Source organism: Paenibacillus sp. P13VS, from assembly GCF_015143645.1.
In the GTDB taxonomy this organism is placed as follows: Bacteria; Bacillota; Bacilli; order Paenibacillales; family Paenibacillaceae; genus Paenibacillus; species Paenibacillus xylanilyticus_A.
Genome location: NZ_WYEV01000021.1, coordinates 1 through 50,050, shown reverse-complemented (window position 1 = coordinate 50,050; position 50,050 = coordinate 1). Strand labels below are relative to the sequence as shown.

Here is a 50,050-nt window from a genome sequence, read left to right as displayed (position 1 = left end):
TGGCCGATCACCCTCTCAGGTCGGCTACGCATCGTCGCCTTGGTGAGCCGTTACCTCACCAACTAGCTAATGCGCCGCAGGCCCATCCTCAAGTGACAGATTGCTCCGTCTTTCCAGCTTCCTTCAGGCGAAGAAAGCAAGTATTCGGTATTAGCTACCGTTTCCGGTAGTTGTCCCAAGCTTGAGGGCAGGTTGCCTACGTGTTACTCACCCGTCCGCCGCTAACCATCACAGAAGCAAGCTTCTCTTCAAGTCCGCTCGACTTGCATGTATTAGGCATGCCGCCAGCGTTCGTCCTGAGCCAGGATCAAACTCTCCAATAAAGTATTGAAAAGAGCGATTAGCTCATTTTGAATCTGACGAGATTAAAAATCTCATTGTTGTTCCAGTTTTCATACAGTCAAACGACATGTACCAAAAACCTTCACGTTCATCCTGCAAGCAGGATGATTACTCACTCGTTGTTCAGTTTTCAAAGATCAAACATTCGTTCGTTGTCGTCACTATTTTCTCTCAGCGGCGACTTTTATAATATACCATACTTCGTTTGTTTTCGTCAAGCACTTTTTTGAAGTTTATTTTCAAAGCTCTTAGCGAACTCTGTTTTATCTTCAAAGTTTCTCGACCAAGCAAGCAAAGCAACGAGATATAATATACCATAATTCTCTGTACCGAGTCAACTACCCAAACAAAGAAATTTTCAACCCCAGCAAAAGCCCTACTCCAGGCAGGCCCAAAATACTTACTGTACCGATTGTGGCAGGATTCAGCGGTATGTAGGCACCCGTAATCCAACCGGAATAATTGACCACATAGATTCCGATCGCAGCCAAAGCCAGATGTATCCCAAATGATGTTACCCACGACAATCCGATTCGCTTTCTGAACAATATGATCACCAGCGCCAGTAATGAAACCACAAGCACACTTCCTAGAATCACACTTTTCATATTAAGCACCCTCCTGTCTTATTCTTTCATCACACACTCATACCCCGATCCATTACGGCCGACTTCTTCATCCCTGCTCGTTTCGCCCGCTTCAGATGAATCTGGTACTTGCGCTCTGCTGCTTCCAGAACATAGATAGCATAATCAATTTCATCTTCCCCCTGCGCTTCTTCAAACTGTCTTACCGCACGCTCCCACTCCGCTTTTGCCTTTTCAATCTCCAAGTAGATCTGTTCTTCTTCCAGCTCCTTCTGCATTTGGGTGCGTTTCTCCACTGCCCGTCCTGCATTTTTCCAGAAAAACATAAGCTCTCCCCCTTTGATTCAGCACAGCATATTCTCATACTTATCAAGGGAAGGACAAACTTAGAACTATGAGCCACAAATTTCCCTGGGGCACTTCTTTCTCTCCAACAAAAAAAGAGAGCCTCTCGGCTCTCTGGATGAATTCATTCAAATCTTCAACTATTTCACTCTATACCAAGCCATGCTCCTCTTAATCGCACATACACGCTTATCGGATCTCTCTGCGGCCTTCCAACGCTTTCGATAGTGTCACTTCATCTGCATACTCCAAGTCCCCACCTACAGGCAGTCCATGGGCTATCCGGGTCACTGTAATCTCGAACGGACGAACCAGACGGGAAATATACATCGCCGTCGCCTCGCCCTCAATATTCGGATTCGTTGCCAGAATCAATTCTTGCACCCGCTCATCGCTCAGTCGAGTCAACAATTCCTTCAGCCGAATATCATCAGGGCCGATTCCCTCCATAGGAGAGATCGCACCTTGCAGCACATGATAGTACCCATCAAACTCTTTGGTACGCTCCATCGCAACAAGGTCCTTGGAATCTTGAACCACACAAATGACAGAACCATCCCGGGATTTATCCTGACAAATGCGGCATGGATCGGTATCTGTAATATTACAGCATACCGAGCAATAATGAAGGTTACGCTTCACACTAACAAGCGCCTTGGCAAAATCAATAACATCATCTTCCTTCATGTTAAGCACATGAAAGGCTAATCTCGCAGCAGTCTTGGGGCCAATACCCGGCAAACGGGTAAAAGCATCAATCAGTTTCGCTATCGGTTCGGGATAATACAATCGATTGTGTCTCCTTTGACAGGATCAATTTTAATTAAAACAATCCCGGAATTTTCATGCCGCCTGTGAATTTGCCCATATCCTGGTTAGCAATTTCATCAGCTTTGCTCATTGCATCATTTACAGCAGTCATAACGAGATCCTGCAGCATTTCTACATCTTCCGGATCTACCGCTTCAGGTTTAATGGTAATGGACAGCAATTTTTTGTGTCCGTTAACCTCAGCTGTAACTACACCGCCACCTGAAGTACCTTGAACCGTTTTGTCAGCCAGTTCCTCTTGTGCCTTCAGCATTTGCTCCTGCATTTTCTTCACTTGCTTCATCATTTGGTTCATGTTGTTCATGATTGTTCATCTCCTTTGTTATAGTTAATGATGCGCGCCCTGCGCTAGGTACATCTATTCCTTGATCACTACAAGATCTTCACCGAAGAGCTGGATGGCTTCATCAATCCAAGGTTGCTTGCTGCCTGAACCGCCGTCTTCATGCTCAGGTTCAAGCTTAAAGTCCTCCTTTGGCGCTTCAGCAGCTCCTTCCATGGCTCCCGTCCAGTCCTTAAGCATCATCGTCACCAGACGCGCTGAACGCCCAAGCTGTTCAGACAGCACACGCTCAATTACTTCACGATTAGCCTGCTTCTCTGTCGTTTCACGGTGAATGTTGTTTTTGAAAGCAACCAATACATTGTCTTCCAGCATAGATACAGGCTCACCATCCATAAACCAGGCATGCACTGTAACCTTCTCTTCTTTAACACGCTGCAAGATTTGACTCCACTTTCTGCTGATCTCCACGAATTCTGGAGATCCTTTGCGCGCCACGTATTGGTCCAGCTGTGCAGGCAGCTTCGCCGGAGCATTCCCCCTGGATACGGGAGCACGAGTTGCCGGTCGCGAAGGACTGCTTGGTGCAGCCTCTCCACCAGAGAGGCCACTTTTCAGCGCACGATCCAGCTTCTTCTCCAGCTCAGCAAGCTGTTGTTTCAAGCGGTTAATTTCGCCGCTGTCAGCTTGTGAGGACGCCGTCGCCCCTGCTGATACAGCAGCTTGATTCGGTACCTCTCCCTGCGCAGGTATACTGCACAGCTTGAGCAGAGCCACTTCAAATAAAGTTTGCGGCTGTACTGCATATTTCATCTCACTCTGGTATCGGTTCAGTGTGTCAATCATCTGGAACAGCTGTTCCTTCGTGAAGGATTCTGCCATATCACGGAAAGACTCGGGGTTAAGCACCCGGTCTGTCAGTTTATCAGCATCCGGTACCATCTTGATCATAAGTAAATCACGGAAGTAATACAGCAAGTTTTCCATGCATTTATCTGCACTCTTGCCTTCATGCATAAATCCTTCGATCATCTGCAAAATATGTCCGACATCACCTTTAAGCAGTGACGCGGCAAGCTTGGCAAATTGCTCTGAAGGAATTCCTCCGGTCATATCCATAACCTGCTGATATGTCACTCTGCCATCTGTGAAAGAAGAGATCTGATCCAGAACACTGAGCGCATCCCGCATTCCCCCGTCCGACAGACGAGCGATGTATTGGAGCGCATCCTGATCAGCCTCCATACCCTCCTGTTCGCAGATCAGCGTAAGTCTTGCCGTCTGCTCCTCAAGGGAAACCCGGCGGAAATCGAATCGCTGACACCTGGAGATAATTGTGGCCGGAAGGCGGTGTGGTTCGGTTGTTGCCAAAATAAACATTACATGTGGAGGAGGTTCCTCCAATGTTTTGAGCAAAGCGTTAAACGCCTCTGTCGTTAACATGTGCACTTCATCAATAATATAGACTTTCTGCCGGACTTCCGTCGGGGCATATTTCACCTTTTCACGAAGATCGCGGATCTCCTCAACACCCCGGTTGGATGCAGCGTCAATCTCCTGCACATCCATTACCGAACCGGCTGTGATCCTGCGACAAGCTTCACATTCATTACAAGGCTCAGGCGCAGGTCCGCGCTCGCAGTTTACAGCTTTGGCCAAAATCTTGGCGGCACTGGTCTTCCCCGTTCCTCTGGGCCCGTTAAACAAGTAGGCATGGGAAGTCCGCTGTTCACGAATCGCGTTCTGCAAGGTCTGAATAATATGCTGTTGTCCCACCATATCTTGAAACGACTGGGGACGCCAAGCCCGGTATAACGCGATATGCTCCATGATGCGTTACCTTCCTTCCACTTCGCATTCGAGTCCTTTGTCGTTCCCCCATTATACTATATTCCGGGGTGATTCCAAACTTTATCTGACCCAATGATGCGTAGTTTTTTTGTACATATCAAAAAGACCTCTGCATACATACAACTGCAAAGGTCTCTACATTTCAAATGGTAAGCCGTGCACCTGCTATCGATAATTGCGATCCAAGTGGCACCCCTGAACAACAGCTCAGGCTAGGCAACCCTCCGGCACAAGAGTGATCTCACTTATGGCTGCTTCCTTCCGGACCTGACCAGGTTCATGAGTACTCATTGCGGAGGACCCAACCGTCAACACCACGTTCAGGGACCAAACCTCACATCGACAAAACCTCTAGCAGGAATTCAACCTCGCTATAGCGGATTGCGAGTTACAGGGCACCGCTACCTCCCCATCTAGCACGGTAAGAAATAGTATAACGTAAGCTTATCCAAATTGCAACCGGGCCTGAACTGGAACCTTTATCCCTATATAAAAACCCCTGCCAATAGGCAGGGGTGGTTTGGATGCAATTAGCAGACAATTCACAGGGAATTGCTGAATTAGATTCCGTATTTTTTCTTGAAACGATCGACACGGCCGCCAGCATCGATAAACTTCTGTTTACCGGTGAAGAACGGGTGGCAAGCGGAGCAAATCTCTACACGAAGTCCTTCTTTAACTGAACCAGTCTCAAAAGTGTTACCGCAAGCGCAGGTTACTTGACCGATCGTGTATTTAGGATGAATTGCTTCTTTCATTACCTTTCACCTCTTTCCGCCCTGAGCCTCAAGCGGACCCAGAGTAAATGGCACAACTTCAGAGATTATAACACGGCCTCATGCGTGTTGCAATCGAATATTATCAAGAGGTGATGAGGCGTTTCGGACGCGCCATCCCGGCTGGAGGAACATGTGTATACGAGCCAATAACGACATCAGGCAGCTCTTCTTCGAAGATCTCAATCATTTGCTTCATTCCGAGAATATCACCTTGAGCTGGAGGGATAAGTTCCAGATAACTCTCCGGGTCGATGTTCAGATTCCGCATTTGAATTAAGCGCAGGTCTGTTCTCCGGGCAAACTCAATCATGGCTTCAATCTCCTCTTCACGATCCGTTACACCTGGGAAGATCAAATAGTTAATCGATGTGTACACGCCTTGTTGAGCCGCATACTTCATTGACTTCTCCACGTTAGCAAGTGTATAACCCCGTGGTTTGTAGTACGCATTATAGTGGTCATCCAGTGCACTAATCGTACTTACACGCATCAAATCCAGCCCCGCATCCACGATGCCCCGAATGTGGTCATTCAAACCAGCGTTGGTGTTAATGTTGATATATCCCATATCCGTAATGGAACGCACCTCACGAATGGCCTCAATAATCAACTTAGCCTGAGTTGACGGTTCACCTTCACATCCCTGCCCAAAGCTGATAATGGACTCAGGTGTTTTCAGATGTTCCAGCATAACCTCAACAATTTCGTCCACACGAGGTCGGAAATTCATTCGGGTCTGCGGGGAAACAAAGCCACTGTCATCTGGTTGTTCCGAAATACATCCGAAGCAGCCTGCGTTACAGGAGTATGATACCGGAACTCCACCTTCCCAACGATTCAGGAACGTATTTGACGAGGTCAGACATTCATACCCAAGTGCACAGTTGGACAAATGGGTATACAGACGATTCTCAGGATACTTTTCAGTCATCCGCGTAACTCCAGCACGTACGTCATCACGGTCACAGTTCAGCGGATTCCACTGATCCGGTTGATCGGACATCCGGGCTGTAACGTAGAATGCGTCATCTTTCCATACCACTGCGGAATACCCGAACAAGGGAAGCTTATATTCTTTATCCGTTTTCACATAGCCCGGCAAACACAGCCGAGTAAACCCTTGCGGAAGCAAAGCCCCGACCGCCTGTGTATCACTCGGAAGAGGCATCATCTCGCCGGTGTCTGGATCCATCCCAATGGGACGAGTGCTTGGTAATCCAACCAGAGTTGCTCCCTCTGGTAGAGGAATGAGTTCATCCTCCATAATTTCAACGATCATATCTCCACTACGGGCAAGCCCATACAGGGATGGGTGATCAAATACATTTCCTTTTTCATCTGCGTATACTAAATACATGATGTTCTCCTCACATCTAATGGGTTAAACCGAACGACGAGTTTATGGTAAATCCAGCAGCAGAACTGCCAAATTCGAATGCGTAAAAGTACTTTTTAAGTTGTTGTTGCTGAGGTAGCCGTCTGTCTCGGCGAACGCCGAGTCGTTGTGGTCCCCGAATTGCTTGTATTGTTGCCCGCTGCATCAAACGCAGCCAAAAATTCTGCATTCGTTTTGCTGTTACGCAGTTTTTTCAGGAAGCTTTCCACAAAATCATGGGAGTCATTCATATTTTTACGAATGGTCCAGATGGTATCCAGCTCTTCCTTGCTTAGCAATACTTCTTCTCTTCGTGTACCCGAACGGCGAATATCGATGGCCGGGAAGATACGGCGTTCTGCCAGCTTGCGGTCCAGATGAAGCTCCATATTGCCCGTACCTTTAAACTCTTCATAGATAATATCATCCATACGAGATCCCGTATCAATTAACGCTGTTGCCAGAATAGTCAGGCTGCCTCCCTCTTCCACATTCCGCGCAGATCCAAAGAAACGTTTTGGGCGGTGGAAGGCCGCAGGGTCAATACCCCCACTAAGCGTCCGTCCGGATGGTGGGATTACCAGGTTATATGCACGAGCAAGACGCGTAATGCTGTCCAGCAGAATAACTACATCTTTCTTCGCCTCAACCAGACGCAGAGCACGTTCCAGCACCAGTTCCGCAACCTTGATATGATTCTCAGGCAGCTCATCAAACGTAGAAGCCACAACTTCCCCTTTTACCGAACGAGACATATCCGTTACTTCCTCCGGACGTTCATCAATCAACAGGACAAACAGTTCAATTTCTGGATTGTTGGTTGAAATGCTGTTGGCAATTTCTTTGAGGAGAAGCGTCTTACCTGCTTTGGGAGGTGCTACGATCAATCCGCGCTGTCCCAAACCTACAGGAGCCAGCACATCCATAATGCGTGTAGACAAATGGTTGGGGGATGTTTCGAGAACCAGCTTTTTCTGCGGATACAATGGGGTTAATGCCGGGAAGTGAAGTCTCTCCGCAGCGGCTGAAGGATTCTCACCGTTTACCGCATTGACTTGCAGCAAACCGAAATATCTCTCGTTTTCCTTCGGCGTTCTACATTTACCAGATACGAGGTCACCCGTTCTAAGATCGAACTTGCGAATCTGCGAGGCCGATATATAAATGTCTTCGGTGCTAGGCAGGTAGTTAATCGGGCGGAGAAAACCGTAACCTTCAGGAAGGATCTCAAGCACACCTTGCATAAACATCAAACCGCTCTGTTCAGCCTGAGCTCGTAGTATGGCAAAGATCAATTCTTTCTTCTTCAGTGTGCCATAGTAGGGAATCTGATATTTTTTGGCCAGTTTGTAGAGGTCCGTTAGTTTCATTTCTTCCAAATCGGAAATTTGTAGATCCATATAATAACCACCTATTCAATTAATAAGTCCGTGAAATGGATAGTTTCGCTTGATGATCGGCTATAGGAGAACAACACAAATCAGCTGCGTTCTCTTCTGTCCATTGTACGGAATGTAACCGTTATAATGCAAATACTTGTCGTTGAGTGTAAGTTTCCGGGTGGGATGACCATGATACAGTGTTACACACTTGTAAGTGAACATATAATTCACGAGGCTTTCGATCCGGGTACCCAGTCATGGAGCACAGACCAATCGGGGTTTGGGGAAAGGAATGATGTCAGTTCTTACAGCCATATGATATTTGATCCAAAAAAAGACCCTCCGGTTAAGGAAACAAAAACCATTTCGTCTTATCCCGGAGAGGCTGAGAACTCTATTAGAATAGGTTTACCCAATTGTTGTAAGGTTATGCAGTTCTGTCAAAATAATAACGTCAAGTCACCCATCTTGCAATATGGTAGCTTACGCTATTCCGTTTCACGCCATACATCTGCACCAAGAAGACGTAGGTTGGTGACGAGGTGATCATATCCACGATCAATAAACTCGACGCCTGTCACTTCAGTCACACCTTCTTTAACCGTCAGACCGGCAATGACCAGCGCTGCTCCGGCACGAAGATCTGATGCTTTTACTTTGGCCGCATTCAGTGCACCGCCTTCAATGATGGCAGAACGACCTTCCACTCGAATTTTGGCGCCCATACGCACCAGCTCTGGCACATGCTTAAATCGATTGCTGTATACAAAATCGCTCAGGACACTTACGCCTGTCGCTTGAGTTAATACACTTGTCATCGGAGACTGCAAATCGGTTGGGAATCCCGGGTACACCAGTGCCTTCACATCCACATGACTATAGGAAGATTGTCCAATGACACGAATACTTTCATCCATCTCTTCTATGCCCACACCCATCTCCAGCAATTTGGCAGTCAACGCCTCCAGATGTTTGGGAATGACATTGTCGATCAAAACATTACCGCGCGTTGCTGCTGCGGCGATCATATACGTACCCGCCTGTATGCGGTCCGGGATAATGGAATGACGGCAGCCTTTGAGCTCCGACACGCCTTCAATACGAATCGTTTCAGTACCCGCACCCTTGATGCTGGCACCCATTGAATTCAAAAGTGTTGCTACATCTATAATCTCAGGCTCTTTAGCCGCGTTTTCGATAATTGTAGAGCCTTTGGCACGTGTTGCCGCCAGCATAATGTTAATGGTTGCACCTACACTGCTTACATCCAGGTAAATCTTAGCTCCACGCAGCTCTTTGGCATGCAGATGGATGGATCCATGTTCGTTTGTTACTGTTGCGCCAAGCGCTTCAAAACCTTTGATGTGTTGGTCTATCGGACGAGGCTCAAAGTTACAGCCTCCAGGCAAACCAATTGTTGCTTCTTTGAATCGTCCAAGCAATGCCCCCATCATATAATACGAAGCGCGCAGCTTCTTCACGGGACCATTCGGCATAGGTATTGATTTGATATCGGAAGGATCGATCTTCATCTGACTGCCCTCCCAGAATACACGAGCTCCGAGTTCCTCCAAAATTTCCGCATAAACCGCCACATCACTCAAAAGCGGCAGGTTATCCAGCACGACCTCTGATTCGGCAAGCAATGCTGCAGGAATAAGCGCAATGGCGCTGTTTTTGGCGCCGCTTATGGTTACAGTCCCCTGTAACGGACGTCCGCCACTAATCATCAATTTTTCCATAAAGCTTAATGTCCCCCTACGTGTTTTGCAGCCGACGAACGGCATGACGTGCTGATGGCTCCCTACGTGAAATAAGGTGTGAAAATGGAAAGACACCGGCTAGGCGGTGTTCTTTCCACTTCACAGTATGGAACTGGTAAAGATAAATTACGCTTTGTTGTTGGAACCAAACTCGCGGATTTTACCTTTAACGGTTTCTTTGATTGCTTCACGGCCTGGTACGATGAACGTACGTGGATCGTAAGCATCTGGTTTAGCTGCAAGCACTTCACGAACCGCTTTTGTGAACGAAATTTGGTTCTCAGTGTTTACGTTGATTTTGGAAGTACCCAGGGAAATGGCTTTATCGATGTCATGTTTAGGAATACCTGTACCACCGTGCAATACGAGTGGAACTTGTACCGCATCACGAACTTCTTCCATTTCTTTGAAGCCCAGGTTTGGCTCGCCTTGGTAAGGACCGTGTACGGAACCCAGAGCTGGTGCCAATGTGTCGATACCTGTTTCTTTGACGATACGGATACACTCGTTCAGGTCAGCGTATTGGATGCCGCCGATAACGTCATCTTCCTGGCCGCCAACAGTACCTACTTCAGCTTCAACGGAAACGCCTTTAGCGTGTGCATATTCAACGACTTTTTTCGTCATTTCAATGTTCTCGTCGATGGAGTGGTGGGAACCGTCGATCATAACGGAAGTGAATCCGGCATCGATTGCTTCTTTACATTTATCAAAGCTGGAACCGTGATCCAGGTGAATCGCAACTTCAACAGTGATTTTCATGTCATGAATAAGTCCTTCTACCATTTTAACTACTGTGTAGAAGCCACCCATGTGACGTGCTGCACCTTCGGATACACCAAGGATTACAGGAGATTTCTCTTCTTCTGCAGCTGCAAGAATCGCTTGAGTCCACTCAAGGTTATTGATGTTGTATTGACCAACTGCATATTTTCCTTCAAGTGCTTTGTTCAACATGTTTGTCATAGAAACTAATGGCATGGTTTCAATCCTCCTAGGGTTTGGGTTGTGTCTATGGTTTTTAGCCGAAATCACATACGGGCTTATTATACCACATCCCATGTCAAATACTAAACAAGCATTTGCAAAAATGCTGTGCTTTGCAGCACAGTTTTCATAGACACCGCATGAAGCCGCTCCCATTTTCAATATTCCCTCGTTAAATGGACGAGATACCCATTGCCCCCAAGAAGTACATGCCCTATAGAGCGCAGACAAAAAAATCCTGCATTCACAGGATTCAGCTGCACTTATTCGCCGTATCATTGCGAAGCTGCATGTTGACGGCCACGCGCATTTCATCAATATCGAAAGGCTTCGTGAAATGCATAAGCGCACCGAGATCAGTAGCTTCCTTGATCATGTCCAGTTCGCCATAAGCTGTCATCATGATAACTTTGATATCCGGATCAATTTCCTTAATATGCTTCAAAATTTCAAGGCCATCCATGCCTGGAATCTTCATATCGAGCAACACTAGATCAGGCTTATCTGTATTCACAATTTCCAGAGCGATCTTGCCATTTGGAGCCTGGAATGTGTTATATCCCTCACTGCTGAATACTTCCATTAAGAGGATTCGAATCCCGTTCTGGTCATCAACGATTAACACTTTTTTATTTTCCACTCTGTAACCTCCTGGATTTTAGGAAAGCATGTATTTCTCCGAATCTGGATAACTATCCCATAGTCGTCATGATAAGTATTCTACCCTCCCCATTAAAATCCTGCCCCAAGCACAAATTACAGCAAACATTTTATCCATGTCACGCTTGCACGCGAGCTACTGCCGAAACCAAAAAAGAGGTGCTCACCGCACCAGCCTGCAAACACAGGCCAATCGGCAAACACCCCTCTACATTATAGGGTAAACTCGATATTATTTTTCTGCATTTTCCAATGAAGCTTTTACGAATTCACGGAACAATGGCTGTGGACGGTTCGGACGGGATGTAAATTCCGGATGGAATTGTACAGCCAGGAACCATGGGTGTCCCGGAAGTTCCACGATCTCAACCAGACGGCCATCCGGAGATGTACCGGAGATGACCAGACCTGCTTTTTCAATCGCTTCACGGTACTCATTGTTGAACTCATACCGGTGACGGTGTCTCTCATATACCAGCTCGTCATCATAACATGCCATAGCCAAAGAACCTTCTTGCAGCTTACAAGGATATAGACCCAGACGCATTGTACCGCCCAGATTTTCGATATCTTTTTGTTCTGGCAGCAGGTCGATTACCGGGAATTCGGTAGCCGGGTTAATCTCAGAGCTGTTCGCACCATTCAGACCTACAATGGAACGTGCATATTCGATTACGGAAACCTGCATACCCAGGCAAATACCGAAGAATGGAATGTTTTTCTCACGGGCATAACGGATCGCCGATACTTTACCTTCGATACCACGATCTCCGAAACCACCCGGAACAAGGATACCGCCAACACCATGCAGCAGGTCGCCTACGTTCTCGTCTGTGATATCTTCGGAATGGATCCAGCGAATCTTCACATCTGCATTGGATGCGAATCCTGCATGAGACAGGGATTCAACAACACTCAAATAAGCATCGTGCAGTGCTACATATTTACCAACAATGGCAATCTCAACGGTACGCTGCAATTTGCTGATGCGGTCAACCAGCCCTTCCCACTCGCTCATATCCGGTGCAGGAGTGGTCAGCTTCAGGTGATTTACCACGATTTCATCCAAACCTTCTTCACGCAGGTTCAAAGGCACTTCATACAATGTGCTTGCATCGCGACATTCAACTACGGCATTTTCATCAATGTCACAGAAGAGAGCGATTTTGGCTTTCATGTCTTTGGACAGCTCGTACTCAGTACGGCATACAATCACGTTTGGCTGGATACCGATACTGCGCAATTCTTTCACGCTGTGCTGGGTTGGTTTGGTTTTTACTTCACCCGCTGCCTTGATGTAAGGAATCAGCGTTACATGGATATACATTACGTTGTCACGGCCAACATCACTCTTGATCTGACGAATAGCTTCCAGGAAAGGCAAGCTCTCAATATCACCTACAGTTCCGCCGATCTCTGTAATAACCACATCCGAACCTGCTTCACGTCCAGCGCGGAATACGCGCTCCTTGATCTCGTTCGTAATATGCGGAATAACCTGTACCGTGCCGCCGAGGTATTCTCCGCGCCGCTCTTTGCTAATAACGGAGGAATACACTTTACCCGTCGTGACGTTGCTGTTTTTGGAGAGGTTGATATCGATAAAACGTTCATAGTGACCAAGGTCCAAATCCGTTTCCGCGCCATCATCCGTTACAAAAACCTCACCGTGCTGATAAGGACTCATTGTTCCCGGGTCGATGTTGATGTATGGGTCAAATTTTTGAATAGTTACCTTGAGACCTCTGTTTTTCAGCAGTCTGCCCAACGAGGCAGCCGTGATCCCTTTACCCAGGGAGGACACAACTCCGCCCGTCACGAAAATATACTTTGTCACTGTTATTACCCTCCTAATATAAATGCAGAAATTCAGGCGATATATGGTGTTATCGTAACCCGTTTCCCAGGTAATCATCGTTAAAAAGAGCAATGGCAGAAATTCCCTGCATCTGCGTACTGCTCTTTTGTGCGAAGACCGTGTGTAAACCTTGTTCTACAGCTAAGAATGGTGCAAATTTTCCGAAAGCCAAACATCCATGCCTGTCCCCAAGATGGCATCAACCGATCTCTTGTCGACGTTTTTTTATATACAAAAAATGGGCCACGGATGTTTGGCCGGGAGCGTGCGGAAATCAATCATTTTGCAATATTCTGCCTCTAAAAATACAAAAAAAAGTACTCCCGCAGGACGGGGCACTTTTTATAAAAAACATAAATATATTCTCGCTCATTCATAAGCCCATGCAATAGTTTACCCGTTACCCCGTTCGCTGTCAAGGCTGACTATCTGGGGAAAACGGGTAAATTATCGACGTCAAAAATGACGGTTACTTATCGGAATCGTCGTCAAAATCATCCTCGTCTTCGGACTCATCTTCATCGTCTTCATCGAGGTCTTCGTCATCCAAATCATCATCTTCAACCAGAACTTCTTCATCGCTGTCATCTTCATCAAAGATGTCGTCATCGTCGTCGTCATCATCGTCATCATCATCTTGATCATCATCGGCATTGTCGAAGTCTTCGTCACTGTTGTAGCTGTCTTCCTCTTCGCCAAAGTCCTCATCTTCCAGATCATCGTCTTCATCGTTGATGATGCGCGGACGCTTCGCACCCGTCATGGAGTCTTCTGTTCCACCTACTGGATACCAGCGTTTCAATCCCCAAAGACTTGTACCGACGCAGGCAAAACGGCCATCGATATTGATCTCGGTATATAGCTGGGCGATAAACTCGTTGATTTCTTCATCAGTCATTCCGCGCTGTTTCGCTACCTCATTCATCAAATCACGGTAGTAATACGGCGTATTGGCCGCTTTCAGCACCATAAAGGCAAGGTCAACCAAAGGAATCTCTCTTACCTTTTCTTTATCAATTTTCAAATTGAGCGAGGTACTCACTGACAGACACTTCCTCTCACACATAATTCACTTTATATCCCTACGAGCTGGACCGTTACGTATAACATATCCATTAACAAACCTAAGTAAAACCTATTTAGCGGTAAAAAGCAAGTTTTTATGTAGGCATTTGATATAAATTCAAGGTGTCGTGCTTCCCGTTTGCAAATATGTCGATTCTGTAAAAGTTAGCGAAAAATGAAAAAGACGGAGTCCCCTCCGCCTTCTGACTGTATACCCTCGTAGGATTGCTCCTCACCAGGTTCCCCGCAAGAGCCCTCTAGCTCTCCATCCATCATATGTCCCTGCGCCCGTTTTGACACGAAGACAATGTCTTTTTGCAAAAAAAGGGCAAGTTCCCCATGCGGCGGGATGAACGCATTCATAGAATACCTCAGCATGTTCATCCCGAAGGGGGCAGCCCATAATGGACTATACTGGTTTTTTGCATCAATTAGTTGAAGGAATGCAACGTCCTGAACCGGAACAGGCAGGGCGGTACCTGATCCGGTTCGCCAAACCTGGACAGTATGAAGCCTGTCTGCTTGAGCTCTCGCGGATGCGGAATGAGCATACTCATCTTAGCATGGTACGATCCTCACGGCTGGCCCGCTCCATTATCGCTCCGGTCCATTGTCCGGAGGTTCTGGATCAATACCGTGATGAGATTACCGTAGAGGAAGATATGCAAATCTCCCTTCATGCAACAGCACTTCACAACAAGCCGGCCACAGCTCAAGGGGTTCCATGGGGAGTGAAGCAGATTCGTGCACCGAAAGTATGGTCCGTCTCCACAGGACACCGGATCAAAATCGGCGTGATCGATACAGGTGCCGATTATCACCACCCTGATCTAAGGTACTCCCTGGCTCGCGGGATCAACCTGTTAAACCGCAGTCTGCTTCCTCATGACGACAACGGTCATGGTACCCATATTGCCGGAACGATCGCCGCAGCAAATAGCACGGAAGGCATGATTGGCGTAGCTCCGCGTTCCCTGATCTATCCGGTCAAGGCATTTGACCATAACGGCTCCGCCTATGTCTCTGATATTGTACTGGGCATCGACTGGTGTGTGCGTAACCGGGTCGATATTATCAATATGAGTTTCGGCATGAAAACCCGCAGCAAGGCACTCCTTGATGTGGTTAACCGTGCACATCAGGCTGGCATCGTCATTGTGGCTTCGTCAGGAAATGACGGCAAACGCCGCAGTATAGATTATCCTGCACGCTATCCGCAGACCATTTCGGTGGGAGCCACCGACAAAAATCGGCGGATTGCGTCCTTCAGCAACCGCGGCGCATATGTGGATGTCTATGCCCCTGGCGACAAGATCATCTCTTCCTGGGTGCAGGGCAAGCACCATGAGATGAGTGGCACATCCATGGCTACGTCTCATGTGAGCGGTGCTATTGCACTTCTGCTCGCGAAGCATCCAGGTCTCTCACCCAGTGAGATCAAGACACTGGTCAAGCGCGCAACCGTTCCGCTGCGCGCACGCAAGTCCACCACCGCGAAGAGCAAAGTGCGCGGTGGCGAGATTGACGCACTCCGGCTGATGCAGGAGGGCGGCGGGTAATGGGGCAGCTGCGTATTGCCGCTGCCCTTGGGGTCTTGCCAGCAGCAGCCTATGGCAGGCTGGCTGGCTCGGTGCCCGGCTGGTCCGCCAAGTCTTGGCGGGATGAAGCACCGGGCACAGCAAAAAGTCTCCATGTCCACGCTGCATTGCAGGCGTGATGCATGGAGACTTTTTGCCATGGGCCAAGCCGCTGCTGCGGTGCTTGGCCTGACGGTTTACATTTTGTCTGGTGCGGATACGCCTACCAGACGGAGCGCTGTCGCGATGACGGTACGAACGGCACCGATCAGCGCCAGACGCGCTTGGGTTTGACCCGCGTCTTCAGTAATGACGCGTTCAGCACGATAGTAGCTGTGGAACAATGAAGCCAGCTCATATACATAACGGATCATACGATGAGGCGCATATCCGGTAGCTGCAGCGGCAATCTCTTCAGGCAGCTCGCCCATTTTGCGAAGAAGATCGAATTCATGCTCCGTATTCAGCTTGGACAGGTCAATCTGTGCCAGCGGAAGCAGCTCAATACCCTGCTCTTCAGCCTGACGGTATACGCTGCATACGCGGGCATGCGCATATTGTACATAGAATACCGGGTTCTCATTGGACGTCGAAATCGCGAGATCCATATCAAAGTCCAGATGGGAATCCATGCTGCGCATCGTGAAGAAGTAACGGATCGCGTCAATACCCACTTCATCCATCAGATCTTCCATCGTTACCGCTTTACCGGTACGCTTCGACATCTTCACTTTTTCACCGTTCTGGAACAAGCTCACCATCTGTGCAATCAATACCACCAGCTTGGATGGGTCATTACCCAGTGCCTGCATTGCTGCTTTCATCCGTGGAATATATCCATGGTGGTCAGCTCCCCAAATGTTGATCATCGTGTCATATCCACGGGAATACTTGTCACGGTGATATGCAATATCCGGCGTCAGGTACGTGTACGTGCCATCGTTTTTGATCAATACACGTTCCTTGTCGTCACCATATTGCATGGTTTTCAGCCAAGTTGCTCCGTCTTTTTCGTAAATTTCGTCACGATCACGCAATTCGTCAAGGACACGAAGCACTTCCCCATTGTCGTACAGAGAAGTCTCGCTGAACCAGATGTCAAAGTTGACGCGGAAGCGATTCAGGTCGCGCTTGATTTTATCGAGCTCTTTCTCCAGACCATAGTCACGGAAATAAGCAGCACGGTCACCTGGATGCATCGACAGCAAGCTGTCTCCCTTTTCGGCTACCAGCTCCTTGGCAAATCCTTTGATATCCTCGCCGTGGTAACCATCTTCCGGCATCTCGGCATCCTGACCCAGCTCCTGCAAATAACGTGCTTCAATGGAACGTGCCAGGTTAAACACCTGGTTACCCGCATCATTAATGTAGTATTCACGTGTTACGTCATACCCGGCATAATCGAGGATGTTGCAGAGCGCATCACCCACAGCCGCTCCACGGGCATGTCCCAGATGCAAGCTGCCTGTCGGGTTTGCACTGACAAACTCCATCTCGACCTTGCGCCCTTCGCCGACATTGATCCGTCCGTAGTTCTCACCTTGTTCATGAACAAGTTCAAGCACCGGGTAAAGGTAGCTCTTGTCCAATTTGAAGTTGATAAATCCTGGTCCGGCAATCTCTGCCTTCTCGATTCCAGCTTCCACAAGGTTCAGATTCGCAATGATCTCTTCTGCAATCTGGCGTGGATTGCGCTTAGCAATCTTGGTCAGCTGCATGGCTGCATTGGTCGCCAAATCCCCGTGCGACTTGTCACGCGGCACTTCAAGTGTGATGGCTGGCAGTTCCTCTTGCGTAACGAGGCCGGCAGCAACAACAGCATTGCCGATCGCGGTACTTACCCGTTCGTTAATCGTATCTAGTGGATTACGTGTCATGAAATTGGTTCCTCCTGTATGTGCAAACTGATCTCAAAATGTCCGGCTTCTTCGTCAAAGCGGTAAAAGTCATAGCTCCACGCTGCGCGTGCGCTCAATCCCTGTATGGAAAGGTCCAGCTTATGTGTATGCGTGGACAGGGTAAATGACATGTAAGGTGATCGGTAAAAACCTGGGAGCTTGCGATTCATTTCAAACGTTTGCTCCGATTCCACCTCACCATGGCGTATAATCTTGAGGGATTGTCCACCAAGCTTCAATGTTGTTCGAGTAATCCCGCCCTCAGGTCCAGCCTGCGGCTCTTCGTAACGAACGTAGAGCACAGAACCCTTCAAAACAGCTTCACCCTTCATTTCCTGCAGCACATCTTCGCCTTCATAACGGCTGTGCAGCCGGATCTGAACCGGTCGCATGTTCGACATGAATGTTAACCTCCAATATATTCGAGGCGGCGCAAAATTGGGCAGGACCGGTGAGAACAGCCCTTCCCGAATTCGAGTACCGCTATACGCGCTAATATGACCAGATAGCTAGCTATCCTACACTCTACTGTATAACTATATCCAGTTCACCCGCTCAATTCAAATCCAAATTCAGAGTTTTTGTCCCATATCATCAAAAAAAGCAGAGCGACACCCTAAAAGTGCAGCCCTGCTTTGTTACATTATAATGAAATCAAACGTTAGAAGCTCGACCACCTGGATTCATAAGGGAATGGGCATGTCGATTCTGCCAGCTTGGCACGAACCTGGACCAGACAGCCGCAATAGCGGCAGGTCGTGCCATATTGCAGCCCTGCGCAGTCTGCACAGCAGGATAATCGCCTCTCATATTCCTCGTCCTGAACGACAGGGCGCGAACGCGATGCAATCTCCACCAATCGGGCCATTTTGGAATCACTGATGTTGACAGCATGCTGATCACTGCAGCCCTTACATGACTCCTGCTTAGCCCCAAAATGACTTGAATTAGATGTGCTCATCGCATTACTCCTGGATTGCAAGTACCCCTACAGATGCAGGCGGCAGAACAAAACGCAATTCCTGATTAACCAGGGTAACACCCTTCCAATTCGTTGGCTCAACCTTGTTCGGATCTTCAAATGTATTGAATGCACCAAAATCGGCATGATGCAGAATTCGACCAGAGACGGAAGAAGATTCCGCAGCTTCAAGCTGGCATACCACTTCCAGCTCATCTGTGTGACTGAGATTGCATGCCGTTACATGAATCACTCCGTCCTTACTGCGGGAAGCGGACAAGCTAAGCTGAGGAATGGTATCTTCACCAAGCGTATATCCAGGGCTCTCATAGTTCAGCTCCAACCGCTGTGCATCCATATGAACCTGGTACATATCAAACACATGATATGTTGGGGTGAGCAGCATACGCTCGCCTTCTGTCAGGACCAGAGCCTGCAGCACATTAACGATCTGTGCCAAATTGGCCATTTGCACCCGTTTATTGTAGCGATTGAACAGGTTGAGGTTAATGCCAGCCACGAGCGCATCCCGCATTGTGTTTTGCTGATAGAGGAATCCTGGATTCGTCCCTGGCTCGACGTTGTACCAGGTTCCCCATTCATCAATAATAAGTCCCACCTTGCAGTCCGGGTCATATTTATCCATAATCTCGGAATGCTTCACGATCAATTCTTCCATGCGCAAAGTACGCTTCAGGGTCTGAAACCAGGCTTGATCATCAAATCCGGTCGATTCGCCCTTATCACTCCACACTCCCGTAGGCAATGTATAATAATGAAGGCTTAAGCCGTTCATGTGCTGTCCCGCTTCACGCATCAATACTTCTGTCCAGTGGTAGTTGTCCTCGTTGGGCCCGCAGGCAATCTTATAGATCTGATTATCAGAATAATTACGTACATATGTAGCATACCGACGATACTCATCCGCGTAATACTCGGCACGCATGTTACCGCCGCATCCCCAGTTTTCATTACCCACGCCAAAGTAAGTCAGTTTCCACGGCTTATCCCTACCGTTATCCTTGCGCCAGTTGGCCATGGGAGATTCCCCGTCAAACGTTATGTATTCAACCCACTGCTGCATTTCATGGACGGTTCCGCTACCCACATTGCCACTGATATATGGTTCTGTTCCTAACAGCTCACATAATCTTAGGAATTCATGTGTTCCAAAATGGTTATTCTCTTCCACGCCGCCCCAGTTTGTATTGATCATGCGTGCACGTTCATTCTTCGGGCCAACGCCATCCTTCCAGTGATATTCATCAGCAAAACAACCACCCGGCCAGCGAAGTACCGGAATATTCAGCTTCTGCAGTGCGGCCAGCACGTCATTGCGTATCCCTTCCGTATTCGGAATGGGCGAATCTTCCCCTACCCAAATCCCTTCGTAAATACAGCGTCCCAAGTGCTCAGAAAAGTGACCGTATATATTGCGATTTATTAATCCTTGATCTGAATTCACCTTTAAAGTAACACCAACCATAATTTCAACCTCCCAAAATGTGTTGTTACCGCTTACAATAACTTGTTTTCAAACAGGTTTCAACCGTTTTTATTTTTACAAAAACAAGCCCTTTACCAGCATAATTCCTCTGGAAAGGACTTGTTTATCGGGCACAATCAAAATAGAGCTACGAAATGGTTTTTTTTCGATTCAACTAGTGAATTTGGTTAGTTGTTATTTCAAATTAAAGGGCCATTTAATCCTGCTCTGAAGGTAACAACATTTTTTGTACCCAAGAAGTTCCCCCATCTGTCGTTTGATAGACGGCAGGTGAGTTGTCACTTGTTACAATGAGCCAGCCTGTTTGGGCTGATGGGAATGAAATCCGCGAGCTATAACCCGGATCCTTCAGATCGATATTTTTCCACGTGGAACCTGCATCATACGAACGCCCAATACCCACTTTACCAGCAGCAGGAGATCCGCCTGAGAGATAACCAGTCTGGTCACCGATTAGCGACATGTTCCCAGGATGGCCCTCTGGGTCTGCCGGGCCTTTTCCTTTCCCGATATTGCTGCCACCTGGTGCAGAGCCTCCGCCTGCTGTCGACTGAGCAAACACCTGCCTCCAGCTTCTGCCGTCATTCCCGCTTGCATATAGGGAATACGATTGTTGAGACATGCCTGCATTACCATACAGGACAGCCCATACCTGCTTCCCGTTTGCATATAGATCTGCCCCATTCCATGTGGCTGAAGCGACTTTGAGAGAGGTTGTCCAGTTCTTACCCCCATCCGTTGTCCGTAGCAGCTGATATCCCGAGCCCGGTACAACTTGTACAGCATACCCTTGTTGATTTGTGGTGAAAGCCGCCGATCTCGTATTTGCGGGGGTATGGATTTTAATCCAGCTTAATCCGCCGTCCTGTGTTCGATACGCACCATTATAGGTATAGCCATAACCTTCGTTTTTATTTTTAAAATCAATTCGCTTGAACTGCATGCCAGGGGTATCAAGTCGGTTCCAATGTGATCCCCCATCTGTCGTGCGAATAAGATACGTCTTGGCAGAATCCTTCATTTGCGCTAAGGCAAATCCATTTACGTTATTCGGAAAATCGATCTGCGTGAACTGCCATTGTCCTGTATAGATGGATTGCCATGTACACCCCGCATTCGAGGTGCCAATCAGGAACCCCTCCCCAGCAGCACGACCCGTTGTGTTGTTCAGAAAATCAATGTCTGTAAACTGCAGATGCTGTTCTTCTACACCGCTTCCTTTCTTCAATGCAGCAGACAATCCGTGATCTCCACTTCCACAAGTGGATGAAGCTGCAGCAGCACTTACACCGGACTGTGCATATACCGGCCCCCATCCCCAAGCCAGCGTTAAGGATAATGCCAATGTCCCAATCCGTTTCCATGTGATCGCACTCTTTGTTGTCATCGCGACACCTCCTTCTATGTTTTACCCGAATTTTCACGTTCTAAGGTAACAATTAGTCTATCACCAATGACATTACTGCAATAAAAAAACCACCTTCACCTACGATTGGTATCTTGTAGATAAGGGTGGTCGTTCGTAAACGTTTGGATGACCTCAATCAAATGGGATATGTCTTCATCGCAATAATAACAAAACTGATACTAAGAAACAGACATAACCCAAAATTTAATTTGTTGTATCTAAATTCCCGGATACCATATGCTGCGAAAAGCATTGCCAGGTTACAAAGGCAGCCAGGTCAGATTAAAAAATACGGTCATCATGAATATAAGATTGATTATAAATATCACAAGAACGGAGCTAAACCACTTTGGAACCATACTCAAGTGAGCCAGAATCGCTTGCATAGACATCCACCTTTCTCTATACCCAATATTATACATCATTGATAGATTCACCCCACTCTTTAAATTGCTCTTGAAGAACGAGGCATTCATGGTATGCAATAAATGGTAGAGTCATGCGAACATACGTGCTATAATTGATATTAAGGACCGTGAATTACGGTGGATGTTTTCATGACCGCGGCGCAGCTTCCCGAAAGGGGGTGACGTCGATGGTCAAACTTGTGGCGTTGCTTGATGTGATCCGGTGGATTGCTGCGATTCTCAGTCTGGTACTGAGTATACGAAGGCTATACCGTTGGTTGCGTAAAAAGTTTCGTAACAAGCGAAAACCCACCTCATAGGTTGGAGCCTGACGGTGGGTTTCGCTTGAACTAAGCTATTCAGTTTAATGCACGCCGTGGCAGTCCACAGCCTTTCTGGTCCTCAGAGTCCTATGTCGCTACCAACGACAAGGGCTCTTTTTATAGTATATGGCCGAACCAGACCACCATATACTTCCTGATGTAATACAACAATAAATTGATATATTACCTATTAACGTTGTAGCCAGTATAACATAGTCGTGGGCCGAGGTTCAATGAAGTGAATCCCACCAATCAAATATTCGATTCGCTAAAACAGGATGGTGGAGCATCCTTTACAAGTGTCCTGATAACGAAAACACCCTCCCCTACGCAAAATTGGACCCGCGCAGGAAGAGAGTGTTATGTTCTAACCATTATTCAGGTTATTCTATTACTTCACGAAACCAAGCAGCATCTCACGGATCAGCTTAGCCGCTACAATCTGAGTCTGTTGTGTTGGATCATAGATTGGCGCTACCTCAACCAGGTCACAGCCAACTACATTTACATCCGATCCGGCAATCATGTGGACGGCTTCAAGCAGTTCTTTGGACGTGATACCGCCCGCTTCCGCTGTACCTGTTCCTGGAGCAGCCGATGGATCAAGCACATCGATATCGATGGTCACATACACTGGACGATTGCCCATTTTAGGAAGAGCTTCCTTCATTGGAGCTGCGACTTCAAACGGGTAGAAGTTAATGTTCTCCCGGCCATACTGGAACTCTTCACGGGAGCCGGAACGGATTCCGAATTGATAAATATTTTTGCCGCCCATCAGCTCAGCAGCTTTGCGTACTGGCGTCGAGTGGGACAACGGCTCACCTTCATAGCTTTCACGAAGGTCTGCATGTGCATCAATATGAATCAGGATGAGATCCGGATATTTCTTGTACACTTGTTGGATCACTGGCCAAGTGACCAGATGCTCCCCGCCAAGACCGATCGGGAATTTGTCATCAGCCAGCAGGCTGCCGATATATTCGTGGATTACTTCAAGGCTGCGTCCTGCGTTACCGAAAGGCAAGAGCAGATCTCCAGCGTCGAAGTAGGTCATATCGACAATACTCTTGTCGAGGTACGGGCTGTATTCTTCAAGTCCAACCGAAGCCTGACGGATATGAGAAGGGCCGAACCGGGAACCCGGGCGGAAGCTGACAGTATAGTCCATGGGCATCCCGTAGATGACCGCTTTGGAATTCTCATAATCCTCGGAACTGCAAATAAATACGTTACCAGAATAAGCTTGATCCAATTTCATTAATGATTTCCCCTTTATTTCGTTAAGTCTTCCACGAATTTAGGAAGTACAAAGGCTGCCTTATGCAAACGTGGTGAGTAGTATTTGGTGTCCATCTCTGGAATTTGAGTCTCATCCACTTGAAGTGGATCATGTTTCTTGCTGCCCATTGTGAATGTCCACAGACCGCTTGGGTACGTTGGAATGTTACAGCCGTATACATGTACAATGGGGAAGATTTCTTTCACATCCTTGTTTACCTTTTGAATCAGGTCTGCTTTGAACCAAGGGTTGTCGGTTTGTGCGACAAAGATGCCATCTTCTTTCAATGCTTCATGGATCCCTTGATAAAAACCACGTTCAAACAGTGGTGCAGCCGGACCTACAGGCTCCGTGGAATCCACGATGATTACATCGTACTCATTTTTATGTTCAATAATATGCATATAGCCGTCATTCACGAGCACTTCAACATTAGGCTCGTCCAGTTTACCGGCGATTTCAGGCAAATATTTTTTGGAATACTCAATAACTTTACCGTCGATTTCGACGAGAACTGCTTTTTCTACCGCAGCGTGTTTGATGACTTCACGGATAACGCCGCCGTCACCACCACCTACAACCAACACTTTTTTCGGATTTGGGTGAGTGTTCAGGGCAGGGTGAGCCGCCATCTCGTGATATACGAACTCATCTTTCACAGTTGTCATCACCATACCGTCAAGCAGCAGCATGTTACCGAATTCCTCGGTTTCTACCATAGCCAAGTCCTGAAAGTCCGTCTTCTCGCTTACATATGTCTGCTTAATCTTCGCGGTAATCCCGAATGCCGGGGTCTGTTTCTCCGTGAACCACAATTCCATGATCTCTACCTTCTTTCCGTAAAGTTATTGATCAGCCATATCAAGCATGGCGCTGCACGCCGCCCGGTTCGCACAAGCACGCCCAGCGTTCGGCGCCAAAGCATTAGGGTTGCTGGCTGCGGGAAAGGTCCGCGTTCACTTCATTATATAGATTAAATTGACCACAGCGTGCTAAGCGTCTGACCGATCAACGAATCAATGACAATTGGTGCTGTTCGTCTTTCTGTGCCTTTTTGTATGTTGTGCCGAACTGCTACTTTTCATTACCCTTTTGCATTATACGCGATAGATGTTTATCCTGCAAAACGGTTTTTTCTGCAGAAATGCTACATTTTAAACTGTTCCGCGGCAGACTGAATATCCCTGTCCATGAAATCCCATACTGGGAAGAAAAGAAGAAAGGAGCCCGTTCCATGACTCAACATCGCCAGAAAACCCGCAAACGCGGGTTCCGTTTATTAAAATGGATTAAAAGCCTCTCTCTGCTCGCTGTTCTCGGCGTTATTGCGACGATTGCAGGATTGGTGTATCTATATGCGACCAGCCTACCCCTAGCTGATTCGGATCGCAACTCAAGACTGCTGGATAGCCAAGGCGAAGTCATCGCCACCTTCTCTGCAGGCGGCAAGGATTCTGTACCCGTGCAGCTACAAGACATCTCACCAGACCTGGTCAATGCCACTCTGGCTGTTGAGGATCGCAAATTCTACGACCATTATGGTTTTGACATTCAAGGGGTGGGACGGGCCGTGCTCGTTAACCTGCAGCATATGAAAATGTCCCAAGGTGCCAGCACCCTCACGCAACAGCTTGCGCGAAATCTATATCTTTCTCATGAGAAGACTTGGACTCGCAAGGCCAAAGAGGCCATGTACACGGCACAGCTTGAAATGAAGTACAGCAAAGATGAAATTCTGCAAATGTATCTCAATGAAATCTATTATGGTCATGGTGCCTACGGCATTGAAGCAGCTTCGCGTATGTATTTCGGCAAATCAGCCAAACAGCTTGATTTGGCGGAAAGCGCCATGCTCGCAGGCATTCCAAAAGGCCCCACCTACTATTCTCCATATAACCATATGAAGAACGCGAAGGATCGGCAGAAGATCGTACTGGCTGCCATGGTCGATATCGGCAAGATAACCAAAGCCGAAGCGGACAAGGCTTATGAGGAAATGCTGTCTTTTAAACCGGAAAGTGAACGAAAAACAGTAGAAAGCGCGCCCTATTTCCGGGATTACATTCGCAGCCTTGCAGTCAAGGAGCTGGGCATTAGTGAAGCCATGCTGGACCATGGAGGACTAAATATATACACCACTCTGGATCTGCGTGTGCAAAAGGCAGCTGAAGACGCTGTAGCCAAAGGCATGGACCCGAGCAGTGAACTGGAGACAGCTCTCGTGTCCATAGACCCTCGTACAGGCTATATTAAGGCTATGGTAGGCGGCAAAAACTACCGGAACAATCAGATCAACCATGTGCTGGCGACGACACGCCAGCCAGGATCTGCATTTAAGCCTATTATGTATCTGGCTGCACTGGAATCCAAAGAGCTGACAAGTGCATCCATCTTCAATAGTGAACCAACCCTGTTTCACTATGACAATGATCGCAAGACCTATAAACCTGGCAATTTCGGCGACAAGTATCTGGGGGAAATTGATCTAAGGCAGGCCATTGCCGCTTCGGACAATATCTATGCGGTCAATACGATAATGCAGATTGGGCCGGATCAGGTTGTGAATATGGCCAAAAGCCTGGGGATTACAAGCAATCTGAGCGCTGTCCCTTCTCTCGCCTTGGGTACCTCGCCCGTAAGCCCACTGGAGATGGCTTCTGCCTTCTCGGTTATTGCTGCAGGTGGACAGCGGACGCCTCCTGTCGCCATTCTGCAGGTGACGGATGCAGCAGGACGTGTCATCTATGAAGCACCACAAACCAAGGCAGAGAATGTGGTAGAACCGGCCGCAGCATATGTACTGACACGTTTAATGGAAAGTGTGTTCGAAAATGGCGGTACAGGGAACCGGGTTGCTACCACAATTAAGCGCCCCGTAGCAGGCAAAACCGGTACGACCAATACGGATGCCTGGATGGTTGGCTTCACCCCAGAACTCTCGACCGCAGTATGGGTCGGTTATGATCAGGGCAAAGCCATCTCCACGTCGGATGGACGCCGCGCAGCACCGATGTTTGCCCAATTTACAGAACAGGCTCTTGCGAGTGTACCGCCTAAGATCTTCCCTGTTCCCGATCATGTGGTCAGTGTCTATATTGATCCCGAGTCCGGAAAACTGGCGGGTAATGGCTGTGAAGAGAAACGGCTTGAGGTTTTCATTGACGGCACAGAACCGACAGAAACCTGTAGCGGGGCAACGGAGAATACTGACCCGAAAAAGAATGAAGAAAGTCGTGAGGTACAGAATCAAGATGGAATCCAGGAAGAGAAGCATTCGTGGTGGAGAGACTTTAAACGTTGGTGGGTAGAATGACGCAACTACGTAACGACTTGATAATGACTTAATTGCGTCACTGTGATTGACCGGCTTCAGGTTCTTTCTGCAGGTCAGTCTTGTTCACTATTTCAAAACCTCTTCCCACTTGTAAAGCAAAAGCCCCGACCGATCATTTCGGTTGCGGGGCTTTTCATGCTCCTTTTAAAGGATACAGCATACAAGGCTTTTATCAGGAAAGTGCTTCTTTTAGTTCATCCGGAGAAGCGTTCCACCACTCTTCATTGTGTGTAATCAACAGCTTCTTGAGAGCTGCACGATCCTCTGGTCCGAGCTCATCCAGCATGAAGCGGCGCTTCATTGCATAATCCATCCGGTTTACATGGTCAGCCAGCAGCTTCCATCCTCGTTTCGCCTCGGTATCAATCCACATCTCGCACGCTGTTGCTCCGCCATATAACTGTCCCTGTTCCGTGCGGTCCACAGCTACCCAAACCAGCCATACCTGGCGACCGTTAGGTACATCTTCCCGATTCGTCGAAAACTTAATTCCACGTTCTACCTTGCTCTTTGCATGCATGGCACCAATATCAATCTTTGCCTCGCCATTATCAATAATAACCGGCGACAGGTTGTTCAGATCAATGGAGCCTGCACCGAAACCTTTATGTTTGCTCTTGGCACTTACGATATTCAAGGCAATCTGTTTTTTGCCGTTTTGCTCGTTTTGATCCATAGTTATAGCCTCCAAGGGTTGATACAAATATTTTAACTAATAATCGCCCCATTGCAAACATATACATGCTGTAGATGCTTGTCAACGGGAGGTATTTAACGATGATTCCACTACGCGCCAAGAGCTGGCTTACTGCAATTCTGGCCCTGTGTGTGTTTACCGGAGCCATATGGATCACTCTGGATCACACTCGTTCTACGACATCCGACTTGCCAACGCTCGCCCCGGAATTGGGCAAGCCTCCGGCAAAGGTCCAAACTCCGGCACCTCCAGAAAGTGTACAGACACCTACTGCTGAGGTGTTCAGCAACCGCGTGGTGGAATATCACATGGATGTGAAGCTGGTAGACGGCAATGTTTTGGAGGGAACGCAGACGCTGACCTGGACTCATCCGGGTAAAAAAACAGTCAGCGAAATTTATTTCCACCTATACCCCAATGCATTCTCTTCTACTGACACCACATTTATGAAGGAATCCGGCGGAAAGCTTCGCGGTGATGTGATGCCAACGGACGGTTACGGCTCCATGAATATTACGGAGATGAAAACAGAGGACGGGCTTTCCCTCCTGCACCGGATGCAGTATGTACAGCCGGATGACGGAAACATGAAAGACAAAACGCTCATAAAGGTGAGATTACCCAAACCGGTCAAGGGCGGGGAAACCATTACACTGCACACCCGGTTTGAGGTCAAGCTGCCCAAAATCTTTGCCCGCATGGGAACCGCTGAAAACTTCGTTATGGCGGGCCAATGGTTCCCCAAACTCAGTGTATACGAGCCTGCAAGCACGCGAGGGCGTACGGCTGAGGGCTGGAATCTGCATCAGTATCACGGGAATTCCGAGTTTTATGCGGATTTTGGCATCTATAGTGTGCGTATTCGGGTACCGGAAACATACAAGGTTGCCGCGACCGGGTTTCCAACGAAGCAGGCTGTTATTAAAAATGGCGAAAAGATCTATCAATTCTATGCTGATGATGTACACGACTTCGCCTGGGCAGCCTCACCTGACTTTGTTTATGCAGAAGAACCCTTCTCCGCTCCCAGCGTGCCAGGTGTACGAATCAAGCTCTATCTGGACCCAGCCCACCAGGATCTGAAGGAACGTTACTTCTATGCGGCCAAAGCAGCTCTTTCGAATTACAGCAAGTGGTTTGGTCCATATCCGTATTCCACGCTCTCGATTATTGTACCTCCAAAAACAGGCAATGGAGCAGGCGGCATGGAGTATCCTACCCTAGTTACAGCCTTCGGCGCGGATGACGCTACACCAGGCTACGATCTGGAACGCACGGTTGTACACGAGATTGGTCATCAGTACTTCTATGGTATGGTAGCCAGCAATGAATTTGAAGAAGCTTGGCTGGATGAGGGGTTCACCTCTTACGCAGAAGACAAACTGATGGAGCAGGAATACGGACTTATTCCGAATCTGCCCGTTCAATCCGGCTTAATTACTTCGCCTGCCTCACTCACGCAGGAGTCCTGGAAGTTTGATTCCCAGAATCATTACGCAGCCAATGTTTACACAAGGGGCAAGCTTGTGCTGCTGGGCATCGAACAACAAGTAGGCACCAAAACGATGGAACGCATTCTTTCAACTTATGTCAAAAAGTATCGGTTCAAACATCCCACTTCGGCCGATTTCCAAAAGGTCGTGGAGCAAGTGACCCGTAAATCCTGGTCTGATTATTTTAATCAATACGTATATGGGGACGGAATGGCCGACTTCGCCGTGGAGAATATCCAGGTCAAGCCTGTTGAGAAAGATGGTCAAACGTTGTACGAATCATCGGTAACCTTAGTAAAGAAAGGCAGCGACTACGAGAAGGTACCCGTACGCATCGTTTTTGAGGATGGACACATCGTCGCCAAGGAATGGGATGGCAGTAACGGTCGAATTACGTACAAGTTAACGTACAGCTCGCCTGTATCCTGGGCCATGACCGATCCGTTATATACCGTTGTGCTGGAAAACCGTCATATGAACAACTTTTTGAAAGCCGGTCTGGATGAACCATCCAAGTTCCGCTGGAGCATGAGTGTAACCAAACTTATTGAAGCTATATTCGGAGGTCTGTCATGGTGAGGTGGAGACAGTGAAAGCAAAAATACGTGAGGGCTGGTTTCTCGTCCGTCAGCATATGTTCATTGTGGCACTTTTATTTCTCTATCAGCTGGTGTGGGGTTACTTCATTTATAAAATGGTGCAATCGGCAGTCATCCCCTTGCTGCTGCGCTATCCGGACCCTGACGCCGGGGAGCTGAGTACCATTTTATTCAAAATGGAAAGCCAGCTCAATCTGTCTACCCATCCCGAGGTGCATCGCTATTTATGGATACTTGGGGCCATGCTCCTGCTCCGCATGCTGATTACCCCTCTCATCCAGGCAGGGCTGCTCTATTCATTACAACACTTCAATCATACAGAAGAACGTGTTCCTTTTGTACGTGGGATCAAGGCACTGTGGAAACCGATGATGCTGCTTCATTTCATTAAAACGCTATTATTGCTGCTGCCTGCGTACTGGCTGATCCCCAAGCTGTATAGTATCTTTCTGGATGGATTCCACTCGCTTCAATTGCTGCTGCCAGGCATTCCATATGTAGCCGGATGGATCGTATATGGATGGATCATACATCATGCTTTGTTATATATGCAGTTTGGCGCTACAGCTCCCGAGGATCAGGGCGGGGTAAAAGGTACATTTTTGGGTTTATTACTCGCCTTGCGTCATATCTTTCCTCTCATCGGTATCGCAGTGGTTCTGGGAGGAATTCATCTGCTCATCTTCGGTACTTTCACATCTGCGTCGTGGTTCCTGACAGGTCTCATCGGTCTCATCCTGCAACAAACCTATCCGCTCGCCAGATGTTTGCTCGATATATGGAAGATATGTGCTCATTTCCGTCTGTGGCAGTCCAAGTCCACCAAAGGTTAAAAAGTGTAATGAACCGCGCAAAAATTGTTACCATCTCCATGTAAACTTATGTCAATGTTAACGCTTTACAAAAACAAACCCCGACCTTTCCCCGTCAAAGGTCGAGGTTTTTTTTGCTAATTTTCTTGTTAAACGTTGCCAAAGGCTTACTCCTCTGTTACAATAATCGCAGTGAGTTTTTAGTAACAACTTTGTAATCTTTACCTCATGAATTGTAACTACTTAAAATTAAATCGTCATTTCTTGATTTCGCAGGTGCACAACTAGCATAGCCAAATTCCTGGCACCTGGGAAGCGGGGGAACCAGTTATGGGTGAATTGATCTTGCTACAGAGGGATCATAGGGGACCTTCAACCGAATCCTTAAGCTAACCTCGCAGGCGTTGGAAGGGGTATATCTCTTGTTCAAAAAGAAATTAACAGCAGCTGTCCTCAGCTTAACATTCGCACTATCACTTGGAGCAGGCAGCGCATTCGCAGATTCAAAAATGGATAAAGTAATTGATTCAGCAATGGGAACTACATACAAAAGTGGTGGAACAACGCTTAACGGCTTTGACTGCTCTGGATTCACACGGTATGTATTCGAAAAGCTGGGCATCGATTTGGCTCGTCAATCCAGTTCCCAATTCGACATGGGTGACTCGGTATCCCGCATGGAAATGAGACCAGGCGATCTGGTATTCTTCAATACAACGGGTAAAGGGGTTTCACACGTAGGGATTTTCGTGGGTGAAGGTAAGTTTGCACACTCCTCGTCTTCCAAAGGAGTTACGATTAGTTCTTTGAGTGAGAACTACTGGGCCAACCGCTATGTTGGCGCTAAACGGATTATGAGCACGGACGCATATGAGTCACTGGCCCTCGACTAGGGACAAGCTGAGCAACATCATACTGTAACGAAGCATAAATCAACCGCCCGGTACATTCTCCGCAGGAATGTATCCGGCGGTTTTTTTGTGCATCTTCGTCCGTGCCCTTATGATGTTTTTACCCATCCTACTGTAATATAAACGAAATTCCAGGAACTTTTGTTTCACTTTTTTTCAAGGGAGCAAAACCTTGCCAAATGCCCTCCTCTTTTGTAGAGTAAAATCAGGATTAAATACGAAATGACATATGTTATCAACAATTAGCGTATGACTAGAAGTAGCTTGTTCACAATGAAAGGAGCGTGCAGTGGTGTGGATGAAGCTTCTGTAACGTTTCACGTTGTGCCGATGCTGGAAGAACATGCAGCAATGATCTGCAGCTGGACATATGAACCACCCTATAACATCTATACCTGGCTGCCCTGGGAACAGATGAAGGCGCTGGAGGTTGAATTCGGCGATGAGCAGCTTCGAAAAGAGCAATATGCAGTTGTACTCGGAGAGCAGGATCAGCTTTGCGGATTCGTTCAATTCTTTCCTCTTGAAGGCGTGACGCGAATTGGGCTTGGCATGCACCCTGAACAGTGTGGACAAGGTCACGGTACTGCCTTCGTCTCTGCGATCGTGAAGGAAGCCATTCGGCGGAACCCTAGTCATGAGATCGATCTCGAAGTGCTCACCTGGAATACGCGGGCTATCCGGGTTTATCACAAGGCTGGATTTGTCACCCAGGATACGTATGAACGACAGACACCAAGCGGTTTGATGCCTTTTTATTGCATGGTCTATGAAGGACCCCGCTAATCTTAAACTAACCCTTAAACCGCGTAAGCCAAAGAAATTCATGCCCGTTTATGTGATTAGTTCAAAAAATTACCACAAAATGCTATGATGTCTTAACAGGTTCCGTTATAATGATATGGACAGTTTCAGTTTAGATGATCTTTCATTCTGGAGGGGACATAACGGATGCACAAATGGATCATGAGCGGGGTATTTTTTGCAGCATGCGCATTGGCTATTGTATTAATGTTTACGCTTCCAGGGAAAGAGGAAGTGGCTGAAGAAGCGAAACCAACCATGCCTGAAGTGGCAATGGATGCCGGACAGGCTGAAGCACTGGTCAAAACCAATTGTATCACGTGTCACGGGGACCAGCTTCAAGGTGGCGTAGGACCTGCACTAGCAAACATCGGCAGCAAGGATGATGTGGAGAAGATCTACTCTACCATTGTCAAAGGTAAAGGCGGCGGCATGCCTTCCTTCAAGGACAAACTGAAGGACGAGGAAATTGCCAATATCGCGATGTGGCTGGCTGAGAAGAAATAAGGAAATGAGATACACAGCAAAGAGGCCCCTGCCTTTCCTTACGGAATGGTACGGGCCTCTTCGTCATATCGTTCAGCCTCTGGCTGCGTGTTCTGCCAAAAAGGCTTCCACTTCACGTGCATACGGCATCCCCGACTGGGCGCCGAGCTTCGTTACGGATAACGCGGCCGCTCCCATGGCATAGCCTACTGCCGCGTCCAGTGTTTCCCCGCGCGCGAGAGCTACCGCCAGCGCGCCGTTGAAACAATCGCCAGCGCCGGTCGTATCGACGGCGCTTACGGCGTAGCCCGGCGCACGGCAAGCGCCGGCACGCCCTGCCTGTACGCGGCCGCCTGGCGCTGCCGCGTACACAGCCCCCTCGGGGCCGAGCGTCGTGACGACAGCGGCCCCGAGCGATGCGGCGAGCTCTGCGACCGCCGCATCCACGTCTTCCGGCCGGAGATCATCCCGGCCGGTAAGCACGGCAAGCTCGCTGCGGTTCGGCGTGACCACGTCGACGCACCGCAGGAGCTCCTGGGGCAGACCCGGCACCGCTGGAGCCGGGTTGAGCACCACCAGTGCGCTGCCTTCTGCCGCCAGTTCGGCGGCGCGGGTGACCGCTGGCAGCGGGATCTCAAGCTGCAGCAGCACCGCTGCGGCTGCAGTCAGGCTTTTTACCGTATCCGCCTCTTCCAGCATCTCCGGCACCACTTGTCCATTCGCTCCAGGAATAACGATAATCCGGTTGTCTCCCTTGGAGAGCCAGATCGATGCTGTACCTGTTACAGTGTCTTCCAATACACGAACCTGCGAGGCATCTGCCCCACTATCCGTCAGACTGTGCAGCAAGCGTTCCCCAAAACCGTCTGAACCCACTGCTCCAATCATCGTAGTCTGTCCACCCAGACGTGCAGTAGCAACGGCTTGGTTAGCCCCTTTGCCTCCCGCCAGATAGTGAAGCTCCTCACCGCTTACCGTTTCTCCCTCTTCCGGGATGATATCGGTCTTCACCACGAGGTCCATATTGAGACTGCCTACAACCGCGATCAGAGGCTTATTCTGATTCATGTCTGACATGTATGCTTCCTCATTTCTTGGCAGCACAACGATAACCGATCCCGGCTATGTCGTCCTCATTTTCTCAAACGTTTCGTTAAACTGCTCTGCTTCCTTAATATCTACAGATGTAATTCCACCCTCATCCCACGACGTGAGACGCAGCGTAACCGTTGTATAATCAATCGTAATAAAAGGATGATGATTAAATGCTTCCGAGATCGCCGCGACCTCATCCACGAATGCAATCCCTTTCATGTAGTTGGAAAATACGAACTTGCGGACAATCCACCGTCCCTCCTCCAGTTCCCAGCCTTCCAGCCTTCCCAGATGAGCTTCGACTTCTTCTTGCGTAAAAACCATACGTTATCTTCCTCCCCATAAAGACGGCACAAGGGTAGTCTCTAACCCTGTCCCTCATGCCATCCGAAACCTTGGTGCTACCACAGTAACCCCAACCGTCATAGGTTAGCCGCTCTGCGGCTCGCCCGTTTCATGACTCTCATCTTACCACGTACGGAACTCAAAATCCAATACTGTAAATGGCGTTAGAGCCAATAGCCGTAAGGCTTCCAGGCGTTTCCCCTTCCGGTTTCCACGCTAGAATTCCCCTTATATTCGGCCCTAGATTAGGGGTACAAATGTCAATTCTTCTTCCCCAATCAGAATATGAATGCGGTGCTGCTCCTTGTCATGAATAACCACACCACTCCCTACAGGAATGACCGACTCTGTGCCCAGCGCATAGAACAAGTCCTCTGCCAGAGCTTCGTCTACTTCGAGTTGCTCGTTTTCACCCAAACGGGACCAATCCTCTGCATCCATTTCGAAAAAAACATAACGATCCGGAATGCGGCCGATCGCCTGTGTCAAATCTGTCAATATTCCTTCATAATCCCGTCCATGCTTTACGCCCATTGGCTTTTTCACTCCTGTTTGGCCCCTAAAGAGCTGATTTGTTCTTATTATACCTGAAAATAACCCTTAAAAAAAAAGGGCATCTGGTCGATAAATACTATACATGACCGTTTCAGCTGTTACAGCATTTCTAAAAAATGCCATAGGTTAAACGGATTGCGGCCAAACATTCGCCCGGAAGCCCGAATACAGCCGCTTGAAAGGATTCAATTTTATCTCATGGATGAGGTGTATGATGGAAATTTCAACGATTATCGGACTAGTTTTAGGGCTGGTTTCACTTGTTCTCGGGATGTTCCTGAAGGGTGCTCCCCTGATCAATCTGGTTAACAACCCGGCAGCCTACGTTATTATCTTTGTTGGTACAGCAGCAACAATCTTCATGGCATTTCCAATGTCTGAAGTTAAAAAAATCCCCAAGCTTTTTGGGGTACTCTTCAAAAAGCAGCAACTGATTGACCGTGTTTCACTGATCGGCACATTTATGGAATGGGCTTCCACTACCCGTCGTGAAGGTTTGCTGGCACTGGAATCAAAAGTCGAAGAGATTGACGATCAATTCCTTCGCAGCGGTATGCGCATGATTATTGACGGCAACGACCAGGAATTTGTTAGTGATGTTTTGATGGAAGATATCCATGCCACCGAAGAGCGTCACCGCGGCGGAGCATTGATCTTCGCACAAGCGGGGATGTACGCTCCAACACTCGGGGTTCTCGGGGCCGTTGTAGGTCTGATTGCAGCCCTGGCCGACCTTAGTGATATGGAAAAGCTATCTCACGCGATTGCGGCTGCGTTCATTGCTACACTCCTTGGTATTTTTAGTGGTTACGTGTTGTGGCACCCGATGTCCAACAAGTTGAAGCGGATGTCCAAGAAAGAGATGGAGATCAAGCTGATGATGGTTGAAGGATTGTTATCCATTCAATCCGGTGTATCCACCATTGCCATCAACCAAAAATTATCTGTATTCCTGACACCTTCCGAACGTAGACAGCTGGAAGAGAAGGAGGGATCATCAGGTGAAAAAGGCTAAAAAACACGAGCCGCATGAAGAACATATAGACGAGAGCTGGTTGCTCCCGTATTCTGACTTGATGACACTGTTGCTTGCCCTGTTTATTACGTTGTTCTCCATGAGTTCTCTCGATGCAGCCAAGTTCGAACAGATGGCCTCGGCACTAAGCAGTGCACTGAATGGCGGCGCAGGTGTATTGGATCATACATCCATGAACCCTACGGAAGCCACAACCGACCTGGGCAAAAACAAACAGGTGCCTGAAGAGATCACCAAGAACAAATCTGCTCAGATTACAGATGCACAGATGGCTCAAAAAGAGCAGGAAGATCTGGAAAAACTCAAGAAACAACTGGACCAATACATTAGCAAAAACGGGCTATCGGACCAACTCAACACCAAGCTGAATCAATCTGAACTGAAGATTACCATCAGTGATAACGCTCTGTTCTCTTCAGGGCGAGCAGATGTGAAGCCTGAATCGCGATCACTGGCAAAAGCCATTTCCAACATGCTGCAGGAGTTCCCGCAATATGAAGTGGTTGTATCTGGCCATACTGATAATATTCCCATCTCGAACAGCCAATATAAGGATAACTGGGATCTAAGTGCGGATCGCGCACTGAACTTCCTCAAAATCCTCTTGTTGAACGACGCACTGGACCCTGCGAAGTTCACACCTAGCGGGTATGGTGAGTATCACCCGGTTGCCAGTAACCAGACCAATGTTGGACGGGCTCAGAATCGCCGTGTAGAGGTTTCTATTATCCGGAAGTATCAAAGCAACAATTCGACTGTGAAAGCAGTTAATCCAGTAAACTAGAAGTGAATGCAAGTTCAACAGGACGTTTTTCTCTCCGGTAGAGGAAAACGTCTTTTTGATGTGTAAATGTTTAGTCACCATGATATCAAAAAAGCTCTGCTTTCTTTTCTTCCGAAAAGATATGCAGAGCTTTCATGAATTAAACGATTTATTCCAGAGAGTAGTTCAGCAGGCTGCCCAATTCAGACTTCTCCGCAGCTGTCAACTCTCTCCACTTCCCAGTAGCCTGGTCACCCAGATGGATATTCATGATACGTACACGCTTCAATTTACGCACCTCGTAACCAAAGGCACTGCACATTCTGCGAATCTGCCGATTCTTCCCTTCGGTCAGTATAATCCGGAATACTCGCTCAGAGATTCGAGTGACGGTGCAGGGCAGCGTCATTTCACCGAGAATTTTGACGCCCGTGCTCATCCCCTTCAGAAAACTCGGCGTGACAGGGCGGTCAACTGTAACGATGTACTCTTTCTCATGGCGTCCCTCTGCTCTAAGTATCCGGTTGACGATATCTCCATCATTGGTCATCAGAATGAGCCCTTCGGAATCCTTATCCAATCGGCCAATTGGAAAAATGCGTTCCTTGTGACCTACAAAGTCAACGATATTGCCCTTGATATGCTGCTCGGTTGTACTCGTAATGCCGACAGGTTTATTGAGTGCAATATATACATGTTTTCTTTTTTCCTTGATAGGCTGACCGTTAATCCGTACGTCGTCGCCTTCTTCCGCCTGACTTCCCAGTTCGGCGGTTACGCCATTAATGGTCACTTTCCCGCTCTCGACTAATTTATCCGCTTCACGCCGGGAACAGTAGCCTGTTTCACTAATAAATTTATTAATACGCAAAAGGTAATCTCACCTCATCTAGTTCTCTTCGTCTGTAAGCGCATCTTCCGTCCGATCGTCCTCTTCCACGCTCTCCGGGAGCTGTTTGGTAGCAGGAAGATCAATGATAACGGTCGTGCCCTTGTTCATGACGCTTTTAATATCCATCATGCCCTTATGTGATTGAATGATGCGCTGACTGACCATTAAACCAAGCCCTGTTCCAGACTCCTTATTGGTAAAGAACGGCTCGCCAAGCTTCGGCATCATCTCTTCCGGAATCCCGATACCCTCATCTTTAATTTCAATCCGCACCCGGTTTAATTCCTCGTCATGGTCAAGGCGAATCCGAATGCTGCCTCCGTTCGGCATGGCTTCCATACCATTCTTAAGCAGGTTGATGAACACTTGCTTCAACTGATTCTCTTCACAGTGTACCATAGCTGAATCCGATGATGCATTTAATACAAATTCAACCCCGTGCAGATGTGCCTGGCTATCCAGCAGCGAGATCACATCGCCGAGAATAAAACGGATATCCCGCTCCTGGAAGTGAACAGCCTGTGGTTTGGCCAAAATCAGGAATTCGCCTACGATCAGATTGATGCGGTCCAGCTCCGACAGCATCAAGTCGAGATGTCGATGATTCAGTTTGTTCGTCTCCTGCTGCAGCTGCAGGAAACCACGCAGCGTTGTTAGCGGGTTACGGATTTCATGCGCAACACCCGCAGCCAGTTGACCTACGGTTGTGAGCTTCTCTGAGCGTCTGAGCAGCTCTTCCATTCGGTTGCGGCTTGTGATATCCCTCGACACACTAATCAGTGCTGTAATTTCACCTAATTCATCGCGCACAGGCGCTGTACTGACACTAACTTCAACCCGTGTGCCATCTTTTTTCATCCATACGGTTTCATTCGAAGTAATGGATAGCCCTTCTATGAGCTGGGCATGCTGCTGCTTCATTTCCTCTTCCGCTTCAGGCGGGATGATCTTCAGCCTGCGGTTTTCGACCTCTCGGCTTCGCCAGCCATATAGTTGTTCAAACGCCCGGTTTACACGCAAGACCTTACCATCCAGATCCGTAATATGAATGGCGTCGGCAGTTTGATTAATGATGGATTCCAGATGCTCCTTAACTGCCCTGTTCTCCTCATACATTTGTTTTAACCGGTTGGTATAGTGACCCAAATTGCGAATCATGGCATTAATCCGATTGGCCAGCTGACCCAGCTCGTCCTTCCTTCTTACTTTCAGACGGAAGTCGAAATGTCCATCCGCTACATCATTCACTTTGCCCAGGATTGATTGAATAGGACGTGTAATATATCCTGCTAACAAATAGCTGCCAAAGATCACGATTTCCAGCAGCACCAGCGATATGGAAGCATGACTAACCAATTGTTCCGATACCATGGAGGATATTTGTTTATAGTCCATGACAATACTGATGACATATGATGCTTCATTCGGCGTGAAGATGGGGATGAAGCTTTTTAACACCTTCTGCTCATGCGTTTCACTGACAAACGATACATTTTGCCCGGTTCGGATCGCCCTTACGACTGCTCGGTGATCCTCATCTGCCGTACCATACTGATACGTGCCAAAACGAATCGGTCTATTATTCAGCTTGCTGTAGTTGCTATCCCTTCCATCGTCACTCATGTTAGGACTGCCAAAAGTCAATGGATTGATACCCGTGATCTCCAAGATGGAAGGATTCACTTCACGAATTTTATTCAATATCTCATCCGGACCAGAGATCTTCACATAGTCATCAACTTCAGCATTATTATAGAAGGGATTGATTATGTAGTTCCTCTTGCCATCATGGTAATAACCCCAGATATCAATATCCGATGGACTTGATGTCGAGTACTCGAAACCATCGGACCAAAAATGATCCAATTTTTGCCCTTGAGTGATGGTAACCTGATGTTTTTCGAACAATTGCTTAAAGGCTTGATACCAATAGGTCATTTTCTTTGTGGATAAACCAACTTCGCGCGGATCGGAAGAGCGGGTTACAACGATATCATCCTCGGTTTGTTCCATGAGAGAGATATGCGATACCCCCACTTTTTTGCTTAAACGTACAAGTTCCTCATTTGTGATATTATTAATATCCGGGTCGAGTTCTTCTGCAGCCATGACTGAAGCAAGCCATAGATTATTACCAATCTGGCGTTTTACATAATCCAAACTATTCTGATTCTGTTCGACAGAAATTGCAATCTGTTTGGCCGTTAGGACCATCTTGGTTTCACTGTCCTGCCTAAGATTTTCCTCGGTCGTATAATAACTCAGCGCAATATTCAGAATCAAAATAACAAGCACCGAGCACGACATAATCATGGATAATTTCGTTTTAATAGACAACTTTTTTAGTTCACCTCTCGGCTTGTACCCTTTGGCGATATATGGCAAAACCTATCTCCATCATAACGGTTGTGTGTGATTTTGAAAAGGATAAATGCCCCTAGTCCAAAAGTTACCGCTTGGCTAAAAAGCTCGAATTTCATTGTTTTTTGTCTTTGCCGTGCCTACAATGAGATTAATCACTAAAACTATACACAAATCCACAGGGTTGTGGATATCCTGTTCATAACTATGTGAGCAACTATGTAGTTATCCACAGACTTATGCACATCATGTTAACAAACGAATATTTGTTCGCCGAATAAATGCTTTGGAAGGAGCTTTAACTGTAATGAACGAACACCCAATCCCGGTTGATCTTTCGCATCTTACGGAGGAACAGCAGCACGAATTCTGGATGCGTGAAGCCATTGCTGAGGCGCTAAAAGCCGAGGCACTTGGGGAAGTCCCTATCGGAGCTGTCATTGTGCAGCATAATCAGATTGTCGGACGAGGATATAATTTGCGTGAGACCACTCTTGATTCCACTGCACATGCGGAGATGGTCGCTATTCGTCAGGCAAGCGAAACGATCGGAGCCTGGCGCCTGCTTGATTGCAGCTTGTATGTGACACTGGAACCTTGCCCTATGTGCGCAGGTGCCATTGTACAGTCCAGAGTGCCCCGCGTTGTATATGGCACCGCTGACCCCAAAGCCGGATGTGCAGGAACCTTGATGAACTTGCTGCAGGAGCCACGGTTCAATCATCGTACCGAGGTGATTCCAGATGTCCTTCAACCCGAATGCTCTACAATGCTGACCCAATTTTTCCGTCGGTTACGCAAGAAGTAATACTTATACTTTTGATTTTGAGAGGATGTGCACTGCTATGGCATTAACACTGTATGATACCCCCAAAGGAATTAGCCTCCGGTTACTTACCACTGACGATACACAAGCTTATCTAGATCTGATCCAGGTTACTCGCGTTCCCTACCAAGCTGTAGAGCCTCTTCGAGATGATGAGTTCTACACACTGGATGCTCAAACAAGGCGGATTCAGGACCGTCTAAAAGCGGCTGAAGAAGGTACTGGTTATCAGTTTGGCATCTACACCATCAAGGACGTCCTGCTCATTGGGCAAATCAGCCTGAATAACGTCTCCTATGGCGTTGCCAATTATGCCGATATGGGTTACTTTATCCATCCAGACTATCAGGGTGGCGGACGTATGACAGCAGCTGTTAAACTGGCTGTTGCCTATGCCTTCCGCGCCTTGAAGTTGAATCGTGTTCAGGCCGCAATCCTACCCACTAATGCCGGCTCCCAGCGTGTACTGGAGAAGAACGGCTTTCAGGCAGAAGGCATTGCCCGTAAATATCTGAAGATCAACGGAAGCTATCAGGATCACCGAATTTATGCCGTTCTTGCTGAAGATTTATCGGAATCCCTGCAATAACAGACAGATTTAAACTATAAAACAACAAAAAGCCGCCCGACAAAAAGTCGAGGCGGCTTTTTCCACTCATTTCTTGGAATGAGCTTAGTATCCGTAAGAAGAATTCATCAGTTCCTCGAATTCTTGCATCGTAATTACATTTTCACCTGTAGGGATATTGATTTTGAAGGCTGCTTTCTCATTGATTTTAGTGTAAGTGTTGGATCCAGTAAAGGCCAACTTCACTTCATCTTTGGTATCCACTGGTTTGATCAGCAGATCAGCTGCAATCTTTTGATAAACCGGGAAATCCTGCTTATCCAAAGCGAAATCGATGTTGAATTTGTTGATGGTCAACGTCTCTTTCAACTGATCCAGATCCTTGGACATTTCAGTCTGATCAGCTTCTGTAATGTTCAGATCTTCTTTGGCCTGATCAATATCGGCCTGACTCAGTTGCAGCATATCACGGTATTCTTCTTTGGACAAGATGTCCAGCACTTTAGGCAGTGCTTTAGTCACCAGTACAGTAACTGCTTCTTTAACGTTGTCGTTAGTAACAGAGAATTGCACTACCTGCTTGGCATCTACACCTTCTGGCAGCTGTGCATCCTTAACATCTACGTTTTTGAAGAATTTGTCTTGATCATATTCACTAAGAACAGCATCCATAACTTCATTGCTCAGTTTTTGTGTTTTGGCTGCGTCCATAGCATCAGGGTTCCACTCCGTACCCTCTTGCTCAGCCAATTCTTTCAGATCCAGCTCCAGGAACTTGCCAACTACTGTTTCCGGAATTGGGAAGAACGGAATGCTTGGCACTTTAACGTAAAGCTTCTCAGCTGTCATCACCATTGGAATGGTGAACGTCATGCCCATATCACCTTTGAGCTCAAGGCTAACTGTCATTTCTGTTTGCATTGGCTCGCTTTGATATACGCCAGTTACGTTAAACTGAGCATCCTTCAACATGCTCATAAACTGAGTCATCGTTGGATCTTGTTGTGACTCGTCTGCAGGTTTATAGCTCAATTCATTAATTGTGAAATTGGAACTCATCTCATACGAAGTCAGTTTAGAAGCATTGGCCGCAGCCGTCTTAAGTGCTTCTTTCGGTTCTTGTTTGCTGCTACATGCTGTCAAAGCCAAAGATACCGTCAACAGCAACGTTAGAAGCAACGCCCCCATACGTTTAGTCATTTGTTTCTCTCCTCTCGTGATAACCCCAAAAAAAATAATTCAACATCAATGATATACCATTTATTCTGAAACGGAAACACGATTTGGGAAATTTGTGATCTTTCCACACTAAAATGGCTACAAAGACCTATGTTAGCTTTTCAATTCCTATCATCATTGGTCTTTATTTATGTATGAATACGCAAAAACCCCCTGTTAGGTAACAGGAGGTCTCAATATGCATCAATATATATCTTAAATTACGATACTGAAATGGATGGGTATTCTTCTTACCCTTGTGGGTTGTTATGATCCACATGATTTTGATTTTTTACTTTTTTGGACCCCGACAACGGTTCTTGTCCAGATGAATGCTTTTTCGGACGGCGATGCTGCTCAGCAGCTTGGACCTCCGGTACAGGTATCGCTTTTGGTTTGCTCATGCCAATACCCCCTCTTCATGATTTTAGGAATGGGATGGGTTCATATCTTCCGTTTTGTCATGATTCAACGAATCCTGATGACGACGATCATTGGTATCTTGCTGAATTTGCTGTGCATGATGGCTGTTCACGGCTGGCTGTTCCAGATCAGCAACAACATTCTGCAAGTTTTTATCAATGCCTGCCTCGGCTTTACTCACTTGAATCACTCCTTCAATTGGGGCTATGTTCTTGTCTTGGACTGCAACGACTGGGCACATTCATGAATATGCCGTGTATAATCCTGAGCCAGCTCCTGGATGGGTTCTGTACGCTCATCTGTCGTTTGTCCATCCCGTTCTACATCAATCAGTTGCACACTGACCTCACGGGAGTCCACATACGCGCATTTGAAATCGAATGAGTACATTTGGTGTCCTGCAGTCGCGATATGAATACGAATAGCCTTCTGATCGGCTTCATCTGCCATTACCTGTGCCTGATCGCCGACATTCAGTACTTCCGGCAAACGCTCCTGCCATGCGCCTACAAGCTCTGTCTGATCTATGTTTAACTCGCGGTTCATCTAACCACCTCCACTCCTATAAAGTGCGGCGAACAAGATGATTTTATACATGCATACCGAGTCAATTCGAGCCTGTTGTTGCCTTTAATAAATAACCATGGCAGATAGCTCGATTGAGAAAAATGTAGATGCAAAAAAGGACCCGAGCTTATCGCTCGAGTCCCTGTTATAAGTGTTGTTATGGCGGAGAGGGTGGGATTCGAACCCACGTGGGCTTGCACCCTAACGGTTTTCAAGACCGCCCCGTTATGACCGCTTCGGTACCTCTCCATAATTTGAAGTTTTATAAACTTGCCACGAAATAGATCATACCACATATACAATTAAAAAAGCAAGCTCTAGAATAAAAAAAGCCGTCATAATTTGAAATGACGGCTTTTTGGGTTGGCTTTATCATAATAAAAATCTATTCCCCATGTTAGGAACGACGTGCAATTACACTGATTCCACCCATGTACGGACGCAATGCTTCAGGAATAACTACAGTCCCATCTTCTTGCTGATAGTTCTCTAGAATAGCTGCCACTGTACGTCCAACAGCCAGTCCGGATCCATTCAGTGTGTGGACGAACTCAGGCTTAGCCTTCGGCTCTCTACGGAAACGAATGTTGGCACGGCGCGCCTGGAAGTCTTCACAGTTCGAGCAGGAAGAGATTTCACGATATGTATTGCTTTCTGGCAACCATACCTCGAGATCATAGGTTTTCGCGGAAGTGAAGCCCATATCCGCTGTACACAGCGCCAAAACACGGTATGGCAATTCCAGCAGTTGAAGCACACGTTCTGCATTTTGCGTCATTTTCTCCAATTCCTCGTAAGACGTTTCTGGAGAAGACAATTTCAACAACTCAACCTTATTGAACTGATGCTGACGGATTAATCCACGTGTATCCCGTCCAGCAGAGCCGGCTTCAGATCGGAAACATGAGCTGTATGCCACAAAATGCTTCGGCAGATCCTCCACATTCAAAATCTCTTCGCGATGATAGTTCGTTACTGGAACTTCTGCGGTAGGGATCAGATAATACTCCGTATCCTTAAGCTTGAACAGATCTTCTTCGAACTTCGGCAATTGGCCTGTTCCGAAGAGGCTGTCGCGGTTGACGATATATGGAGGCAAAATCTCCTCATATCCATGCTGATCACTGTGCAGATCCATCATGAAGTTAATCAAAGCTCGCTCAAGACGCGCGCCAAGTCCTTTGTAGAACGTAAAACGGGAACCTGTTACTTTGGCAGCAGCCTCAAAATCAAGGATATCCAGATCCTGCGCAATCTCCCAATGTGCTTTTGGAGTAAAACCGAACGACTTCGGTTCAGACCAGCGGCGAATCTCTACATTATCATCCTCAGAGGCACCCACAGGTACACTCTCATTTGGAATGTTAGGGATGGCCATCGTCAGATCATTGATCTTCGCTTCCAGTTCCCGGACCTCTTCATCCATCGCCTTGATGCGATCAGAAACTTCACGCATCTCAACAATCAAATCATCCGCGTTCTCGCGATTCTTTTTCAGCTTGGCAACTTCACCGGATACTGTATTCCGGCGGTTCTTCAACGTCTCGCTCTCTTGCAGTAGTTCCCGGCGCTTTGCGTCCATCTCGGAAAATCCAGCAATGAGATCGAGTGACTTGCCACGGTTCGTTAACGCTTCTTCTACACGGGCGTATTCATTCCGCAATATCTTTACATCAAGCATTATATACTCCTCCTAAATGACCTCACAGAAAACATATCAATAAACCTAAGCCTATCACATAGCCTTTGTGGAGTCGCGTATAACTTCATCTTAATCATATTCAACAATAAAAAAACAACCTATAAACCCCTGTGACACCCTACGCTGCGATTCCCGCTGTATAAAGCAGATACGGGCAACATCAGGCATTCGACCAGATACAGCTCCTCAAGCAGTCTTACAGCTTGCAGAAGGAGTATTCCAATCCACCGGGGTATCATAAGTTGTCTAATATGCGCTATTGGTTCTGTAGCGACTGCTTGTATGATTGGGCCATATCTACAAAATAAGAATGCAAACGGTAGTCATCGGTCAATTCAGGATGATATGAGCAGGCCAGCAAGTTTCCTTGGCGCGCGGTAACGATCTCACCCTTATACGTGGAAAGAACCTCAACCTGTTCCCCAACACTCTCAATTAAAGGTGCGCGAATAAATACTGCTCTTACCGTTTCATCAATTCCTTTGACAGGCAGGTCTGTTTCAAAGCTTTCCCGCTGCCGCCCGAATGCATTTCTGGAGACAGTCATATCCATCAATTCCAAATGGGCTTCTTCCTGTCCTGAAATACGCTCAGCCATTACGATCAGGCCTGCACAGGTGCCGAATACCGGTTTACCCTTGGCTGCAAAGTCCCGAATAGGCTGCATGAAACCATATTTGCGCATCAATTTACCAATAGTGGTGCTCTCACCGCCAGGAAGGATCAGACCATCCAGTTCATCCAACTGCTCAACCTGTTTCACAACCAGTCCCTCTGCACCAGCTCGCTCAACACTGCGAATATGCTCTGTAACCGCACCTTGAAGTGCTAATACACCTATCTTCATTTGCGTTCTCCTCTTCTACCAGCCGCGATCCTGTTATACGTCAAAAGCCGTACGTTAGGAGATCCGTGTCCAGAGGTTTATGGACACTCCAGCAATCCATTTATCGTCCATGTAATGCGTTGTCGCTCCCACTATAACATGTGCAACTAACAAGGTTGTCCTTAGACTTTTGAGCTGATTTATACGTAGAATTCTAACTTGATATTTTACCGGAAAAATTGTAAATACACAATGCATCGAGTCGCAATTTGGTGCTTATTGTCCTTGTTCAGGTGAGGTAGATCGGAAACTTCTATGATCGGCAATCATGGCCTATAGCATCCATTAGAACAGGTTTTTGATACCGTCAAACAGATCAACGAAGAAGTCCTTTACCGCACGGAAGAACAAACGGAACCAGCCGCCTTTTTCAGCCTCTTCTGCGGTGATCAGGTTCACTGTTTTCTCCTGTGGTTCAATACCATCTGCCTTATAGTTGTAGGTCACCGTTCCGACTTTCGTACCTGCTTTAATTGGAGCAACCAGCTTGTCTGCTTCCGTTACGTTTGCCTTAAAGGTAACATCCAGGTTTTGAGTGCCTTTGGGAACAACAAAGCTAACTGCATTGTCGGTCACTACGGGCACATTCGTTTCTTTACCTTTTTTCAGCGGAACAGCTTCCCAGCCAGTTACTTTGGTTTTGCCAGCGACAGCTTGCTTCACTTCGAAGTTGTTATAACCATAATCCAGTACTTTTTTCGTCTCTCTGAAGCGTGCAGGCTCGGAATCGGTACCCATAACGACACTGATCAGGCGCATACCATCACGTTCAGCCGTTCCTGTGAAGTTATTCCCTGCATTTGTGGTATGGCCCGTTTTCATTCCATCTAAGCCTTCATAGGCGTAGCTTTTGAAATTGGTTATATCTTTATTCGCTTCCAACATCCAGTTGTAGTTGATAATTGGAGCTTTGTCATTGGGACGGAATTTATAAGACTGAATTGTTGTAAAGTCTGTGTAGTCAGGGTGATCCTGAATGATATATCTGCACAGAATTGCTGCATCCAATGCAGACATAACTGTCTCTTTGTCTTCGGCTGGTTGGAAGTCCTTAGGCATATCCGCACGATCAAGACCTGTGGAGTTAATAAAGAACGTATCCTTCATGCCCATTCGCTTTGCTTCATCATTCATCATTTTCACGAAAGCTTCTTCGGAACCGGCAACATATTCTGCCAATGCCACTGTTGCGTCATTTGCAGATCCAACGGCCATAGCAATATACAGCTCTTTAACCGTATGTTGATCGCCCTCAGCCAGGAAAATACGTGAGCCTATGCTCTCCGCTGCATTTCTTTTAACCGTAACTACATCATCCCAGCCAAACTTCCCTTGCTTGACCTGCTCAGCCACAATGTACTCGGTCATCATCTTCGTCATGCTGGCAGGCGGCATGGCTTTGTCCGCATTCACATTAAGCAGAATCTGGCCTGTCGAAGCCTCCATGAGTACGGCAGATCTAACTTCAAGTCCAAGTGAGTCTACGGAAGGAACCTGCACGGCTTTCTCGGTCTTCGTTGTTGTCGCAGCAGCAGTCAGTACCTGACCCGAATCATTCGCAGCAGCCATCACCGGCATTACTGCAGACATGCAGAGCATATTGACCAGCATAACCGAGGCTACGCTTTTTTTGAGCATTTGGCGTTTCTTTTTGTTCATTTGTTTAGCTTTCAATGATAATACTCCCTTCGTTCCGAAGCTCCGCTTAATTGATGCTTCAGTGCAGCTTGAGCTGCGTTTTTCTTGGTCCTTAACGATCGTAGAAGATGTTGTGAAAAGTAGCTTTTTATGCGCTGTATCGAAAGAGCAATATCATTGCTCCATACGTTTCATTATCGATTGTCACTTAGTTAGCATTATCCAATGCTTATGTAAAAGGACGTCCGCGCTTCTATCTAGCTGGGCAACCTTTCGTGGCATTTGTTCCATGTGAAACAAGATTCATAGATTCACGTCAAAAAGCCGCCGCAACGCCCTAATCCGATAAAGGATCGTCACCGCTTTTTCTATTCTATCACAGGGGTATCCGCAAAAAAAGACAGGCCCGGCGAAAATCGCCAAGCCTGTCCTGGAAATGATTAACTCTCTTCAGATTACAACGAGTAGTTAGGTGCTTCTTTTGTAATTTGAACATCATGCGGATGACTTTCACGAAGTCCCGCACCTGTAATACGGATAAAGCCTGTATCATTGCGGAGCTGTTCAAGGTTGCTTGTTCCGCAATAACCCATACCCGAACGAAGACCACCAATCAACTGATGAATGGTATCGGACAATGGACCTTTATAAGCTACACGTCCTTCGATGCCTTCCGGAACGAGTTTTTTGTCATCATCCTGGAAGTAACGATCTTTACTTCCTTGTTTCATGGCAGCCATTGAGCCCATACCGCGGTAAACTTTGTAGCTACGTCCTTGGAAGATTTCAGTTTCTCCCGGGCTTTCAGCAGTTCCAGCAAACAAGCTTCCCAACATAACTGCATGTGCGCCTGCAGCCAGTGCCTTAGTAATCTCACCTGAATATTTGATCCCGCCGTCTGCGATGATTGGAACTCCATACTCGCGTGCGACAGTAGCACAATCGTAAACAGCAGTTACTTGAGGTACACCGATACCAGCAATAACGCGTGTTGTACAAATGGAACCTGGACCGATACCCACTTTGACAACCGATGCACCTGCCTCGATCAGATCACGAGTAGCCTCACCAGTAGCTACATTACCTGCAATAATAGTCAAGTTCGGGAAACGCTCGCGCAATTGACGAACAGCTTCGATAATGTTGATGTGATGTCCATGCGCAGAGTCTACAGTAATCAAGTCTACACCAGCTTGTACCAATGCATCTGCGCGTTCAAAAGTATCTTTGGAGATACCAATTGCCGCACCAACCAGGAGACGACCTTGCGCATCCTTGGCTGCATTAGGGAACTGAATAGCTTTTTCGATATCTTTAATTGTAATGAGACCTTTCAGTGTATTGGACTCATCCACCAAAGGAAGCTTCTCAATTTTGTGCTTTTGAAGAATTCCTTCTGCCTCTTGCAGGGTTGTACCTACAGGAGCAGTAACCAGATTTTCACGAGTCATAACTTCACTGATCTTAATACCGTAGTCATGGATGAAACGCAAGTCACGGTTAGTCAAAATACCAACCAGCTTCTGATCACCTTCGACAATCGGTACACCGGAGATGCGATATTTAGCCATAACTTCTTCAGCATCCGACACCAGGTGCTCAGCAGTCAGTGAGAACGGATTGGTAATAACGCCGCTTTCCGAACGTTTAACCCGATCTACTTCTTCCGCTTGCTGTTCAACAGACATGTTTTTGTGGATAATTCCGATACCGCCCTCACGTGCAATGGCAATGGCCAGAGTTGCTTCAGTAACGGTATCCATACCAGCACTGATCAGAGGGATATTCAGTTTTACACTATCGCTCAAACGAACCGATACATCCACTTCTTTAGGCAGTGTCTCGGATTTCCGTGGCACTAGCAATACATCATCAAAGGTCAAACCTTCCTTACCAAACTTATCTTCCCACACGCAGGTGTTCCTCCTTATGTTTGCTCAGCTTTACGGTCCAAAACCCGAAGATCTCAGGCAGTATTTATGCCGAAAATACGTTTTCTGAAAAATTTATTATTGCCATCTTAGCAAAGCGATATTTAGACTGTCAAGGAAAAGTGCCTGGTTATATCAGGTGTACTGTCTGATGCATACAACTGTATTTCTTGAGCGGACAACTGCCGAATATGCCAAAAAAACCATCCGTTTTTAAATGGCGTTTGTCCTCTAAAATTTTTTGACTTTGTTTCAAGTAAAACTACATAGCTTCCATATATTTACCTTTAAAAACAAATAAAAACCACCACCGAGTATCTTCGGCAGTGGTTCTTTGCTTGGCAGCGTCCTACTCTCCCAGGACCCTTCGGTCCAAGTACCATCGGCGCTAGAGGGCTTAACGGTCGTGTTCGGGATGGGTACGTGTGGAACCCCTCCGCCATCGCCACCAAACGATGCTGCTATACACTCAGAGATTATTCTCTGAAAACTAGATCCGAAACGAAACGTGCGACTAGAACCTGCAATTTGGATAAGCCCTCGACCGATTAGTACTGGTCAGCTCCATGCATTACTGCACTTCCACCCCCAGCCTATCTACCTCGTCGTCTTCAAGGGGTCTTACATACTGGGAAAT

Annotated in this window: 48 protein-coding genes, 1 tRNA gene, 3 rRNA genes, 1 other RNA gene and 1 riboswitch; of the genes, 13 read left to right on the top strand and 40 right to left on the bottom strand. The window is 47.3% G+C overall.

Annotated features, from left to right (window positions below; all coding sequences use genetic code 11):
• The 16 genes from GUA98_RS28450 to GUA98_RS29875 form a co-directional block, all read right to left on the bottom strand.
• Window positions 1–323, bottom strand: a 16S ribosomal RNA gene (locus tag GUA98_RS28450); the annotation flags it as partial.
• Between the two features lie 357 nt (window positions 324–680).
• Complete coding sequence (locus GUA98_RS28445) at window positions 681–950, bottom strand: pro-sigmaK processing inhibitor BofA family protein (protein WP_095293489.1); 270 nt, start codon at window positions 948–950, stop codon at window positions 681–683.
• A gap of 29 nt (window positions 951–979) precedes the next feature.
• Window positions 980–1,207, bottom strand: a complete 228-nt coding sequence (locus GUA98_RS28440; protein WP_095293491.1) for a DUF2508 family protein — start codon at window positions 1,205–1,207, stop codon at window positions 980–982.
• Window positions 1,208–1,463: 256 nt separating this feature from the next.
• Window positions 1,464–2,063 (bottom strand): recombination mediator RecR, encoded by a 600-nt coding sequence (gene recR / locus GUA98_RS28435; RefSeq protein WP_127541111.1) that lies wholly within the window; start codon window positions 2,061–2,063, stop codon window positions 1,464–1,466.
• 34 nt (window positions 2,064–2,097) lie between these two features.
• Complete coding sequence (locus GUA98_RS28430) at window positions 2,098–2,409, bottom strand: YbaB/EbfC family nucleoid-associated protein (protein WP_095293487.1); 312 nt, start codon at window positions 2,407–2,409, stop codon at window positions 2,098–2,100.
• Between the two features lie 54 nt (window positions 2,410–2,463).
• Entirely contained in the window at window positions 2,464–4,218 is a 1,755-nt protein-coding gene (gene dnaX / locus GUA98_RS28425) for a DNA polymerase III subunit gamma/tau (protein WP_127541113.1), read from the bottom strand.
• Between the two features lie 175 nt (window positions 4,219–4,393).
• Window positions 4,394–4,661: signal recognition particle sRNA large type (gene ffs / locus GUA98_RS28420), an RNA gene on the bottom strand.
• 138 nt (window positions 4,662–4,799) lie between these two features.
• A complete protein-coding gene (gene rpmE, locus GUA98_RS28415; protein ID WP_095293485.1) occupies window positions 4,800–4,997 on the bottom strand; it encodes a 50S ribosomal protein L31 in 198 nt (65 codons plus the stop codon).
• Between the two features lie 103 nt (window positions 4,998–5,100).
• Window positions 5,101–6,375, bottom strand: a complete 1,275-nt coding sequence (locus tag GUA98_RS28410) for a radical SAM protein (RefSeq protein WP_153976474.1) — start codon at window positions 6,373–6,375, stop codon at window positions 5,101–5,103.
• Window positions 6,376–6,470: 95 nt separating this feature from the next.
• Window positions 6,471–7,793: a transcription termination factor Rho gene (rho, locus tag GUA98_RS28405; protein WP_095293483.1), complete on the bottom strand. Its 1,323-nt coding sequence runs from the start codon at window positions 7,791–7,793 to the stop codon at window positions 6,471–6,473.
• A gap of 470 nt (window positions 7,794–8,263) precedes the next feature.
• Window positions 8,264–9,517: a UDP-N-acetylglucosamine 1-carboxyvinyltransferase gene (locus GUA98_RS28400; protein ID WP_193725118.1), complete on the bottom strand. Its 1,254-nt coding sequence runs from the start codon at window positions 9,515–9,517 to the stop codon at window positions 8,264–8,266.
• Window positions 9,518–9,664: 147 nt separating this feature from the next.
• A complete protein-coding gene (gene fba, locus GUA98_RS28395) occupies window positions 9,665–10,519 on the bottom strand; it encodes a class II fructose-1,6-bisphosphate aldolase (RefSeq protein ID WP_095293481.1) in 855 nt (284 codons plus the stop codon).
• A 259-nt stretch (window positions 10,520–10,778) separates the two neighbouring features.
• The gene (locus GUA98_RS28390; protein ID WP_153976473.1) at window positions 10,779–11,165 is read right to left on the bottom strand and encodes a response regulator; all 387 of its coding nucleotides are present in this window, start codon (window positions 11,163–11,165) and stop codon (window positions 10,779–10,781) included.
• 252 nt (window positions 11,166–11,417) lie between these two features.
• Window positions 11,418–13,022 carry a CTP synthase gene (locus tag GUA98_RS28385; protein WP_095293479.1) on the bottom strand — a complete coding sequence of 535 codons (1,605 nt, stop codon included), beginning with the start codon at window positions 13,020–13,022 and terminating at the stop codon, window positions 11,418–11,420.
• Window positions 13,023–13,512: 490 nt separating this feature from the next.
• On the bottom strand, window positions 13,513–14,085 hold the full coding sequence (gene rpoE / locus GUA98_RS28380; protein WP_153976472.1) for a DNA-directed RNA polymerase subunit delta: 573 nt from the start codon (window positions 14,083–14,085) through the stop codon (window positions 13,513–13,515).
• Window positions 14,086–14,273: 188 nt separating this feature from the next.
• Window positions 14,274–14,471, bottom strand: coding sequence for a hypothetical protein (locus GUA98_RS29875; protein WP_227780175.1), 198 nt, complete (start codon window positions 14,469–14,471; stop codon window positions 14,274–14,276).
• A 41-nt stretch (window positions 14,472–14,512) separates the two neighbouring features.
• Here GUA98_RS29875 and GUA98_RS28375 point away from each other — a divergent pair, with 41 nt between their 5' ends.
• The gene (locus tag GUA98_RS28375; protein WP_095362307.1) at window positions 14,513–15,667 is read left to right on the top strand and encodes a S8 family peptidase; all 1,155 of its coding nucleotides are present in this window, start codon (window positions 14,513–14,515) and stop codon (window positions 15,665–15,667) included.
• Window positions 15,667–15,825, top strand: coding sequence for a hypothetical protein (locus tag GUA98_RS28370; RefSeq protein ID WP_193725117.1), 159 nt, complete (start codon window positions 15,667–15,669; stop codon window positions 15,823–15,825). Before GUA98_RS28375 ends, GUA98_RS28370 begins: the two co-directional genes overlap by 1 nt.
• A 57-nt stretch (window positions 15,826–15,882) precedes the next feature.
• Here GUA98_RS28370 and argS read toward each other — a convergent pair whose 3' ends face one another.
• The 5 genes from argS to GUA98_RS28345 form a co-directional block, all read right to left on the bottom strand.
• Window positions 15,883–17,562 (bottom strand): arginine--tRNA ligase, encoded by a 1,680-nt coding sequence (gene argS / locus GUA98_RS28365; RefSeq protein ID WP_127541121.1) that lies wholly within the window; start codon window positions 17,560–17,562, stop codon window positions 15,883–15,885.
• Window positions 17,559–17,984, bottom strand: a complete 426-nt coding sequence (locus GUA98_RS28360) for a DUF1934 domain-containing protein (protein ID WP_095293474.1) — start codon at window positions 17,982–17,984, stop codon at window positions 17,559–17,561. The genes argS and GUA98_RS28360 overlap by 4 nt, the downstream gene beginning before the upstream one ends.
• A gap of 260 nt (window positions 17,985–18,244) precedes the next feature.
• Window positions 18,245–18,544 (bottom strand): DUF6171 family protein, encoded by a 300-nt coding sequence (locus GUA98_RS28355; RefSeq protein ID WP_193725116.1) that lies wholly within the window; start codon window positions 18,542–18,544, stop codon window positions 18,245–18,247.
• A gap of 4 nt (window positions 18,545–18,548) precedes the next feature.
• Complete coding sequence (locus tag GUA98_RS28350) at window positions 18,549–20,030, bottom strand: alpha-N-arabinofuranosidase (protein WP_193725115.1); 1,482 nt, start codon at window positions 20,028–20,030, stop codon at window positions 18,549–18,551.
• A gap of 217 nt (window positions 20,031–20,247) precedes the next feature.
• Window positions 20,248–21,438: a WD40/YVTN/BNR-like repeat-containing protein gene (locus tag GUA98_RS28345; RefSeq protein ID WP_193725114.1), complete on the bottom strand. Its 1,191-nt coding sequence runs from the start codon at window positions 21,436–21,438 to the stop codon at window positions 20,248–20,250.
• A 616-nt stretch (window positions 21,439–22,054) separates the two neighbouring features.
• On the opposite strand from GUA98_RS28345, the gene GUA98_RS30095 reads away from it, so the two are divergent.
• Complete coding sequence (locus tag GUA98_RS30095) at window positions 22,055–22,186, top strand: hypothetical protein (RefSeq protein ID WP_265333665.1); 132 nt, start codon at window positions 22,055–22,057, stop codon at window positions 22,184–22,186.
• Window positions 22,187–22,580: 394 nt separating this feature from the next.
• Here GUA98_RS30095 and speB read toward each other — a convergent pair whose 3' ends face one another.
• Entirely contained in the window at window positions 22,581–23,450 is an 870-nt protein-coding gene (speB, locus tag GUA98_RS28340; protein ID WP_193725113.1) for an agmatinase, read from the bottom strand.
• A 14-nt stretch (window positions 23,451–23,464) separates the two neighbouring features.
• A complete protein-coding gene (gene speE, locus GUA98_RS28335; protein ID WP_095293469.1) occupies window positions 23,465–24,292 on the bottom strand; it encodes a polyamine aminopropyltransferase in 828 nt (275 codons plus the stop codon).
• 413 nt (window positions 24,293–24,705) lie between these two features.
• Between speE and GUA98_RS28330 the strand changes: the two genes are divergently transcribed.
• Entirely contained in the window at window positions 24,706–26,784 is a 2,079-nt protein-coding gene (locus GUA98_RS28330) for a transglycosylase domain-containing protein (protein WP_193725112.1), read from the top strand.
• Between the two features lie 193 nt (window positions 26,785–26,977).
• On the opposite strand, the gene GUA98_RS28325 is transcribed toward GUA98_RS28330, so the two are convergent.
• Complete coding sequence (locus GUA98_RS28325; RefSeq protein ID WP_095293467.1) at window positions 26,978–27,481, bottom strand: YwhD family protein; 504 nt, start codon at window positions 27,479–27,481, stop codon at window positions 26,978–26,980.
• 101 nt (window positions 27,482–27,582) lie between these two features.
• Here GUA98_RS28325 and GUA98_RS28320 point away from each other — a divergent pair, with 101 nt between their 5' ends.
• The 5 genes from GUA98_RS28320 (at window position 27,583) to GUA98_RS28300 (ending at window position 32,628) form a co-directional block, all read left to right on the top strand.
• Complete coding sequence (locus GUA98_RS28320; RefSeq protein ID WP_193725111.1) at window positions 27,583–29,574, top strand: M1 family metallopeptidase; 1,992 nt, start codon at window positions 27,583–27,585, stop codon at window positions 29,572–29,574.
• Between the two features lie 10 nt (window positions 29,575–29,584).
• Window positions 29,585–30,427, top strand: coding sequence for a hypothetical protein (locus GUA98_RS28315; protein WP_193725110.1), 843 nt, complete (start codon window positions 29,585–29,587; stop codon window positions 30,425–30,427).
• A gap of 260 nt (window positions 30,428–30,687) precedes the next feature.
• Window positions 30,688–30,825: riboswitch (cyclic di-AMP (ydaO/yuaA leader) on the top strand.
• A 3-nt stretch (window positions 30,826–30,828) separates the two neighbouring features.
• Window positions 30,829–31,299, top strand: a complete 471-nt coding sequence (locus tag GUA98_RS28310; RefSeq protein WP_095293464.1) for a C40 family peptidase — start codon at window positions 30,829–30,831, stop codon at window positions 31,297–31,299.
• 291 nt (window positions 31,300–31,590) lie between these two features.
• Complete coding sequence (locus tag GUA98_RS28305) at window positions 31,591–32,103, top strand: GNAT family N-acetyltransferase (RefSeq protein ID WP_193725109.1); 513 nt, start codon at window positions 31,591–31,593, stop codon at window positions 32,101–32,103.
• 165 nt (window positions 32,104–32,268) lie between these two features.
• Window positions 32,269–32,628 (top strand): c-type cytochrome, encoded by a 360-nt coding sequence (locus GUA98_RS28300; protein ID WP_153976460.1) that lies wholly within the window; start codon window positions 32,269–32,271, stop codon window positions 32,626–32,628.
• A gap of 72 nt (window positions 32,629–32,700) precedes the next feature.
• Here GUA98_RS28300 and rbsK read toward each other — a convergent pair whose 3' ends face one another.
• The 3 genes from rbsK to GUA98_RS28285 form a co-directional block, all read right to left on the bottom strand.
• Window positions 32,701–33,684 (bottom strand): ribokinase, encoded by a 984-nt coding sequence (gene rbsK / locus GUA98_RS28295; protein ID WP_193725108.1) that lies wholly within the window; start codon window positions 33,682–33,684, stop codon window positions 32,701–32,703.
• Window positions 33,685–33,729: 45 nt separating this feature from the next.
• Window positions 33,730–34,026: a 4a-hydroxytetrahydrobiopterin dehydratase gene (locus GUA98_RS28290; protein WP_095293460.1), complete on the bottom strand. Its 297-nt coding sequence runs from the start codon at window positions 34,024–34,026 to the stop codon at window positions 33,730–33,732.
• A gap of 261 nt (window positions 34,027–34,287) precedes the next feature.
• A complete protein-coding gene (locus GUA98_RS28285) occupies window positions 34,288–34,581 on the bottom strand; it encodes a hypothetical protein (RefSeq protein ID WP_095293459.1) in 294 nt (97 codons plus the stop codon).
• A 235-nt stretch (window positions 34,582–34,816) separates the two neighbouring features.
• On the opposite strand from GUA98_RS28285, the gene motA reads away from it, so the two are divergent.
• Both motA and motB read left to right on the top strand, forming a co-directional pair.
• Window positions 34,817–35,617 (top strand): flagellar motor stator protein MotA, encoded by an 801-nt coding sequence (gene motA, locus GUA98_RS28280; protein ID WP_095293458.1) that lies wholly within the window; start codon window positions 34,817–34,819, stop codon window positions 35,615–35,617.
• Window positions 35,604–36,422: a flagellar motor protein MotB gene (gene motB / locus GUA98_RS28275; RefSeq protein WP_153976458.1), complete on the top strand. Its 819-nt coding sequence runs from the start codon at window positions 35,604–35,606 to the stop codon at window positions 36,420–36,422. Before motA ends, motB begins: the two co-directional genes overlap by 14 nt.
• 148 nt (window positions 36,423–36,570) lie before the next feature.
• Here motB and rluF read toward each other — a convergent pair whose 3' ends face one another.
• On the bottom strand, window positions 36,571–37,272 hold the full coding sequence (gene rluF, locus GUA98_RS28270) for a 23S rRNA pseudouridine(2604) synthase RluF (RefSeq protein WP_153976457.1): 702 nt from the start codon (window positions 37,270–37,272) through the stop codon (window positions 36,571–36,573).
• Between the two features lie 18 nt (window positions 37,273–37,290).
• Window positions 37,291–39,630, bottom strand: coding sequence for an ATP-binding protein (locus tag GUA98_RS28265; protein WP_193725107.1), 2,340 nt, complete (start codon window positions 39,628–39,630; stop codon window positions 37,291–37,293).
• Window positions 39,631–39,961: 331 nt separating this feature from the next.
• Between GUA98_RS28265 and tadA the strand changes: the two genes are divergently transcribed.
• Complete coding sequence (gene tadA, locus GUA98_RS28260; RefSeq protein WP_153976455.1) at window positions 39,962–40,462, top strand: tRNA adenosine(34) deaminase TadA; 501 nt, start codon at window positions 39,962–39,964, stop codon at window positions 40,460–40,462.
• A 37-nt stretch (window positions 40,463–40,499) separates the two neighbouring features.
• Window positions 40,500–41,069: a GNAT family N-acetyltransferase gene (locus tag GUA98_RS28255; protein WP_193725106.1), complete on the top strand. Its 570-nt coding sequence runs from the start codon at window positions 40,500–40,502 to the stop codon at window positions 41,067–41,069.
• Between the two features lie 84 nt (window positions 41,070–41,153).
• Here the strand turns inward: GUA98_RS28255 and GUA98_RS28250 are convergent, their stop codons facing one another.
• The 11 genes from GUA98_RS28250 to GUA98_RS28200 form a co-directional block, all read right to left on the bottom strand.
• Window positions 41,154–42,248, bottom strand: coding sequence for a hypothetical protein (locus GUA98_RS28250; protein WP_193725105.1), 1,095 nt, complete (start codon window positions 42,246–42,248; stop codon window positions 41,154–41,156).
• A gap of 269 nt (window positions 42,249–42,517) precedes the next feature.
• Entirely contained in the window at window positions 42,518–42,670 is a 153-nt protein-coding gene (locus GUA98_RS28245) for a small acid-soluble spore protein P (RefSeq protein ID WP_193725104.1), read from the bottom strand.
• 23 nt (window positions 42,671–42,693) lie between these two features.
• Window positions 42,694–42,870: a hypothetical protein gene (locus GUA98_RS28240; RefSeq protein ID WP_193725103.1), complete on the bottom strand. Its 177-nt coding sequence runs from the start codon at window positions 42,868–42,870 to the stop codon at window positions 42,694–42,696.
• A 23-nt stretch (window positions 42,871–42,893) separates the two neighbouring features.
• Window positions 42,894–43,235, bottom strand: a complete 342-nt coding sequence (locus tag GUA98_RS28235; protein WP_095293451.1) for a hypothetical protein — start codon at window positions 43,233–43,235, stop codon at window positions 42,894–42,896.
• 181 nt (window positions 43,236–43,416) lie between these two features.
• Window positions 43,417–43,505 (bottom strand) — tRNA-Ser (locus GUA98_RS28230).
• A 148-nt stretch (window positions 43,506–43,653) separates the two neighbouring features.
• Window positions 43,654–44,937, bottom strand: coding sequence for a serine--tRNA ligase (serS, locus tag GUA98_RS28225; protein WP_193725102.1), 1,284 nt, complete (start codon window positions 44,935–44,937; stop codon window positions 43,654–43,656).
• A gap of 277 nt (window positions 44,938–45,214) precedes the next feature.
• The gene (gene pdxT / locus GUA98_RS28220; RefSeq protein ID WP_193725101.1) at window positions 45,215–45,805 is read right to left on the bottom strand and encodes a pyridoxal 5'-phosphate synthase glutaminase subunit PdxT; all 591 of its coding nucleotides are present in this window, start codon (window positions 45,803–45,805) and stop codon (window positions 45,215–45,217) included.
• Between the two features lie 324 nt (window positions 45,806–46,129).
• Window positions 46,130–47,518, bottom strand: coding sequence for a D-alanyl-D-alanine carboxypeptidase family protein (locus GUA98_RS28215; RefSeq protein ID WP_415753064.1), 1,389 nt, complete (start codon window positions 47,516–47,518; stop codon window positions 46,130–46,132).
• 419 nt (window positions 47,519–47,937) lie between these two features.
• Window positions 47,938–49,395: an IMP dehydrogenase gene (guaB, locus tag GUA98_RS28210; protein ID WP_095293447.1), complete on the bottom strand. Its 1,458-nt coding sequence runs from the start codon at window positions 49,393–49,395 to the stop codon at window positions 47,938–47,940.
• Window positions 49,396–49,749: 354 nt separating this feature from the next.
• Window positions 49,750–49,866, bottom strand: a 5S ribosomal RNA gene (gene rrf, locus GUA98_RS28205).
• 75 nt (window positions 49,867–49,941) lie between these two features.
• Window positions 49,942–50,050: ribosomal RNA gene (locus GUA98_RS28200) — 23S ribosomal RNA — on the bottom strand; the annotation flags it as partial.

Excerpts from the sequence above, each read along its gene's own strand:
- GUA98_RS28250 (WP_193725105.1), bottom strand. The coding sequence starts at position 42,248 with ATGACTAAACGTATGGGGGCGTTGCTTCTAACGTTGCTGTTGACGGTA.
- speE (WP_095293469.1), bottom strand. The coding sequence starts at position 24,292 with ATGGAATTGTGGTTCACGGAGAAACAGACCCCGGCATTCGGGATTACC.
- GUA98_RS28325 (WP_095293467.1), bottom strand. The coding sequence starts at position 27,481 with ATGGATCAAAACGAGCAAAACGGCAAAAAACAGATTGCCTTGAATATC.
- serS (WP_193725102.1), bottom strand. The coding sequence starts at position 44,937 with ATGCTTGATGTAAAGATATTGCGGAATGAATACGCCCGTGTAGAAGAA.
- GUA98_RS28305 (WP_193725109.1), top strand. The coding sequence starts at position 31,591 with ATGAAAGGAGCGTGCAGTGGTGTGGATGAAGCTTCTGTAACGTTTCAC.
- GUA98_RS28445 (WP_095293489.1), bottom strand. The coding sequence starts at position 950 with ATGAAAAGTGTGATTCTAGGAAGTGTGCTTGTGGTTTCATTACTGGCG.
- speB (WP_193725113.1), bottom strand. The coding sequence starts at position 23,450 with ATGAAATTGGATCAAGCTTATTCTGGTAACGTATTTATTTGCAGTTCC.
- GUA98_RS28410 (WP_153976474.1), bottom strand. The coding sequence starts at position 6,375 with ATGTATTTAGTATACGCAGATGAAAAAGGAAATGTATTTGATCACCCA.
- GUA98_RS28235 (WP_095293451.1), bottom strand. The coding sequence starts at position 43,235 with ATGAACCGCGAGTTAAACATAGATCAGACAGAGCTTGTAGGCGCATGG.
- GUA98_RS28355 (WP_193725116.1), bottom strand. The coding sequence starts at position 18,544 with ATGAGCACATCTAATTCAAGTCATTTTGGGGCTAAGCAGGAGTCATGT.
- tadA (WP_153976455.1), top strand. The coding sequence starts at position 39,962 with ATGAACGAACACCCAATCCCGGTTGATCTTTCGCATCTTACGGAGGAA.
- GUA98_RS28300 (WP_153976460.1), top strand. The coding sequence starts at position 32,269 with ATGCACAAATGGATCATGAGCGGGGTATTTTTTGCAGCATGCGCATTG.
- GUA98_RS28345 (WP_193725114.1), bottom strand. The coding sequence starts at position 21,438 with ATGACAACAAAGAGTGCGATCACATGGAAACGGATTGGGACATTGGCA.
- GUA98_RS30095 (WP_265333665.1), top strand. The coding sequence starts at position 22,055 with ATGGTCAAACTTGTGGCGTTGCTTGATGTGATCCGGTGGATTGCTGCG.
- GUA98_RS28350 (WP_193725115.1), bottom strand. The coding sequence starts at position 20,030 with ATGGTTGGTGTTACTTTAAAGGTGAATTCAGATCAAGGATTAATAAAT.
- GUA98_RS28290 (WP_095293460.1), bottom strand. The coding sequence starts at position 34,026 with ATGGTTTTTACGCAAGAAGAAGTCGAAGCTCATCTGGGAAGGCTGGAA.
- GUA98_RS28330 (WP_193725112.1), top strand. The coding sequence starts at position 24,706 with ATGACTCAACATCGCCAGAAAACCCGCAAACGCGGGTTCCGTTTATTA.
- GUA98_RS28440 (WP_095293491.1), bottom strand. The coding sequence starts at position 1,207 with ATGCAGAAGGAGCTGGAAGAAGAACAGATCTACTTGGAGATTGAAAAG.
- GUA98_RS28370 (WP_193725117.1), top strand. The coding sequence starts at position 15,667 with ATGGGGCAGCTGCGTATTGCCGCTGCCCTTGGGGTCTTGCCAGCAGCA.
- GUA98_RS29875 (WP_227780175.1), bottom strand. The coding sequence starts at position 14,471 with ATGAATGCGTTCATCCCGCCGCATGGGGAACTTGCCCTTTTTTTGCAA.
- GUA98_RS28430 (WP_095293487.1), bottom strand. The coding sequence starts at position 2,409 with ATGAACAACATGAACCAAATGATGAAGCAAGTGAAGAAAATGCAGGAG.
- GUA98_RS28245 (WP_193725104.1), bottom strand. The coding sequence starts at position 42,670 with ATGAGCAAACCAAAAGCGATACCTGTACCGGAGGTCCAAGCTGCTGAG.
- rbsK (WP_193725108.1), bottom strand. The coding sequence starts at position 33,684 with ATGTCAGACATGAATCAGAATAAGCCTCTGATCGCGGTTGTAGGCAGT.
- rho (WP_095293483.1), bottom strand. The coding sequence starts at position 7,793 with ATGGATCTACAAATTTCCGATTTGGAAGAAATGAAACTAACGGACCTC.
- fba (WP_095293481.1), bottom strand. The coding sequence starts at position 10,519 with ATGCCATTAGTTTCTATGACAAACATGTTGAACAAAGCACTTGAAGGA.
- dnaX (WP_127541113.1), bottom strand. The coding sequence starts at position 4,218 with ATGGAGCATATCGCGTTATACCGGGCTTGGCGTCCCCAGTCGTTTCAA.
- motA (WP_095293458.1), top strand. The coding sequence starts at position 34,817 with ATGGAAATTTCAACGATTATCGGACTAGTTTTAGGGCTGGTTTCACTT.
- GUA98_RS28255 (WP_193725106.1), top strand. The coding sequence starts at position 40,500 with ATGGCATTAACACTGTATGATACCCCCAAAGGAATTAGCCTCCGGTTA.
- GUA98_RS28285 (WP_095293459.1), bottom strand. The coding sequence starts at position 34,581 with ATGGGCGTAAAGCATGGACGGGATTATGAAGGAATATTGACAGATTTG.
- pdxT (WP_193725101.1), bottom strand. The coding sequence starts at position 45,805 with ATGAAGATAGGTGTATTAGCACTTCAAGGTGCGGTTACAGAGCATATT.
- argS (WP_127541121.1), bottom strand. The coding sequence starts at position 17,562 with ATGACACGTAATCCACTAGATACGATTAACGAACGGGTAAGTACCGCG.
- GUA98_RS28375 (WP_095362307.1), top strand. The coding sequence starts at position 14,513 with ATGGACTATACTGGTTTTTTGCATCAATTAGTTGAAGGAATGCAACGT.
- GUA98_RS28320 (WP_193725111.1), top strand. The coding sequence starts at position 27,583 with ATGATTCCACTACGCGCCAAGAGCTGGCTTACTGCAATTCTGGCCCTG.
- rpmE (WP_095293485.1), bottom strand. The coding sequence starts at position 4,997 with ATGAAAGAAGCAATTCATCCTAAATACACGATCGGTCAAGTAACCTGC.
- GUA98_RS28360 (WP_095293474.1), bottom strand. The coding sequence starts at position 17,984 with ATGTCGAACATGCGACCGGTTCAGATCCGGCTGCACAGCCGTTATGAA.
- GUA98_RS28400 (WP_193725118.1), bottom strand. The coding sequence starts at position 9,517 with ATGGAAAAATTGATGATTAGTGGCGGACGTCCGTTACAGGGGACTGTA.